Origin of the sequence: Janthinobacterium agaricidamnosum (genome assembly GCF_003667705.1) — a bacterium.
In the GTDB taxonomy this organism is placed as follows: Bacteria; Pseudomonadota; Gammaproteobacteria; order Burkholderiales; family Burkholderiaceae_D; genus Janthinobacterium.
In genome coordinates, this window is sequence record NZ_CP033019.1 from 3,955,080 (window position 1) to 4,012,114 (window position 57,035).

Annotated in this window: 49 protein-coding genes and 1 riboswitch (2 of these 50 cut by a window edge); of the genes, 16 read left to right on the plus strand and 33 right to left on the minus strand. The window is 64.1% G+C overall.

The annotated features are described in order from the left end of the window. A protein-coding gene (gene ompR, locus D9M09_RS17860; protein WP_223278807.1) for an osmolarity response regulator transcription factor OmpR crosses the window boundary here: on the plus strand, positions 1 to 463 show its 3' portion. 239 nt of this gene lie to the left of the window's left edge; only the last 463 of its 702 coding nucleotides appear in the window; the start codon falls outside the window, past its left edge; its stop codon occupies positions 461 to 463. Between the two features lie 13 nt (positions 464 to 476). Further along, positions 477 to 1,835 carry a sensor histidine kinase gene (locus D9M09_RS17865; protein ID WP_070224014.1) on the plus strand — a complete coding sequence of 453 codons (1,359 nt, stop codon included), beginning with the start codon at positions 477 to 479 and terminating at the stop codon, positions 1,833 to 1,835. A 150-nt stretch (positions 1,836 to 1,985) separates the two neighbouring features. Here D9M09_RS17865 and D9M09_RS17870 read toward each other — a convergent pair whose 3' ends face one another. After that, a complete protein-coding gene (locus D9M09_RS17870) occupies positions 1,986 to 2,465 on the minus strand; it encodes an Imm26 family immunity protein (RefSeq protein ID WP_121670039.1) in 480 nt (159 codons plus the stop codon). 93 nt (positions 2,466 to 2,558) lie between these two features. Further along, entirely contained in the window at positions 2,559 to 2,864 is a 306-nt protein-coding gene (locus D9M09_RS17875; protein WP_070224179.1) for a hypothetical protein, read from the minus strand. A 142-nt stretch (positions 2,865 to 3,006) separates the two neighbouring features. Here D9M09_RS17875 and D9M09_RS17880 point away from each other — a divergent pair, with 142 nt between their 5' ends. Together D9M09_RS17880 and D9M09_RS17885 are read left to right on the plus strand one after the other, a co-directional pair. Next, positions 3,007 to 4,164 carry an iron-containing alcohol dehydrogenase gene (locus tag D9M09_RS17880; RefSeq protein ID WP_070288711.1) on the plus strand — a complete coding sequence of 386 codons (1,158 nt, stop codon included), beginning with the start codon at positions 3,007 to 3,009 and terminating at the stop codon, positions 4,162 to 4,164. Between the two features lie 67 nt (positions 4,165 to 4,231). After that, a riboswitch (TPP riboswitch) is annotated at positions 4,232 to 4,329 on the plus strand. Between the two features lie 85 nt (positions 4,330 to 4,414). Next, a complete protein-coding gene (locus D9M09_RS17885) occupies positions 4,415 to 6,562 on the plus strand; it encodes a TonB-dependent siderophore receptor (protein WP_121670040.1) in 2,148 nt (715 codons plus the stop codon). Here the strand turns inward: D9M09_RS17885 and D9M09_RS17890 are convergent. From D9M09_RS17890 to D9M09_RS17900, 3 genes are all read right to left on the minus strand, one after another. Then, positions 6,559 to 7,107, minus strand: coding sequence for an AAA family ATPase (locus tag D9M09_RS17890; RefSeq protein ID WP_121670041.1), 549 nt, complete (start codon positions 7,105 to 7,107; stop codon positions 6,559 to 6,561). The genes D9M09_RS17885 and D9M09_RS17890 overlap by 4 nt on opposite strands. Further along, the gene (gene pnuC / locus D9M09_RS17895) at positions 7,107 to 7,718 is read right to left on the minus strand and encodes a nicotinamide riboside transporter PnuC (protein ID WP_070224181.1); all 612 of its coding nucleotides are present in this window, start codon (positions 7,716 to 7,718) and stop codon (positions 7,107 to 7,109) included. The genes D9M09_RS17890 and pnuC overlap by 1 nt, the downstream gene beginning before the upstream one ends. 85 nt (positions 7,719 to 7,803) lie before the next feature. Then, positions 7,804 to 8,322, minus strand: a complete 519-nt coding sequence (locus D9M09_RS17900) for a DUF2867 domain-containing protein (protein WP_121670042.1) — start codon at positions 8,320 to 8,322, stop codon at positions 7,804 to 7,806. 67 nt (positions 8,323 to 8,389) lie between these two features. Here D9M09_RS17900 and D9M09_RS17905 point away from each other — a divergent pair, with 67 nt between their 5' ends. Both D9M09_RS17905 and D9M09_RS17910 read left to right on the plus strand, forming a co-directional pair. Next, positions 8,390 to 9,040 carry a TetR/AcrR family transcriptional regulator gene (locus D9M09_RS17905; protein ID WP_121670043.1) on the plus strand — a complete coding sequence of 217 codons (651 nt, stop codon included), beginning with the start codon at positions 8,390 to 8,392 and terminating at the stop codon, positions 9,038 to 9,040. 71 nt (positions 9,041 to 9,111) lie between these two features. Next, complete coding sequence (locus tag D9M09_RS17910) at positions 9,112 to 9,513, plus strand: hypothetical protein (protein ID WP_121670044.1); 402 nt, start codon at positions 9,112 to 9,114, stop codon at positions 9,511 to 9,513. 3 nt (positions 9,514 to 9,516) lie between these two features. On the opposite strand, the gene D9M09_RS17915 is transcribed toward D9M09_RS17910, so the two are convergent. From D9M09_RS17915 to D9M09_RS18010, 20 genes are all read right to left on the minus strand, one after another. Further along, positions 9,517 to 10,050, minus strand: a complete 534-nt coding sequence (locus D9M09_RS17915; protein WP_070224029.1) for a hypothetical protein — start codon at positions 10,048 to 10,050, stop codon at positions 9,517 to 9,519. A 128-nt stretch (positions 10,051 to 10,178) separates the two neighbouring features. Continuing rightward, positions 10,179 to 10,667 carry a DUF6396 domain-containing protein gene (locus tag D9M09_RS29140; RefSeq protein WP_139143554.1) on the minus strand — a complete coding sequence of 163 codons (489 nt, stop codon included), beginning with the start codon at positions 10,665 to 10,667 and terminating at the stop codon, positions 10,179 to 10,181. 115 nt (positions 10,668 to 10,782) lie between these two features. After that, positions 10,783 to 11,277 (minus strand): tetratricopeptide repeat protein, encoded by a 495-nt coding sequence (locus D9M09_RS17925; protein WP_139143553.1) that lies wholly within the window; start codon positions 11,275 to 11,277, stop codon positions 10,783 to 10,785. Positions 11,278 to 11,281: 4 nt separating this feature from the next. Then, positions 11,282 to 12,874 carry an SEL1-like repeat protein gene (locus D9M09_RS29145; RefSeq protein WP_070308400.1) on the minus strand — a complete coding sequence of 531 codons (1,593 nt, stop codon included), beginning with the start codon at positions 12,872 to 12,874 and terminating at the stop codon, positions 11,282 to 11,284. A gap of 2 nt (positions 12,875 to 12,876) precedes the next feature. After that, entirely contained in the window at positions 12,877 to 14,934 is a 2,058-nt protein-coding gene (locus D9M09_RS17940) for a phospholipase D-like domain-containing protein (protein WP_121670046.1), read from the minus strand. A gap of 25 nt (positions 14,935 to 14,959) precedes the next feature. Next, the gene (locus D9M09_RS17945; protein WP_121670047.1) at positions 14,960 to 17,734 is read right to left on the minus strand and encodes a type VI secretion system Vgr family protein; all 2,775 of its coding nucleotides are present in this window, start codon (positions 17,732 to 17,734) and stop codon (positions 14,960 to 14,962) included. Between the two features lie 148 nt (positions 17,735 to 17,882). Next, a complete protein-coding gene (locus D9M09_RS17950) occupies positions 17,883 to 20,036 on the minus strand; it encodes a S46 family peptidase (protein WP_070224043.1) in 2,154 nt (717 codons plus the stop codon). An 87-nt stretch (positions 20,037 to 20,123) separates the two neighbouring features. Next, the gene (locus tag D9M09_RS17955) at positions 20,124 to 22,247 is read right to left on the minus strand and encodes a PAS domain-containing sensor histidine kinase (protein WP_240453412.1); all 2,124 of its coding nucleotides are present in this window, start codon (positions 22,245 to 22,247) and stop codon (positions 20,124 to 20,126) included. Beyond that, complete coding sequence (locus D9M09_RS29745; RefSeq protein ID WP_240453413.1) at positions 22,244 to 23,299, minus strand: PAS domain-containing protein; 1,056 nt, start codon at positions 23,297 to 23,299, stop codon at positions 22,244 to 22,246. Before D9M09_RS29745 ends, D9M09_RS17955 begins: the two co-directional genes overlap by 4 nt. After that, positions 23,296 to 24,837 carry a chemotaxis protein CheB gene (locus D9M09_RS29750; RefSeq protein WP_240453414.1) on the minus strand — a complete coding sequence of 514 codons (1,542 nt, stop codon included), beginning with the start codon at positions 24,835 to 24,837 and terminating at the stop codon, positions 23,296 to 23,298. The genes D9M09_RS29745 and D9M09_RS29750 overlap by 4 nt, the downstream gene beginning before the upstream one ends. Positions 24,838 to 24,965: 128 nt before the next feature. After that, the gene (locus D9M09_RS17965; protein WP_162995746.1) at positions 24,966 to 26,387 is read right to left on the minus strand and encodes an efflux transporter outer membrane subunit; all 1,422 of its coding nucleotides are present in this window, start codon (positions 26,385 to 26,387) and stop codon (positions 24,966 to 24,968) included. Then, the gene (locus D9M09_RS17970) at positions 26,384 to 29,638 is read right to left on the minus strand and encodes an efflux RND transporter permease subunit (protein ID WP_121670048.1); all 3,255 of its coding nucleotides are present in this window, start codon (positions 29,636 to 29,638) and stop codon (positions 26,384 to 26,386) included. Before D9M09_RS17970 ends, D9M09_RS17965 begins: the two co-directional genes overlap by 4 nt. Next, complete coding sequence (locus D9M09_RS17975) at positions 29,635 to 32,751, minus strand: efflux RND transporter permease subunit (protein WP_121670049.1); 3,117 nt, start codon at positions 32,749 to 32,751, stop codon at positions 29,635 to 29,637. Before D9M09_RS17975 ends, D9M09_RS17970 begins: the two co-directional genes overlap by 4 nt. Further along, positions 32,748 to 34,109, minus strand: coding sequence for an efflux RND transporter periplasmic adaptor subunit (locus D9M09_RS17980; RefSeq protein ID WP_121670050.1), 1,362 nt, complete (start codon positions 34,107 to 34,109; stop codon positions 32,748 to 32,750). Before D9M09_RS17980 ends, D9M09_RS17975 begins: the two co-directional genes overlap by 4 nt. A 436-nt stretch (positions 34,110 to 34,545) precedes the next feature. Beyond that, complete coding sequence (locus D9M09_RS17985; RefSeq protein WP_070288726.1) at positions 34,546 to 35,079, minus strand: GNAT family N-acetyltransferase; 534 nt, start codon at positions 35,077 to 35,079, stop codon at positions 34,546 to 34,548. A gap of 89 nt (positions 35,080 to 35,168) precedes the next feature. Further along, entirely contained in the window at positions 35,169 to 37,043 is a 1,875-nt protein-coding gene (gene sppA, locus D9M09_RS17990; RefSeq protein WP_121670051.1) for a signal peptide peptidase SppA, read from the minus strand. Between the two features lie 75 nt (positions 37,044 to 37,118). Next, entirely contained in the window at positions 37,119 to 38,597 is a 1,479-nt protein-coding gene (locus tag D9M09_RS17995) for a sodium:solute symporter (protein WP_121670052.1), read from the minus strand. A 100-nt stretch (positions 38,598 to 38,697) separates the two neighbouring features. Next, complete coding sequence (locus tag D9M09_RS18000) at positions 38,698 to 39,336, minus strand: SMI1/KNR4 family protein (RefSeq protein ID WP_070288728.1); 639 nt, start codon at positions 39,334 to 39,336, stop codon at positions 38,698 to 38,700. A gap of 47 nt (positions 39,337 to 39,383) precedes the next feature. Beyond that, positions 39,384 to 40,601: a YeeE/YedE family protein gene (locus tag D9M09_RS18005; RefSeq protein ID WP_121671144.1), complete on the minus strand. Its 1,218-nt coding sequence runs from the start codon at positions 40,599 to 40,601 to the stop codon at positions 39,384 to 39,386. Between the two features lie 85 nt (positions 40,602 to 40,686). Beyond that, the gene (locus tag D9M09_RS18010) at positions 40,687 to 41,898 is read right to left on the minus strand and encodes an MFS transporter (protein ID WP_070311386.1); all 1,212 of its coding nucleotides are present in this window, start codon (positions 41,896 to 41,898) and stop codon (positions 40,687 to 40,689) included. 144 nt (positions 41,899 to 42,042) lie between these two features. Here D9M09_RS18010 and D9M09_RS18015 point away from each other — a divergent pair, with 144 nt between their 5' ends. Further along, positions 42,043 to 42,279: a DUF3820 family protein gene (locus tag D9M09_RS18015; protein WP_034749909.1), complete on the plus strand. Its 237-nt coding sequence runs from the start codon at positions 42,043 to 42,045 to the stop codon at positions 42,277 to 42,279. Between the two features lie 8 nt (positions 42,280 to 42,287). Here D9M09_RS18015 and D9M09_RS18020 read toward each other — a convergent pair whose 3' ends face one another. Next, positions 42,288 to 42,671, minus strand: a complete 384-nt coding sequence (locus D9M09_RS18020) for a glutaredoxin (protein ID WP_070224062.1) — start codon at positions 42,669 to 42,671, stop codon at positions 42,288 to 42,290. Positions 42,672 to 42,793: 122 nt separating this feature from the next. Between D9M09_RS18020 and D9M09_RS18025 the strand changes: the two genes are divergently transcribed. After that, a complete protein-coding gene (locus D9M09_RS18025; protein ID WP_121670053.1) occupies positions 42,794 to 43,321 on the plus strand; it encodes a hypothetical protein in 528 nt (175 codons plus the stop codon). Positions 43,322 to 43,334: 13 nt separating this feature from the next. Here the strand turns inward: D9M09_RS18025 and D9M09_RS18030 are convergent, their stop codons facing one another. Together D9M09_RS18030 and D9M09_RS18035 are read right to left on the minus strand one after the other, a co-directional pair. After that, a complete protein-coding gene (locus tag D9M09_RS18030; RefSeq protein WP_121670054.1) occupies positions 43,335 to 44,156 on the minus strand; it encodes an APH(3') family aminoglycoside O-phosphotransferase in 822 nt (273 codons plus the stop codon). A 10-nt stretch (positions 44,157 to 44,166) separates the two neighbouring features. Further along, entirely contained in the window at positions 44,167 to 44,655 is a 489-nt protein-coding gene (locus D9M09_RS18035) for an Lrp/AsnC family transcriptional regulator (RefSeq protein ID WP_121671145.1), read from the minus strand. Between the two features lie 77 nt (positions 44,656 to 44,732). On the opposite strand from D9M09_RS18035, the gene D9M09_RS18040 reads away from it, so the two are divergent. After that, positions 44,733 to 45,629 (plus strand): EamA family transporter, encoded by an 897-nt coding sequence (locus D9M09_RS18040; protein WP_070288733.1) that lies wholly within the window; start codon positions 44,733 to 44,735, stop codon positions 45,627 to 45,629. On the opposite strand, the gene D9M09_RS18045 is transcribed toward D9M09_RS18040, so the two are convergent. Together D9M09_RS18045 and D9M09_RS18050 are read right to left on the minus strand one after the other, a co-directional pair. Next, the gene (locus tag D9M09_RS18045; protein WP_121670055.1) at positions 45,607 to 46,908 is read right to left on the minus strand and encodes an ATP-binding protein; all 1,302 of its coding nucleotides are present in this window, start codon (positions 46,906 to 46,908) and stop codon (positions 45,607 to 45,609) included. The genes D9M09_RS18040 and D9M09_RS18045 overlap by 23 nt on opposite strands. Continuing rightward, positions 46,905 to 47,582, minus strand: coding sequence for a response regulator transcription factor (locus D9M09_RS18050; protein ID WP_121670056.1), 678 nt, complete (start codon positions 47,580 to 47,582; stop codon positions 46,905 to 46,907). Before D9M09_RS18050 ends, D9M09_RS18045 begins: the two co-directional genes overlap by 4 nt. Positions 47,583 to 47,785: 203 nt before the next feature. Here D9M09_RS18050 and D9M09_RS18055 point away from each other — a divergent pair, with 203 nt between their 5' ends. From D9M09_RS18055 to D9M09_RS18065, 3 genes are read left to right on the plus strand one after another with little or no spacing between them, the layout of a single operon-like run. Beyond that, on the plus strand, positions 47,786 to 48,364 hold the full coding sequence (locus tag D9M09_RS18055; protein ID WP_121670057.1) for a porin family protein: 579 nt from the start codon (positions 47,786 to 47,788) through the stop codon (positions 48,362 to 48,364). Positions 48,365 to 48,372: 8 nt separating this feature from the next. Next, a complete protein-coding gene (locus D9M09_RS18060) occupies positions 48,373 to 49,164 on the plus strand; it encodes a MipA/OmpV family protein (RefSeq protein ID WP_240453415.1) in 792 nt (263 codons plus the stop codon). Between the two features lie 5 nt (positions 49,165 to 49,169). Next, positions 49,170 to 49,850: a hypothetical protein gene (locus D9M09_RS18065; RefSeq protein WP_121670058.1), complete on the plus strand. Its 681-nt coding sequence runs from the start codon at positions 49,170 to 49,172 to the stop codon at positions 49,848 to 49,850. Between the two features lie 12 nt (positions 49,851 to 49,862). Here the strand turns inward: D9M09_RS18065 and D9M09_RS18070 are convergent, their stop codons facing one another. After that, positions 49,863 to 51,086, minus strand: coding sequence for an MFS transporter (locus D9M09_RS18070; protein ID WP_205602265.1), 1,224 nt, complete (start codon positions 51,084 to 51,086; stop codon positions 49,863 to 49,865). 86 nt (positions 51,087 to 51,172) lie between these two features. Here D9M09_RS18070 and D9M09_RS18075 point away from each other — a divergent pair, with 86 nt between their 5' ends. Both D9M09_RS18075 and D9M09_RS18080 read left to right on the plus strand, forming a co-directional pair. Further along, positions 51,173 to 52,093 (plus strand): LysR family transcriptional regulator, encoded by a 921-nt coding sequence (locus D9M09_RS18075; RefSeq protein WP_240453416.1) that lies wholly within the window; start codon positions 51,173 to 51,175, stop codon positions 52,091 to 52,093. A gap of 64 nt (positions 52,094 to 52,157) precedes the next feature. Then, positions 52,158 to 52,691: a DUF4256 domain-containing protein gene (locus tag D9M09_RS18080; protein WP_121670060.1), complete on the plus strand. Its 534-nt coding sequence runs from the start codon at positions 52,158 to 52,160 to the stop codon at positions 52,689 to 52,691. An 11-nt stretch (positions 52,692 to 52,702) separates the two neighbouring features. Here the strand turns inward: D9M09_RS18080 and D9M09_RS18085 are convergent, their stop codons facing one another. Together D9M09_RS18085 and D9M09_RS18090 are read right to left on the minus strand one after the other, a co-directional pair. Then, positions 52,703 to 54,859: a putative bifunctional diguanylate cyclase/phosphodiesterase gene (locus D9M09_RS18085; protein ID WP_070288739.1), complete on the minus strand. Its 2,157-nt coding sequence runs from the start codon at positions 54,857 to 54,859 to the stop codon at positions 52,703 to 52,705. 154 nt (positions 54,860 to 55,013) lie between these two features. Continuing rightward, the gene (locus D9M09_RS18090; protein ID WP_070224088.1) at positions 55,014 to 55,940 is read right to left on the minus strand and encodes a LysR family transcriptional regulator; all 927 of its coding nucleotides are present in this window, start codon (positions 55,938 to 55,940) and stop codon (positions 55,014 to 55,016) included. 166 nt (positions 55,941 to 56,106) lie between these two features. Here D9M09_RS18090 and D9M09_RS18095 point away from each other — a divergent pair, with 166 nt between their 5' ends. Together D9M09_RS18095 and D9M09_RS18100 are read left to right on the plus strand one after the other, a co-directional pair. Then, positions 56,107 to 56,808 (plus strand): pirin family protein, encoded by a 702-nt coding sequence (locus D9M09_RS18095; protein WP_070311375.1) that lies wholly within the window; start codon positions 56,107 to 56,109, stop codon positions 56,806 to 56,808. A 27-nt stretch (positions 56,809 to 56,835) separates the two neighbouring features. Continuing rightward, positions 56,836 to 57,035: the 5' portion of a DoxX family protein gene (locus D9M09_RS18100; RefSeq protein WP_070311373.1), read on the plus strand. It continues 187 nt past the right edge of the window; the window shows 200 of its 387 coding nt (coding positions 1-200); the start codon lies at positions 56,836 to 56,838; its stop codon lies beyond the right edge, outside the window.

The window sequence follows — 57,035 nt, forward strand, 5'->3', positions numbered from 1 at the left end:
GGACGTGGACCGCATCGTGGGCCTGGAAATGGGCGCCGACGACTACCTGCCGAAACCATTCAACCCGCGCGAACTGGTGGCCCGCATCGGCGCCGTGCTGCGCCGCAAGGGTCCCGATGAAATCCCGGGCGCGCCGTCGGAAACGCCGCAAACCTTCGAGTTCGGCGACTTCGTGCTGGACCTGGGCACGCGCACCTTGAAAAAGAACGGCGAAACGGTGCCGCTGACCACGGGCGAATTTTCCGTATTGAAAGTGTTTGCCCGCCATGCGCGCCAGCCGCTGTCGCGCGAAAAACTGATGGAACTGGCGCGCGGACGCGAATACGAAGTGTTCGACCGCAGCCTGGACGTGCAGATTTCTCGCCTGCGTAAACTGATCGAACCCGATCCGTCGAGCCCGCTCTTCATCCAGACCGTGTGGGGCCTCGGCTACGTCTTCATCCCGGACGGACAGCCGCGCTGATCGCTGGCGAGGCATGATGAAGCTTGTTCCCGATATCAGCCTGGCGCGGCTGAAAAGCGGCCTGTTCTGGCGCACCTTTTTGCTGCTCGGCACCTTGACCACGGTCAGCATGATCACCTGGATCGGCATGATTTCCGTCATCCAGCGCGAGCCGCAGGCGCAGCAGATTTCCGCCCAGATCATTTCCGTCGTCACCATCACGCATGCGGCACTGACGCACTCGGCGCCCGAGCTGCGCCGCGAGCTGCTGTTCGACCTCGTCAGCAACGAAGGCATCCGCATTTTCTCGCTGGAAGAGGACGACCGCATCGAGCCGCCGCCCGACAATTACCTGATGCCCGAGATCGAGGCGCTGGTGAAGGCCAAACTGGGCAAGGACACGCGCTTTTCCGCGCGCGTCAACGGCGTGGCCGGCTTCTGGGTCAGCTTCAAGATCGACGACGACGAATACTGGCTGATGCTGGACCGCGAGCGCCTGCGCGGCCTCACGGGCTTCCAGTGGCTGGGCTGGGCCAGCCTGGTATCGCTGCTGTCGCTGCTGGGCGCGGCCATCATTTCCAGCCTGATCAATCTGCCGCTGTCGCGTCTGACGGCGGCCGCGCGCGACATCGCCAAGGGCAAGCAGCCGGCGCCGCTGCCGGAAAAAGGGCCGATCGAAATCATCGAGGCGAACCGCAGCTTCAACCAGATGGTCGATGATCTGAAACAAGTGGAATCGGACCGCGCCGTGATTTTGGCCGGCATTTCGCACGACTTGCGCACGCCGCTGGCGCGCATGCAGCTGGAAGTGGAAATGGCCAATCTGTCGGACGAGGCGCGCGAAGGCATCCAGTCCGATATCGGGCAGATGGACGCCATCATCGGCCAGTTCCTCGACTACGCCAAGCCGACGGAAGCGTCGAGCTTTACCGATGTCGACCTGAGCGGTTTGCTCCACGACATGACGCGCGAAGCGATGCGTCTGCCGGACGTGAAGCTCAACGCCACCATCGCCGATGGCGCGCATGCGATGGGCAACCCCACCGACTTGCGCCGCGTGCTGAACAACCTGATCGAGAATGCGCGCCGCTATGGCAAGACGCCGGGCAGCGACGTGACGGAAATCGACATCGCCTGCCAGGTGCGCACCAGCCACGGCGCGAAAAAGGTGATCATCGAGGTACAGGACCACGGCACGGGCGTGCCGGCGGAAAAGATCGAGCAGCTGATGAAACCGTTCACCCGCCTCGACACGGCGCGCGGACAAGCCAACGGCGCTGGCCTGGGCCTGGCCATCGTCGACCGCGTGCTGCTGCGCCACGGCGCCGAATTACAGGTGCGCAACCGCGAAGGCGGCGGCCTGGCGTTTCAGATCAGCTTGCCGGCGGCATAAGCGGCGTAGGTCGGATTAGCGAGGCCTTGCCTCGCGTAATCCGACAACATTGTTGACCTGGGCCGCTGGTGGTGTCGGCTTACGCGCTTTGCGCTAAGCCGACCTACGCGGTCCGATGCAGGTTCCAGCACCAACGCCGCCCGGCAGCCATCAAGCCGACGCCTGCTCCTGCGCCAGCAATTTACTCATCAGCAATTCCGTCGCCCCGTAGCCGTACAGGGAATCGCTTTCCATGCCCGGCGTGTCGAAGGGGATAGATTCCTCTCGGTTCAGCTTGGCAGGATCGGCGTCCGCATAGCTGGCGCGCCAGGCGCGCTGCAGGGATTCATTCCGGCGGATAAAGGCCGGCATGGGCCAGGCATCGCGCTCCCAGTGAGGACTGTCGCCCAGCAAGGGCCAGCGCTCGTTGAGCAGGGCCATGTCGCCCGTGCGCAGGCGGCGCACGGCCTGTTCCGGCCGCAAGCCTTCCAGCTCTTCCAGTGTGGGCAAGCTGTCGCGCTTCGGCCCGAACATATACGCCAGCATGATGCGCCCGGCAGGCGCCCTGCGCGCCACCACGCCGACGGCATAACCGCCGCCCGGCAGGGGCACGGCAAACCAGCTGCCTTCTCGGTATGGTAATGATTTCATTTCTGCAGACTCCCCCAAAATCGTGTTCGGGGCACAGTCTACGCGAAGCAAAGGTTAAATGGCGCATGGTACGCCACAACAACAAACCAATAGTTACAATATTTTCTCGTCATAGTGATACTGAGCAACAATTGGCCCCGCCTTGAACAGCGCTTCTTTCATGGCCGCATCAAGGCGCGCGTCGCGGCGGCGCATCCATTCGAGCAGCATGGCCGCTTCCTTGCGACTCGTGTCGCCCGCATGCGCGAGCACGCGGCGCAGCTCGGGGTCCGTGCACGCCTCGAAACGCTGGCTGTTCAAGTCCAGCGCCTGCAGCGCGGCGATGGTGGCGCCGATGGCGCGGTGCATGTCGAGCGCGGTGGCCGGCAAGCCGGATTCTTCCAGTGGGACGGTGGTCATGCGCATTCCTTTTCGCGTGGTGGTGACATCGGCTGCATTCTCCACCGCGCGGACGAAAAGCTCAAGCGTCCACGACACGATTTCACCCGTTCGGCCATAATCATGCCTCAGCAACAGCCTACACCTCGGCAGCGGGAGCCCCATGTTCAATTTCGATTTTTACAATCCGACGCAAATCCTCTTCGGCCAGGGCCAGATCGCCGCCATCGCCGGCCTGATCCCGCCCCAGGCCCGAGTGCTCATGACGTATGGCGGCGGCAGCATCAAGCAGAACGGCGTCTACGATGAAGTCAGGGCGGCGCTGGCCGGCCACACGGTGCTGGAATTTGCCGGCATCGAACCCAATCCCAGCTATGAAACCCTGATGCAGGCCGTGGCCATGGTGAAAAGCGAGCGCATCGATTTCCTGCTGGCCGTCGGCGGCGGCTCCGTGGTCGATGGCACCAAGTTCATCGCCGCCGCCGCCCTGCACGAGGGCGTAGCGTGGGACATCCTGGCGAAAGGCGGCAAGATCGTCGAAGCCGCCCTGCCCTTCGGCACGGTGCTCACCTTGCCGGCCACGGGTTCCGAAATGAATGGCTCGGCCGTGATCACGCGCAAGGCCACGCAGGAAAAGCGCTCGTTCATGAGCCGCAAGGTGTATCCGAAATTCTCCGTGCTGGACCCGTCGAAAACGTTCACCTTGCCGCTGCGCCAGGTGGGCAACGGCGTCGTCGATGCGTTTGCGCATGTGATGGAACAGTATTTGACCTACCCCGTGAACGCGTCCGTGCAGGACCGCTTCGCGGAAGGGATTTTATTAACCCTGATCGAGGAAGGCCCGAAAGCCCTGTCGCACCCGGACGACTATGACGTGCGCGCCAACGTGATGTGGAGCGCCACCCTGGCCTTGAACGGCCTGATCGGCGTGGGCGTGCCGCAGGACTGGTCCACGCACGCCATCGGCCACGAATTGACGGCCCTGTACGAGCTCGACCATGCGCAGACGCTGGCCATCATCCTGCCCAGCATGCTGCGCGTGCGCAAGCAGGCCAAGCGCGCCAAGCTGCTGCAATACGCGGCCCGCGTGTGGGGCCTCGATGGCGGCGACGAGGACGGCCGCATCGAGGCGGCCATCGCGCGCACGGAATTCTTCTTCCGCCACATGGGCGTCAAGACGCGCCTGGCCGACTATGGCCTGAACCACGCGAGCGTGGACGCCGTCGTGTCCGCCCTGGAAGCGCACGGCATGACGGCGCTGGGCGAACAGCGCGAAGTGACGCCCGCCGTCAGCCGCAAGGTGCTCGAACTGAGTCTGTAGATTTCGTCGACACTGTTGTAAAACGGTCAGCCGGGTGGGACAGCTGGCCGTGCTTCATGCTAAGCTGTCATTTCGCTAGGGGTCCTGGAGCAGTCATCCGGGTGAGAGATACCCTTCGTACCTGATCTGGATAATGCCAGCGAAGGAAAGCGCAAAGTACCTCCCTCCTTTGATAGCTCCTGCGTTGGCGCCAGCCGAACAAGCAGCCTGCCGTGCTCTTTCCCGAGACGGCTTGAACCACGAGCAATCTATGTCCACACCGAATTTATCTGTTTCCGTCCTGACACTGGCCATCCTGCACGCGTTTGCCGCGCCTGCCTTCGCCGCGAATGACACCACCGAAGCGGCCGACCCGCAGGCGCAAAGCATGGCCGAAGTCGTCGTCACGGCCAGCAAGGCGCCGGCCGCCAAGCGCGCCTCCGTGGGCGGTTTCAGCGATGCGCCGCTGCTGCAGACGCCCGCGTCCGTCACCGTCATTTCGCAGAAAGACATGCAGGACTTGCAAATCCGCAATCTCAGCGATGCCGTCAAGCTCGACGCCAGCATCAACGATGCCTACAACGCCGTCGGCTATGCGGAACAGTTCACGATCCGCGGCTTCAAGCTCGACAACAATTCCAGCTACCGCAAGGATGGCGTGGCCATTCCTGGCGACACGCAAATTCCGCTGGAAAACAAGGAACGCATCGAAGTGCTGAAAGGCCTGGCCGGCTTGCAGGCAGGCGTGGCCGCGCCGGGCGGCGTGATCGACTTCATCGTCAAGCGCCCCACCGCCGCGCCGCTGCGCACGGTCACCGTGGAAACGCGCGAGCGGGGCACCCTGTACGGCGCCGTCGACCTGGGCGGCCGCCTGGAAGACACGCGATTCGGCTACCGGGTCAACGTGGCAGCCGAGCGCCTGCGCTCCTACATCAAGGGCGCGGACGGCAACCGCAAGTTCATTTCCGGTGCCTTCGACTGGCAAATCTCGCCGCAAGCGCTGCTGCAACTGGACGCCGACTACCAGGACAAGGCGCAGGCGACGGCGCCCGGCTTCCAGCTGCTGAACAATAAGACCTTGCCGACCGGCATCAGCGCCGACGCCATGCTCAACCTGCAGCCGTGGACGCGCCCCGTGGAAACCGTCACCAGCAATATCGGCCTGCGCTTCCAGTACGCCTTCAATGACGACTGGCACGCCACCGTGTCGGCCAACCAGCACTCGTTCAAGCGCGACGACTACACGGCCTTCCCGTATGGCTGCAGCGGACAGGACCTGTACCCCGGCTTCTGCGGCAATGGCGATTACGACGTGTATGACTACCGCAGCCTGGGCGAGACGAAAAAACCGCTGAGCGCGCAAGCCATGATCCAGGGCAAGTTCGCCACCGGCTCCCTGCGCCATGAACTCACGGCCGGCGTCTCGACCTTCCGCCGCAAGGACCGCGCCGGCCTGTACGTGTACGACTGGGTCGGCGTGAGCAACATCTACCAGCCGCAGATCGTCGGCACGTCGCCCGGCGTCACGGGCCCCGTGCGCCTGGTGCGCAAGGATACGGAAAACTCCGTCTTCGTGCAGGATATCGTCAGCCTGGCGCCGAACTGGAAACTGCATGGCGGCTTGCGCCATATCAATGTCGATGGCTACCAGTACGTGCTGAAGGCCGACACGGAAATCCGCGCCAAGCACGATTTCCTGCTGCCGAATGTATCGCTCGTCTACACCCCGCTCGACAATGTGTCCGTGTATGCGGCCTATTCGCAGGGCATGGAACATGGCGGCACGGCCGACCGCAAGGCGATGAATGCCAATGAAGAACTGTCACCGAGCCGCTCGAAGCAGATCGAACTCGGCGCCAAGATGGATGTGACGCCGGACTTCATGCTGGCGGCCAGCCTGTTCCAGATCCGCAAAGGCCTGGAATTCCAGAACACGGCCGGCTACTTCGTGCGCGAAGGCCAGGCCCAGCACCGCGGCCTGGAATTGTCGGCCCAGGGCAAGGCAAGCGCCAACCTGAGCCTGGGCGCTTCCGTGACGGCCCTGAACAGCCAGCAGTCGGGCACGGGCAATGCGGACCTCGACGGCAAGCGCGTACCCAACGTGCCCGCCTTCAAGGCGGCCGTGCATGCGGACTACGCCGTACAACAGGTGGCGGGCCTGAGCGTGAATGGCAGCTGGGAATATGCGGGCAAGAAAGCGTTTGAGTACAACAACACGACCTTCGTGCCGTCGTACCACGTGTTCAACCTGGGCGCCGCTTACGCCACGCGCATCGCCGGCACGCGCGCCGTGCTGCGCGCCGCCGTCAACAACGTGGCCGACAAGTTCTACTGGCGCGACGTGACGCCGGAATCGGACGGCTATCTGTATCCGGGCGCCAGCCGCACGTTCAAGGTGTCGGCGCAGTTCGATTTTTAATTGAGGGAAATGGCAGGCGCTGCAGCAAGCGCCTGTTGCAGCAAGGGCGCCGCCTGTTCCAGGCGCGCGTCCAGGCTGTCGTGCAGCACGTGATAGGCGATGCCGCGCGCGTCGAGCTCGTCGAGCAGGTAGCGGTAGATCAGCTGGCGCACGGCTTCGGACTCGCGCTGCAAGCCGTCCGCCACCCACGGGCTGTCGGGCGCCGTCACCAGGGTCAGGTCGTACCGCGTGGCATCGGCCAGCGCCGCCAGTTGCGCATCGGCGCCATTGAAATAATGGCGGCTGTAGACCGCCGTCATCAAGGGCGTCGTGTCGCAGAACAGGAAGTTGCGCGCCTGTGCGGCCGCGGCCGCTTCGCGTTCAACTTGCGTACGCGCAATCCCATATTGGTCTTCCGCCACAGGCACCCTGCCCTGCGTGGCGACGAATTCACGTAAATACTCAGGCACCCAGACGGTGCCGTAGCGCTCGGCCAGGGCGGCCGCCAGGGTCGACTTGCCCGACGATTCCGCGCCCAGGATGGCCACGCGCACGCAGCGGCCCATCACTTGAGGACCATTGCATCGGGCGCGGCCGGCGCCGCTTTTTTCCACGCCAGCAAGCCGATCGTGGCCATGACGACAAACACGGCATACAGGATGGCCGTCAGGGTCAGGTCCTTGTGCAGGTACAGCCACACGTACAGCACGTCGACGACGATCCAGACGATCCAGTTTTCCAGCTTCTTGCGCGACAGCAGGAATTGCCCCACCAGGCTGCCTGCCGTGAGGAAACCATCCGCGTGAGGCACGTCCGTGTCGGTCGAGGTCAGCAGCCAGGCCAGCAGCACAAAGCCCGCCAGCCACGCCAGGGCGCTGCCCAGCCAGCCGCGCATGCCCAGCCGCGTGACGGGCAAGGTCTTGCCGCCGCTGGCCGGATGCAGCCACTGGTACCAGCCCCAGAACGAGACGCTGATGAACAGCAGTTGCAAGGCCATGTCGCCATACAGGCGCGATTCGAAAAACACGAAACCGTAGGCGGCCGAGGAAATGATGGCGAACAGCCACGCCCAATGATTCTGGCGGATGTTCAGCGCAACGGTTGTCAGTGCCAGGACAAAGGAAATCAGTTCAAGCGGCGTGGTGGCAAAACCCAGCAGGAGAAGCGTATCGTTCATGGGAATCGTGATGAGGCTGGTGGTGCAGTATGCAATACCGGCCATGAATAAGCAAGATTGCCCTTGCCGTCCGCCCCTCCCCGCCTCAGGCGAAGCCTGCCCTGGCGGCGCGCGCCAGCGAATGCCGCACGATCAGCTTGTGAAACGGCCGGATCAGCAGGATATAGGCACGCCCCACCCGGTTATGGCAATGCACGACGCTGGAGACGGTCACGCTGCCATGGCGGCCCGCGTCGCGGTTGCGCAGCACCGACAGGCGGAAATCGAGGTGGCTGTCATCCTCGCCCAGGATGATCTCGTCGTCGCTGACGGCATAGATGCGGAAGATGCCGATGCGCTTGCCGGGCCGCGCTTCCATCTGTTTTGCCGTCCGGATGCCGAAACGCGCCACGATGGCGTCGCGCAGCACCATCAGCTTGCGCGCCCAGCCCGGCTGCTTGCCCAGCAGCTGGCGCGCCAGGCTCTGCATGTCCATCTGGCGCGCCTGCGCGGTGGGCAAATCGACGGCGTAGGCGTCGGCCAGGTTGCTGCCGGGATACAGCGGAGCGATGCTGGCGCTTGGCGGCAAGTCCACGGTGCGGACGGCAATGTTCATCTCATGCATGTGCTCTCCATGTTTTCAGTGATAACATGCCCATCATACACGACAATGTGAACAGCGATAACATCGAATGACAACAACGAGCACCTACCATCACGGCAACTTGCGCGACACCCTGGTCGCCACCGTCATCGCGCAACTGGCGCAGCAGCATGACGCCGCCCTCTCGCTGCGCGAACTGGCGCGCACGGTGGGCGTCTCGGTCGCCGCCGTGTACCGCCACTTTCCCAGCAAGGAAGCCTTGCTGGCCGAAGTGGCGGCGGCCGGCTTCGCCAGCCTGATACAGAAATGGGAAACGCAGCTGCCGCCGCCGGGCAGCCTGCCGGCCGAACAGCGTTTTCAATTGCTGGGCCAGCAATACATCGAATTCGCCCTGGCCGCGCCCGCACACTACCGGCTGATGTTCGAGCACCAGGACGTGCGCCAGTTCCCCGCCCTGCAGGAAGCGGCGCAGGCGTGCTTCCAGTACGTGCTGCAGACGGCAGGCGCCGCCGTGCGCGAAGCGGGCCTCGACCCGCGCTGGGACAAGGCCGCCGCCAGCGCCGGCTGGTCCTTGGGCCACGGCTACGTGATGCTGCTGCTCAGCGGCCGCCTGGCGATGGCGGACGGCGGCGACGCGCTGTCGCCGGCCATGGTGCCGCGCTTTTTTCAATTGCCGGTGGAGGCGCTGCGGCAGGCGCCGCCGTCAGGAGCTTTTGACTCATGCACAACATCTCGATAGACACGCTCTCCGTAATCGCCAGGCAATGCCTTGCCGTCACGTGCCTGCAACGCTTTTGCCGGCGCTTTGATGTGGATCATCCTGCCCTGTCCGCGTTCGCCGCTCACGTGTGGAAAGTGGCGCAGCTCGCGCCAGAGGATTTTGCCGCCTGGGAACGGGGCTTCGCTTCCCTGGCTGTGACGGGCATGGGCGATCCCTGGCCGGAAGACGTGCGTGCGCCACTGCCCGGGCACCTGCTGGGCACGCTGGAAGCACTGGCGCAGCATGTGCTGGAAACGAGCGCCTGTACCTGGCATGGCGATGACCTTGCGGCCAGCAGGCGCCAGCTGGAAGCCGTCTTTGATATCTGTGCCAGGCATGACGTCGCCGTGCCGCAGCTTGGGCACTATGCGCAGCACGATGCGGCGCTGCGCGGCGGCTGGGGGCCGGCGCTCACGGACGAAGAAGTCAGGGCGTGGCAAGCCCTGATATAGCGCTCACGCCAGAAAGTCTTGGCGCACCTGTTCGAGCAGACGCTCCTCTTCATCCGTATCGGCATCGATTTGCGTGACCACGGTCCAGAACGGCGCACACGTCTTGATCTGCTCGAAAGCACGGCTCGTTTCCAGCCGCACCATGGTTTTCCTGAGGCTGTGCAGATAGCCTTCCTCGATGGCGCAGAGCAGCTCGTCATCGGCAGCGTCGATCAGCTCGCTTAAAGCATCTTCGATCCTTGCGTAGCCCTCCTCCCACAATTGCCCGATTTCCGGCACGTCGGCTTCCATGCACTCGTTCGACCAGTCCGGAGGATAGTAATCGCGCGCCCTGTTACCGGGATCGGTGTCAAAGCTCAGCGAAATGGACGGGAACGATACGGCATTGAAGGCAAAGGCTGAAAATGCCTGATCCTTGAAAGCGGACGCGCCCAGCAGCGCCAGCGAGGCATTGGCCAGCCTGAACCAGGTTGCTTCAACGTCATAGGCTGTTTCAAACGCGTGCCAATCCGGCGGTAAATCGGGAGTCTGGGGCATGGGAACCTGTCGAAAAAGAATAGCGGTGGATAGTGCGCGGAATTATACGTGGGGCAGCCCATGCGGCAGGTCGTGGCGCGTGCACAGTGCGGGCGATGCCGGGGAGGCAAACCGGCGGGACGCTGCGCCTAGCCGGCGGCCAGGAAGTACGGTTTTTGTAACTGCGAGGCGTCGCTTGGCTGCGGGGTAGCTGGTGGTGGGCTGATGCCCTTGGCGGCATGCAGCAAGGTATCCCTGTCGCCATTCCAGGGCGGCAGATCGGCGGGCGGGAGCGGCAAGACCTTGTCCAGATTAGGAAAGCGCGCATTGGGATTGAATCCAAGTTCACGGCTAAGTACGCCGTAACGTTCCGCTCGCGCTTTATCAATGTACGGAACCAGCATATTTGCAAGATCAAACGGATCGCCGAATTCAATCGTGAGTTTGTTTGCGCATTTCTCGCAGCCCAGCCTTACTCCGGTATGTAATACTTGCAAGGCACGCTCTTTGGTTTCAGTTGTTCTTTCCCCATCAGACGTGCCGTCAGGCGTTCTTAATACAACATATAAATAAGATAAATCATATGCGGATGGGCCATATCCCTGCCCCAGTGCACACTCCATCATCTTGATTGCCACAGGAATATTCCCCCCACATTTCAGCACCCGGATAATCCTTCCCCGCAGTGAGTTTTTCTCCTAAAAAACCCAGCGCTTGGGGGTTACCCATCTGCGCCGCCTTTTGCCAAAAGGCTTAGGCACGCGTGATGTCGCCGTTAACGCCCGTGCCATTCGCGTAATACGTCCCCATCCGGTCATAGGCGGCAGGTATGCCCAGGCGCATCGCCTTTTCCACCAGTTGCACCGCTTCTTCCTCACCATATACAGGATCACGCCCTTCCACATACAGGCTGGCCAGATTGAGCATCGCCTTCCAGTGCAATCGCTCTGCCGCCTGACGCGTCAAATCGACGATTTTTTTGTAATCGCGGTCTTCCACAAAAATTTCAGGATCTTCCATGGCGCGCGCTTCGAGAAACCAGTCCTCGGCTTGCACATCGATGGGCGGCACCTTGCTTGCCTCGATTTCACAGATGAAGTCCGCGACATGCGGATTGAAGAGCGGCAGGCTCTGGTTACGTGGCAAGACTTTGTCGTTAGGCATTTTGCAGGCAAGCAGGCAGCACAAGACAATAAGCGACGCAAGGCGTCCTCTCGCGGCAGCCATGCTGGATTGATTGCTATCCATTGCCTTATCCAAGATCAGGAAGGGACGCATCCATCAAATGCCACGTCACGTCGTCGTCAGGCAAATCGAGCAGCCAGTCGCGGCGTGGTCGCGGGAACGGCGCGCCCTGGTTCAGCCACGCCTGGCGCCAGTACTGGTTGACGATGGCCCGCAGCGGATGGTCGGCCGCCAACCACGGTTGCCAGACGCCGCTGACCGGACAGACCTGGTCGCAAACGCAGCTCAACAAAGGCTCGGGCCGCGCCACCTCGCGCAGCAAACCCTGCACCGTGCGCGGTTCCACGGCGCCATGGTTGTGCCGTATCGTCAGGCACTGCTCCCACGTCACGGGGCCATAACGGCTGTTTCCGTCAGCATCGAGCACGCTGAAATGGCGGAACGCTTCGCCTTCACTGAACAGCCGGGCCGGTTCCGTCAAATCCTGCCCAGCGGCCGGTTGCCAGTATGCGGAAAACGGCGCAGTCGGTGCGTCGCTGTGCAAGCCGGTGGGACGCAGCGCATAGTCGGCGGCCAGGAAATATGGTTTTTGCAACAAAGAGGAGGCGCTTGGCTGCGGCATGGCGGGCGGCGGGCGGACACCCTTGGCGGCATGCAGCAAGGTATCCCTGTCGCCATTCCAGGACGGCAGATCGGCGGGCGGGAGCGGCAAGACCTTGTCCAGATTAGGAAAACGCGCATTGGGATTGAATCCAAGTTCACGGCTAAGTACGCCGTAACGTTCCGCTCGCGCTTTATCAATGTACGGAACCAGCATATTTGCAAGATCAAACGGATCGCCAAATTCAATCGTGAGTTTGTTTGCGCATTTCTCGCAGCCCAGCCTTACTCCGGTATGTAATACTTGCAAGGCACGCTCTTTGGTTTCAGTTGTTCTTTCCCCATCAGACGTGCCGTCAGGCGTTCTTAATACAACATATAAATAAGATAAATCATATGCGGATGGGCCATATCCCTGCCCCAGTGCACACTCCATCATCTTGATTGCCACAGGAATATTCCCCCACATTTCAGCACCCGGATAATCCTTCCCCGCAGTGAGTTTTTCTCCTAAAAAACCCAGCGCTTGGGGGTTACCCATCTGCGCCGCCTTTTGCCAAAAGGCATAGGCACGCGTGATGTCGCCGTTAACGCCCGTGCCATTCGCGTAATACGTCCCCATCCGGTCATAGGCGGCAGGTATGCCCAGGCGCATCGCCTTTTCCACCAGTTGCACCGCTTCTTCCTCACCATATACAGGATCACGCCCTTCCACATACAGGCTGGCCAGATTGAGCATCGCCTTCCAGTGCAATCGCTCTGCCGCCTGACGCGTCAAATCGACGATTTTTTTGTAATCGCGGTCTTCCACGAAAATTTCAGGATCTTCCAAGGCGCGTGCTGCGAGAAACCAATCCTCGGCTTGCGCATCGATGGGCGGCACCTTATTCGCCTCGGTTTCACAGATAAAATCCGCTACATGGGGATTAAAAAGCGGCAAACTTTGGTTCCGTGGCAGGACTTTGTCGTTAGGCATTTTGCAGGCAATCAAAGGAGCAAAGAGAAGAACTGCCAACGCAACAAATGGCAGGCGAAAGAAGACAGTATTTTTTTTACTCATGATCAGCCCAGGCGTATGGTGGAGCTGCGTTTGTCTTCCAATGGCAGCAGGAAACCGGTCATTTTCTTTAAAAGTGCATTTTCAGATTTATCCCATTTTTTCTTGCGATTTGCGCCCATCAGCTCCACCCACTTCCGATAAGCATCCACAATCTCCGCCTTCGTCCCCTCCCCGCCATCAACCAATCCCCCGCTATGCATGCGCCACACCCGCTTGCGCAAATCGCGGGCCACGCGGTGGTCGACGGTGGCGATATTGATTTCGCTATCGACGGCCATGCTGCGCTGGTTCAGGTTGGCGCTGCCCAGCGTCATGAACACGTCGTCGACCAGCATCAATTTGGAATGGATGTAGATTTCACGGTAGCGCCAGCGGTCCTTGTCAAACGCACTGACATTGAGCATGGCCACCGATACCTTCAGCCCGAATTCGCTTTCGAGTGTCATCACGCCGGGTTTGTTGATGCCGTTGGCATGCTGCACCACGTCGGGCAACTTGACTTCCACCTCGTTGGTGATGCCGAATCCGCCTCTGACATGCCGGGTTTTCGGCTGCTTGTTGTAGTCATCGATCATGGTGTTTTGACCCGTCATGCCAGCGTGCTGCCCCAGCGCCGCCAGCGTATCGTGGGTGCGCGGCACCATCTGCGCGCGCTCCGGCACGGGGATGACGATGAATACATGCATGACCGGCATATCACGCATGGTCTTGCCAGCTTTCAGGCTTCCGGCCTTCCAGGCGGCGACCACCTTCTTGCGCTCGGCCAGCAAGTGCCGGGCCCATTCTTCATACTGGAAATACTGGTTTTCCACGTACAGGTAGCCGGCCGCCAGGCTGGCCTGGGTCACGGCGCGAAAATAGGTTTCCTTGATCGTCTTGTCCTGCTCCTCGGGCTGCGTCAGGACGATCTGCACGGTGGAGTCATCCGGCCCGGCCTTGCGCAACAGCTGGGCCGGCGGGTTTTTACATGACGAATACCAACTCACGCATTCCCCGGCGGCCTGATGCGTGCGGTCGTCGATCGCGCGGTCCCATGCCTTCACGAAATTGTTGTACAGCTCGATCAATGCCTTGCCGCCGTCGATGCGGCAGGCATAATCCTGGTACGGTTTCAGCGTGGAGAACCCGCCGTCCGCGGCCATTCCCTGCAAACACTCGCGCCGCTCGTTGACACCGCCCTGTTCGCGGCGCGTGTCGTCGAGCAGATGGGCCGTCGTGTCCCAATAATCGGTCACCGAGTTCAGGCCCATCACGTAACCGACGGCCTTGGCTCCCTCTTCGTGGGCGAAATCGATCAGGATCGTCTTCTGGTGATGCGTGCCCAAGTAGCTCATGCCAGGTTTTTCAATTTCCCCCATCGTCAGGCCGTGCGGCTGGCTTGTTTCGGTCGCGATACTCTTGCCTATCGCATGGCTGTTGCCGTGTCGCAGGTGAATCGTCAGGCGCCCCAACAAGCCATGGAACGCGGCCGCATACCAGCTGTAGCAGTATTCTTCACGCGCCAGCATCGGGATATCCTCGGGCCGTACCCTATCGCCCCTGTAACCGCCGCTGAACATCTCTTTCTTGGCGACCGCGTCCTGCAACATCGCCAGGCTGCCTTTTGCGCTGATGTTCTCAAAGCGCTGTCCACCGGTTTTCCATGGCGAGGTGCCATGCGAATGGCCCGGCATATTGTGCACCATTGGTGAACCGATCCGGTCATGCCAGATCAGCAAGCGCACCCTGAGGTGACGCCGCGTGGTGGCGTCGATCAGCAAATCGCCAAACGTTTCGCCACGCGGCCAGGTGGCGCTGTTGCCGCGCACCAGTTCCATGCCCGGGTCGAAACCCCAGCAGCACAGGTCGATGGACTTTTTAGCCTTGGCGATCTGGCCGGCAATGTCGGCGAACCCTTCCTGTCCGCAAATGAACAGTGTTAGCTTGTTGTTGTGCGTAATCGGATGAGTGGCCTTGCCCTTCAGGTTGCGGTTTTCCAGCAGCCACTGGAGCGAACTGGTCGCAGTCCGTCCGACTTCGTCGATATGGGTGGTTTCGATGCGGCCGCTCGATTCCGGCATGGCGCTCTCCAGTCAGTGTCGTGCATCATTGAACCCAGCGGCTGTCGCTGGTGTCGTCGAACGCGCGCAAGCCGCGGTTCGACAGCGTGTGTTCGCCGCCCGGCGCCGCGTCCGGGTCGAAGCGTGTGCTCGCCTGCAATGAAAACTCTTCGCCATTGCCAAGGACGACACGGTAGCGGGGCGTACCGTCCTGATGCGCGATCAGGATGCGGCCGAATTCGTCGGTCAAGCCGCGTTCGACTTCGGCTTCCCCGTTGTACAGCGTGTACGGCACATTGGCGTACTGGCCGCCATCCGCATGGGCCTGTATCGTATGCTGCAATTGCCCCGCTACCGGCGCGACGGGCGGTTCCAGCTCCGGCTGCGGCCGGTTCTTTGGCGCCAAGGTTTCCAGGTTTCCATGGAACAGCGTCGGCGACGCAGTAAAAAACTGTACCTTGTCGCTAATTTCAAGCATGCAATTGGCGCCATGCAGACGCACGCCTTTGCGGCCGCGAATATGCACCCAGTCGGTCTGACTGATCAATTCCAGCACCTTGTGAGCAACGATATCGACCGCATCGGTTTGCGCCGCGATCTGCACCGGGCCGGCTGCGGCGATCAGTTTCATGCCCGCCTTGTGGACGAACAGGCGGAACGCCGCGCCGATGCTGGCGAACAGGCCGCCGCCGGCCGCCAGCGACAGGTCGCGCCCGGTCGTCAGCGCCGTGTGCTCGGCGCTGACGATATGCGTCGATTGCGCGCTCGTCGTTTCGATACCGGCCGGACTGGCCAGCACCAGATGCGGCTTGGATAGTTCGGGAAATGCGCTATCGCCACTGCCGGCACCGCCCTTGATCCCGGCATGCTGGTCGTTGAGCACATCGGCGGCGGCGCCCTGCTGGGCGGCGCTTTCTTGCGCGCCGTAATGCTGCGCCAGGGCGGCAAGCGCCTTGTGCCGTTCAGCAGCCTCGGCCAGCCGGCGCAAGGTTTCATCCATGCTCTTGATATGCGAGGCGGAGCCAGGGCGCGCTTCGGTGGTCAGCAACATGCCGCGGCCGGCCCGCGCCACGCCCCAGGCGTCTGACGCCAGTTCCCAGCCCTCGCCACGCGCATCCTTGCGCCCGCTGGCGTCTTCGATGCGGCTGATGCAGCCGAGCGACAATTGGCTGTGCTGATGATCGCTTTTCAGTTGCGCCTGGATGCGCTGGTGCGTGTCGTCGAGCACCAACTGATTACCGCGCACGCCGCAGCCGCCGCCAGGCATCAGCTCGGCGCTGCGCCAGCCGCCCAGCATGCCTTGCCCCGGCAAATTCCACGGCGGCGCATGGTTGCCGTTGTACACTGCGCCGACGATGACGGGACGATCGATATTGCCGTCGAGAAATTGGATCAGCACTTCCTGGCCGATGCGCGGCAGCGCGATCTGGCCGAACGCCTGGCCCGCCCATGGCGTCATGACCCGGATCCATGGCGAACTGCCCGCGTCGAACTTGCTCAGCCGGTCCCAGTGGAATTGCACCTTCACCCGGCCCAGCCCGTCGGTATGGATGGTTTCGCCTGCCGGCCCGGTGACGATCGCCGTCTGCACCCCGGGCAACGCGCAAGGCGTGCTGTTGAAGTGCCGCCCCGGATACCAGCGGATGCTCTTGCGGATGCAGTTAAACCGGTTTTCATAATGCGACTTCGCGCCCGTGCCTGCCTGGTAATTGTTGCTGGCGATATGATCGACCGACAGGATCAGGTATTCGCGCGCGCCGATGTCCGGGCGCGCCGCCTCACCTCTGGCCGGCATGGCTTGCTGGGCGCTGAAGTGTCCGCCCAGCGTGAAACTGCGCCCGGCCTGGGCGCAGCGGTGATTGCCGCCAGCTTCGAAGTATTGCGCCTGGCAGTTCTGTTCCTCCAGGCGGCGTTGCGCCAGCGCTTCGCCGTCGCCCATGCCGGCATAGCCATAGCCGGTGTTTTGATACAGTTCATGGGCAAACACGTCGCCCTGCTGGTGCAGCGCATAGCCGCTGGCGCGGCTGGCATACGGATGCTTGTAGTTGAAGCTGGCCAGCGTGAGCGAGCCTGAAGCGATCTTGCGTATTGCCTGCCAATCGCGTATGCCGTCGCGCTCCAGCGAGCCCGCGCCGCTGCGATACACCATCTCGTCGGCTTCGCTGGCATGGCCGTCGCCAGGATCGATGCTGTCGCTCAGCCAGGTATTGTCGCCCAGACACAGCGTATGACCGTCGGCGCGATGTTCATACCAGTAATGGATACCCTGGTCTTCCCAGCGCCGGTGCAGATGGTTGTAATCGGTTTCATTATGCTGGTTGGCGCAGCTTAAAATTGCTTTTTCCTCATGCAGCCGGTTTTGCCAGTCGCGCTGCACATAATGATCGAAGGTCGTTTCGCTGATGTCGATGACCGTGCGTTCGTGGAACGAGACGTTGTCCATGCGCAGCCTGGACAACGCCAGCCAGGGTTGCAGCACCATCTGGTAGAACGCGAAACCGCCATCGCTGCGCAACAGGCGAAATTCGCCGACATAACCATTAAAATAGCGCAAGCTGCCATCATCGCGCACCAGCGAAATCGTGACCATGCGTCCCATCATCGCCGTCAGGGGGACGTGGAGATTATCGGACAGCAGTTCGACGTCGAAGCGGAAGTCGCGCGACATTTCCTCGTGTGCCCGCAAGCTGTTGACCAGCAGCGCGGTATCGGGCGGACCGTCCTCGCGCGGAAAATCCATGCGCAGCAAGCGGCTGTCCTGGACTCGCCTGTCCGCCCCGAAAAGCCGCGCCAGATCGGCTGCCAGCTCGCCATCATCCATGTTGCCTCCATCCCATAGTTTCCCTGGTCCATGCTAACCATGGTGGACGCTGGCATATTGATGGAACTCAAACCAGTTGCCCATACGCAAAAAAGCCGCATCGGCCCTGGGGCGGATGCGGCTTTGTTCCAGCGCTTGCTAAAACTGATTACTTCGCGGCTTTGGCAGCTTTCGGATACTTGATGGTCATTTCCTGCAGCAAGTTATCCGCGTGGTCCACTTCCTTCATCACCCACAGCATGTAGCGTATGTCGAGGTGGATGGCGCGCGTGATGGCCGTGTCGAAGTACCAGTCCTTGGTGATCGATTCATACGTCGAATCGAAGTTCAGGCCGATCAGTTCGCCGCGCTTGTTCATCACGGCCGAGCCGGAATTGCCGCCCGTGGTGTCCGCGCTGGTGAGGAAGTTGACCGGCACGGTACCCAGCACCGGGTCGCGGAACTGGCCGTAGCGTTTTTGCTTGACGGCGTCGATCAAGCCTTGCGGCGCTTCGAACGGGGCCTTGCCCGTGACTTTCTCGACGATGCCTTCCACGGTCGTGAACGGCCCCTTGGTGATGCCGTCGCGCGGCGAGTACGGCGAGACCGTGCCGTAGGTCACGCGCAGGGTCGAGTTGGCGTCAGGATAGACCGGCTTGCCTTGCGATTTCTTCCACGCAATCACGGCTTGCATGTATTGCGGAATCACGCGTTCCAGGTTGCCGTCGATTTCCTTGCGGCGCTCTTCCAGCGCCAGTTCCACCGGATACAGCTTGACGGCCAGCTGCATGAAAGCGTCGTCGGACTGGGCAACGGCAGCCTGGTCCTTGTCCAGCCAGGCCAGGCGCTTGGCCGTGTCAGCCAGTTGCGTCTGCTGGTACAGGGCCGCCACGGCCGCTGGGGCCGGCAGCAGCGCGTCCAGGCCTTGCGGATGGCTCTTCGCCGCCAGCTGGGCGTAACGTTTCAGGCCCGCTTCAAAGCGCGCCTGGTCGACCTTGTTGACGTACGACTGTTCCAAACGGGCCAGACGGGCCTTGATGAAGGCCAGGTCGCGCTGCTGGAAGCCCGATTCGCGCTCGGCGTCCGGCTTCTGGCGCTCTTGCGACAGACGGTAGACGGTGCGCGCGCTTTTCAGCAGGTCGCTGTTGGTGGCCACCGTCCAGGCGAACTCCTCTTCGCTCAGGGCCATGTCGCTGGCGATCGCCGCGTCCAGTTCGGCCAGCAGGGTGGCCGACACGTTCGGCTGTTTCGCGTACCAGGCGCGGAACTCGGCATCCTGCCCATCCTTGATGGCGGCGATGTCCTTGCGGGCGAAACCGTCGAGCAAGCCCTGGGTTTTCTTCAGCACGTTGTTGATGCTTTTCACCACGCTCGCGTAGCGCACGGCGGCGGCCGCATCGCCCTGCGTGGCGGCGGCCATCACGGCCAGGTCGGCTTGCAGTTCGGATACTTTCAGGGGGAAGGCCGTATCGCGCGCGAAGCGGATTTCCGCCGGCAGCTTGTAGCGGCTGGTGCGGCCAGGGTAGCCCGCCAGCAAGATGCCGTCGCCGGCCTTCAAGCCTTCGGCCGAGACCACCAGGAAGTCCTTCGACTTGTAGGGAACGTTGTCGGGCGACGGGTCGGCCGGACGGCCATCCTTGCCCACGTAGGCACGCAGGAACGAGTAGTCGCCCGTGTGGCGCGGCCATTCGTAGTTGTCGGTGTCGCCGCCGAAGTTGCCGATCTTGTCCGATGGCGCATACACGAGGCGCACGTCGCGTATCATCATCTGGCGGATGCGGTAGTACTCGAGGCCGCGGTGGAAGGCGGGCACGGAGCAGCGGTACATCTTGTCCGTCTCGCATTCGGCGATCAGGTCCTTGATGCGCTTTTCCACGGCTTCGTGGCGCGCGCGGCCGCTCATGTTGGCCGTCAAGCCTTTCAGCACGCGCTCGCTGACGTTTTCCACCTTGTCCGTCACATACACGAGGCTGTTCGGACCGCCCGGCAGCTCGCTAGCGCGCGTCTTGGCCAGAAAGCCGTCGGTGATGTAATTGTGTTCCGGCGTGGAATTGCGCTGCACGGCGCCGTAGGCGCAATGGTGGTTCGTCACCACCAGGCCCGCGTCGGAGACGAAAGCGGCCGAGCAGCCGCCCAGCGACACGATGGCGCTCATCGGATGCTTGCTCAGGTCGGCGAGTTTTTCTGCAGGAATGTCGATGCCGACCCGTTTGAGCTCGGCTTTCAGCTGTGGCAGCTGGTGTGGTTGCCACTGCCCTTCGTCGGCGTGTGCGCCGGCGAACGCGCCCAACAAGGCGACTGGTAAAACGATTGTTTTGAACAAGATATGCCCCTCCGTAAATAGCAGGCGAAAGTATAGCCTGTCCAAGGGACCTGAGTCGGCAAAAATTAACCCATTGCAATTTCTGTATCAGGCGGCTGGCTGCCTCACTCCCTGCAGGGGAATCTGCAGGGCCAGGCGGCAGCCGGCGCCCGACGCCGGCAAGCCCACCTCGAAGTGCCCGCCCAGCGCCGTCACCCGCTCGGCAATGCCGATCAGGCCAAAACACTGTTTCTTGCGCTGCTGCTGCGGCGTGATGCCGATGCCGTTGTCGCTGATGGTCACGTACACGGCGCAGGCATCCGAACTGAGCTCGATCTCGACCTGGCTGGCCTGGGCATGGCGCATGACATTGCTGAGCGCTTCCTGCACGATGCGGAACAGCACGATCTCGGCCTGGCTGCCGATGGCGGCAAACAGGGCCTCGTCGCGTATCAGCAGGCGGCAGGCGACGCCGCTGCGCTTGCGGAAGTCGCCCACCTGCCATTCGATAGCGGCCTGCAAGCCCAGGTCCAGCGCCATCGGGCGCAGTTCGTTGATGATGCCGCGCACGCTCTTGATGGTCGTGTCGACATTGCTGAGCACGGCGCCGACGCGGCCGTGCAAGCGCGGATGGGAACCCTCGGTGCGGGCGCTGAGCATGGAGATATCGATGCGCAGCGCCAGCAGGTTTTGCCCCAGTTCATCGTGAATATCGCGCGAAATGCGCTTGCGCTCGTCTTCCTTGGCCGTTTCCAGGTGCAGGGCAAGCTGGCGCAGCTGCGCGTGCGACTGGCGCAAGGCGCCATCCATCAGCTTGCGTTCCGTAATGTCCGTGTGCGCCACCACCACACGCAACGGCCCTTCGCCGAGGAAACGGCTGATCCTGGCCTGCGACCAGCGGGGCCCCGAGCGCGTGGCAAACTCGTATTCGAGCGCAAACGTGTCGGCAGTGCCGGCAATGACGGAGCGGATGCCGGCGGCCAGCTCGCGTCCGGCGCTGCGCTGCCAGCGCGGGTCGGTCTCGCAAAATTCCAGGTACTGCAGCGGCGGCTGCTTTTGCCCGACGAACGCCAGGCAAGCCTGGTTCGCATGCACGACGCTGCCCGCCTGGTCCAGCACCAGCACGCGGTCCGTCAGCGAATCGATGGTGGCGTGAAAGAAGCGCTCGGCATCGCGCAAGGCTTCCTGCGCCCGCTCGCGCTGGTGCACTTCCAGCTGCAGGTGCTGGTTGGCCCGCAGCAGTTCGGCCGTGCGGTCGATGACCCGCTGGTCCAGCTCGCGGTGCAGTTCGCGCAAGTCCGCCTCGGCCAGCTTGCGTTCGGTGATATCGGAAAACACGCCGACAAAATGGCTGATGGCGCCATCGGCCGTGCGCATGGGCGTGATCGACAGCGATTCGACGAAGCGCTCGCCATTCTTGCGCCGGTTCACCAGTTCGCCATACCAGCTGCCTTCCTCGTGCAGGCTGCGCCACATGGTTTCATAGAAATGCGGCAAATGCGTGCCGCCGCCGAGGAAGGACGGATCGCGTCCGATGGCTTCCTCGGCCTGGTAGCCGGTGATGGTGGTGAAGGCGGGGTTGACGGAAATGATGCGGTTGGCGCTGTCCGTCACCAGCACGCCTTCGCGGATACTGTCGAGGATGACGAAGGCGCGCCGCAAGGCCGATTCGCGCGCATGCTCATCGCCCAGGTCCGTCACCAGCATGCGCGCCGTGGCGCTGTCCGCGTCGAAATTGGCTTCGATGCGCACCATGCCGCCCATGCCGCCCGCCTCGCCTTCGAACAGTTGCGCCTCGAGCACCTGGCGCGCGCCGCAGGTAAAGACGGTGTCGAGGAAGCGGCGGAAGCCGCCCTGCGCCTGGGGCGCGACGAATTGCTCGAAGCGCCGCCCCAGCAGCTGGTTCTTGTCGCGCTGCAGCAAGCCGCAGGCGGCCACGTTGACACGCGTGATCACGCCCTCGCGCGCCAGCGAGAAGTAGCTGACGGGCGCCTGTTCATACAGCTGCGCATAACGGTCGCGGCTGCTTTCATATTCATTCTTCAGCTGCTCGAGCTCGGCCAGGGCCGCGTTCTGCATTTCCAGCTCGATCTGGCTGACCTGCAACTCATGCAGCTGGCGTATCACCTCTTCATTCGACTGCGGCACGGGCTGACGCTGCTGCGCCGCCAGTTGTTCGGCCTGCTCCCGCAATCGGGCCGGCACGCTCTCCTCGTCGAATGGTTCGCTCATGAGGCGCTCTCCCCTGCTTTCCCGTCTGCCGCGACGCCGGACTGGATCTGGCGCAGCTGGGCTTCCAGCAGCTTCGATTCCGTGATGTTGATGAAGGTCACGACCACGCCATCGATCACGTTTTCGATCGTGCGGTACGGCATGATGCGCACGTTGTACCAGCGCCCGTTCTTGGTCGGTACTTGCCGTTCGCAAAACACCAGGCTGCGGATCACTTCGAGCGCATCGTCTTCCAGGCCCGGATAATCGAGGTCGTTGACGATGTCGCTGAGCGGGCGGCGCAAGTCCGTCTGGATCAATTTGTAGATTTGCGTGGCCGGCGCCGTGAAGCGGCGGATGCGCAAATCGCTGTCGAGGAAGATGGTGGCGATATCGGTGCTGTTGAGCAAGTTTTTCATGTCGCTATTGACGAGCGACAAATCATCGACCTTCGATTGCAGCTCGGCATTGACCGTGTACAACTCCTCGTTGAGCGACTGCATCTCTTCCTTCGAGGTGGTCAATTCCTCGTTCGTCGACTGCAGCTCTTCATTGGTCGACTGCAATTCTTCGTTGGCCGATTTCAATTCCTCGCGCGAGGTCTGCATTTCATCGCGCACGGCCTGGATTTCATTGCGCGCCTGCGCCAGCTGCTGTTCCAGCTCCAGCACCTTGGGGTTAGGCGAACGGCCGCGCCGCGCCTCGGCCACCAGAGGCGCACTGGAAAACGTGACAAACACCATGCCGCGCAGGGATTCGGGCTGGCTCAGGGCTTCGGCGCTCAGATCCACGCCCAGCGATTGCCCCAGGTGGTCCTTGACGACCAGGCCCTTCAGGCGTACCACGCTTTCGCTTTGCAGCGCCTGCTTGATCAGGCTGGCCAGCTCGTAACGCAAGCCTTCGCGCGCCATGGCATGGATATTCCAGTTGGCCTTGCCGGCCGCCGGTTCGAGAAAGGCGCCCGTGCGGCCGTTGATGTACAGGATGTCGCCATCCTGGTTCAGCAGCGCGGCGGCCGGCGAATATTTCTGGAGCAATAATTGCTCGACATGGGATTGAATCTTTCCAGTCATGCTGACTTCTCTCGTGTCGCTAGGTGTAGGGGGGATGCCAACGAAACCTTGGTGGGAAAATACGTGGGCAGGCGCTGGCGCGCCAGGTTGTCGAGGCGGCGGTACAGCCGGGTCGACGTGGTCAGCGGCGAAAACAGGTCGGAGAAATGACCGGGCGTATCGGCGCTGCCCAGCAGCAAAATCCCATCGCGGTTCAAGGCGTAATGGAACAGGGGAATCAAACGCTGCTGCAGCTTGGCATTCAGATAAATCAACAGGTTGCGGCAGCACAGGATATCGAGCTTGGTAAACGGCGGGTCCGAAATGATGTTTTGCTGGGCAAAGATGATCGTGTTGCGGATCTCTTTCTTCACGTGATAGCCGCTCTTGTCATTGATAAAGAAGCGCTCCAGCCGTTCGGCCGATACGTCGCTGATGATGCTGTGCGGAAAGCGCCCCTGGCGCGCGCGGTCGATGGCGTCGGCCGACAGGTCGGTGGCGAAGATCTGCAGGCTGTACTTCGACGGCGGGTTGATGCTGGCCACCACTTCATGGAACACCATGGCCAGCGAATACGCTTCCTCGCCCGTGGAACAGGCGGGCACCCAGGCCTTGAAGGCGCGTCCGTCCGGGTGGGCGGCCAGCATTTGCGGCACGACCACCATCTTCAGGTATTCCCACACTTTCGGGTCGCGGAAAAAGCTCGTCACGCCGATCAGCAATTCCTTGAACAGCAAGTCGATTTCGGCGGGATTGGCGCGCAAATACGGCACGTATTCTTCCATCGACGTCATCTGGTACAAACTCATGCGCCGTTCGATGCGCCGCAGCACCGTATTGATCTTGTAATCGGTAAAGCTGTTGCCCGTATGCTCGGACAGCAAGGCGACGATTTCCTGCAGGGAATTGCGCCCGTTCGGCTCATGCCCCGGCAAGCTGAGGAAACTGCTGCGGAACAGGTAGGTGATGATCTTGTCCGGCATCTTGTCGGGAAAGTCGACGAGGTCCACCACTTCGGCGGCAATCGCGCTTTGCGGCATCATGTCGAACTTGGCCGTGTCGGGATGCTGGGCCAGGGTCAGGCCACCCGCCTGCTTGATGGCCTGCAAGCCGCGCGTGCCGTCGCTGCCCATGCCGGAAAAGATCACGCCGACGGCCAGTTCGCCCAGCTCGCTGGCCAGGCTCTCGAAAAAGGTATTGATGGGCAGGCGGTGGCCGCGCAGCTGCACCGGCTCGCTGAGCACGAAACGGCCCTTGGACAGGCCCAGGTCGGCATTCGACGGGATCACATAGATATGGTTCGGGCGCAACTCCGCCTGATGCGTGATTTCCGCGACGGGAATGCTGGTGGCGCGCTGCAGCAATTCCGGCAGCATGGCCTTTTGCGTGGGATCAAGGTGCTGGATCACCACATAGGCAATCCCGCTTTCCTGCGGCACGTTCGCCAGAAAAGCGACGATGGGATCGAGCCCGCCGGCGGAAGCGCCGATGGCCACCACGGGGAAAACGATGGTGGCCACTTCGGGGACGGAAGCATTGCTGTGTTTACTGCGTGTCATCGTCTGCAAGATAGCAGCCACGGCCAAACCGTCAGGCTGGGAATTGATAATCTTGCATTCTAGCACTCAAGATGGGCAGGAAAACGCGAATTTAGCGCAGGGATTTTCGCCTGCGCCAGCCTGTCCCCTTACTGCGCCTGCGGCACGTGCCAGCCGCCGCCCAGCGACTGGATCAGGGCCACGGCCGTCGTCTGGCGATCCGCCTGGGCCTGCACCAGCGAACGGCGCGCCGACAGGGCCGTCACTTGCGCCGTCACCACGTCCGTGTAGCCGACCTGGCCCGCGTTGTAGCGGTTCAGCATCTGCTGTTCGACCTGGTCGGCGGCCGACGACGCCTGCTGGCGCAAGGCCAGCTGCTCGGCCAGCGCGCGCGTGGCCGACAACTGGTCTTCCACGGCGCCGAAAGCACTGAGCACCGTCTGGCGGTAGCGCGCCACGGCCGCCTCATGGCCCGCCTTGGCCGCGTCCACGCTGGCCGTGGTGGCGCCCGCGTTGAACAGCGTTTGCGCGGCCGACACGCCCAACGACCACAAGCTGCTTGAAGCGTTGAACAGGTCGCCCACCTTGCTGGCGCCGGAACCGTAGGAACCCGTCAGGTTCAGGCTCGGATAGTAGGCCGAGCGGGCGATGCCGATCTGCTCGTTGGCCACGGCCACCCTGCGCTCGGCGGCGGCGATGTCGGGACGGCGCTGCAGCAGGGTCGATGGCACGCCCAGCGGCACCTCGGGCACGGTCAGGGTCCACGGCGCCGCGGCCAGACTGAAGTCGGACGGTGCGCGGCCCAGCAGGATGGCGATCGCGTGTTCGAGCTGGGCGCGGGCGCGCGTCTGACTCGACAGGTCGATCTGCGCATTGGCCAGCTGCGTCTGCGCCTGCAGCAGGTCGGACTTGGCGGCGATGCCCGAGTTAAAACGGTTGCCGGTGATCTCGAGCACGCGCTTGTAGCCATCGATGGTGGCGTTCAGCAGCGCGATCTGCGCATCGCTCTGGCGCAGCGAAAAGTAATTGGTGGCCAGCTCGCCCTGCGCCGACAGACGCGCGGCGGCCAGGTCGGCCGCACTGGCGGCCGCGCTGGCATCGGCGCCCGTCACGCCGGCGCGCAGCTTGCCCCACACGTCCGGCTCCCACGAGGCGCCGATGGCGGCCTTGAAGTTGTTGTTCGTCTGCTGCTCGCCGCCGCCACCCGAACGGGCGCCGCTGCCCGTCAGGTTCACGGTGGGGAACAGCGAGGCGCGCTGTTCGCGCACCAGCGCGCGCGCCTGCTCGTACGAAGCGATGGCGGCCGCCACGTTCTGGTTCGAGATGTCGATGCCTTCGGCCAGCTGGTTCAATTGCGCGTCGCCGAACAGGGTCCACCAGGGACCGCGCTCCAGGGTGTCGGCCGGCGCGGCCGGTTGCCAGCCGGCCGCCTCCTTGAACGTTTGCGGCGCGGCGGCCGTCGGCGTTTCATACGCGGGGCTGACGGCACAGCCGGCAAGGAGAACTGCCGCGGCCAAAGCCAGCAGGCGGCGTGCGGGAACGGCGGAGGAAATAGGTTTTACTTGCTTCATGATTGTGTGCTCGGGTTATCTGGCCCAGGAATGCGGCTCAATTGCTGCTCGTCGGCGCTGCGCGTGCGCAGCTTGTCGAGCAGGATGTAGACCACCGGGGTGGTCAGCAATGTGAGTAACTGGCTGGCAATCAGGCCGCCGATGATGGCGACCCCCAAGGGCTGGCGTAGCTCCGACCCCTCGCCGAAACCGATCGCCAGCGGCAAGGCGCCAAGCGCCGCCGCCAGGGTGGTCATCAGAATGGGGCGGAAACGCAGCAAACATGCCTCGCGCACCGCCTCCACGGCTGTCAAGCCGCGCGAACGCTCGGCCTCCAGCGCGAAGTCGATGATCAATATAGCATTTTTCTTGACGATACCGATCAACAGGAACACGCCGATCAGGGCGATGATGGAAAACTCCATGCGGAACAGCAGCAAGGCCAGCACGGCGCCCACCCCCGCCGACGGCAAGGTCGACAGCACGGTGACGGGGTGGATCAGGCTTTCGTACAGGATGCCCAGCACGATGTAGATGACCACGATGGCCGCCAGGATCAAGAGCGGCTGCTCCTTGTTGCTGTCCTGCGCGCTCTTGGCCGAGCCCTGGAAACTGCCGCGCACGTTGACGGGCATGCCGATTTCCGACTCCGCCTGGGCCACGGCCGCCTGCCCGTCGCTGAGCGGATAGCCGTCGGCCAGGTTGAACGACACGGTGGTGGCCAGCTCGCCGCCCTGGTGGTTGATCGAGGTCGCGGTCGAGCTTTCCGCAAAGCTGCTGAACGAGGACAGCGGCACCATCTTCGCCAGGGTGGTGCTCAGGGCCGAGCCGCTGGACGGGTCGCGCGCCGCCGTCGTATTCGACGTCGTCGCGGCCACGCTGGTGCTGGACGCGGCGGCGCTGGCGGCCGTCGTGCCGGTGGCCGCGACGGCCGCCGCATTCGACGCCGGCACATACACGGAGCGCAGCGCTTCCGGGCTTTGCGCATAACGGGGCGCCACTTCCATGATCACGTGGTACTGGTTCAGCTCATCGTAGATGGTCGCCACCTGGCGCTGGCCGAAGCTGTTGTACAGCGCATTGTCGATATCCTTCACTTGCACGCCCAGCTGCGTGGCGCGGTCCTTGTCGATGGAAACAAAGGTTTCCACGCCGTTTTCCGCCTGGTCCGTGTCCACGTCGATCAGGGCCGGCTGCAGCTTCATCTGGTCGGCCAGCTTCGCCGCCCACTTCTTCAGGTCCGCCTGGTTGTCGCTGATCAGGGTGTACTGGTACGTGGAATTGCTCGAGCGCCCGCCCATGCGCAAATCCTGCACGGGGTTGAGGAACAGCGAAATGCCCGTCACCTTGGCCAGTTGCGGACGCAGGCGCGCGATCACGGCTTGCCCCTTGTCCGTGCGCTGCGAGGCCGGCTTCAAGTCGATGAACATGAAGCCGCCCCCTGCCCGTCCGCCGCCCGTAAACCCCACGACGGTGGCGACGGCCGGGTCGTCCTTGATGATGTTGACCAGCTGGCGCAACTTGCTCTGCATGGCCTGGAACGAGATGCTCTGGTCGGCGCGCATGCCGCCATTGATCTGGCCCGTATCCTGCTGCGGGAAAAAGCCCTTGGGCGCGGCCGCGAACAGGTACACATTCAGGCCGACGACGAAGACGAGGATGGTCATCACCAGCGCGGCGCTCGACAGCGCCCAGTCCAGGCAATGCTCGTAGACTTTCAGCATGCGCTCGAAGCCGCGCTCGAACCAGCGCGCGACCCGGCCCGGCGGCTGGTGCTGCTGGCCGCTTTTCAGCAGCCAGGCGCACATCATCGGCGTGGTCGTGAGCGAGATCACCAGCGAAATCATCACGGCGGCCGACAGGGTGACGGCGAATTCGCGGAACAGCCGTCCCACCTGCCCGCCCATGAACAGCAGCGGGATGAAGACGGCCACCAGCGACAGGCTGATCGACAGTACCGTAAAGCCAACTTCGCGCGCGCCCAGCAAGGCCGCCTTGAAGCGGTCCATGCCCGCCTCGATGTGGCGCTGCGTGTTTTCCAGCACCACGATGGCGTCGTCGACGACGAAGCCCGTGGCCACCGTCAGCGCCATCAGCGACAGGTTGTTGAGCGAAAATCCCAGCATGTACATCACGCCGAAGGTGCCCAGCAGGGAGACGATGGTGGCCACGGCCGGGATGATGGTGGCGCGCACGCTGCGCAGGAAAGCGCTGACCACCAGCACGACGAGCACGATAGACAGGATCAGGGTGAATTCGATTTCGTGCAGCGACGAGCGGATGGAATTGGTGCTGTCGGACGCCACCTGCAGCTTGATGTCGCCCGGCAGCTGCGCCTGCAGTTGCGGCAGCAGCGCGCGCACGCCGTCCACCGTGGCGATGACATTGGCGCCGGGCTGGCGCGTGATCAGCACGATGACGGCCGGGTCGCCATTGAACAGGCCCAGGGTATTGTTGTTCTCCACGCCGTCGACCACGTCGGCCACGTCGTCGAGGCGGATGGCGGCGCCGTCGCGCCAGGCCACGACCAGGCTGCGGTAGTCGTTTGCTGAGCGCCCGCCCGAAGCCGTCGCCGCGCCCGAATAGATCTGCAGGCTGCGCTCGTCGCCGGAAATGGCTCCCTTGGGGCGGTTGGCGTTGCTGGCCTGGATGGCCGCCCGCACGTCCTCCATCGACAAGCTGTAGTGATTGAGCTGGTACGGCAGCAATTCCACGCGCACGGCCGGCAGCGAACCGCCGCCCAGTTCCACGTCGCCCACGCCTTTGACTTGCGCCACCTTTTGCTGCACCAGGTTCGACACGGCATCGTAGATCTGGCCCGGCGTGCGCGTTTTCGACGTCAGCGCCAGGATGATCACGGGCGCGTCGGACGGATTGGCCTTGCGGTAGGTGGGATTGCTGCGCAAGGTGGCCGGCAAGTCCACGCGCGCGGCGGCAATGGCGGCCTGCACTTCGCGCGCGGCCGAATCGATCTTGCGGTTCAGGTCGAACTGCAAATTGATGCGCGCCGAGCCCGTGCCCGACGACGACGTCATTTCGTTTACGCCCGAGATCACGCCCAGGCGCCGTTCCAGCGGCGTGGCCACCGACGTGGCCATGGTCGCGGGGCTGGCGCCGGGCAGGCTGGCGCTGACGGAAATGGTCGGATAATCGACCTGCGGCAGCGGCGAGACGGGCAGCACGAAGAACGCGCCGATGCCCGCCAGCGCGATGCCGATGGTCAGCAGCACGGTGGCGATGGGACGCTTGACGAACGGTTCGGACAGGTTCACGCGGCGCTCCCCGCACCCGGCTTATCGAGACTGACAGCGTTCTTCCCTTTGCCCGCGAAGCGCTGGCCCAGGCGGTCGAAGCCCAGGTAGATGACGGGCGTGGTGAACAAGGTCAGCACCTGGCTGACGATCAGGCCGCCGAAGATGGCCAGGCCCAGCGGACGGCGCAACTCGGCGCCCTCGCCCCAGCCCAGCATCAGCGGCACGGCCGCGAACAGGGCCGCCAGGGTCGTCATCAGGATGGGACGGAAACGCAGCAGCGCCGCCTGGTGAATGGCGTCCTGCGGGCTTTTTCCCTCGTCGCGCTCGGCCTCGATGGCGAAGTCGATCATCATGATGGCGTTCTTTTTCACAATGCCGATCAACAGGATGATGCCGATGATGCCGATCACGCCCAGGTCCTGGCCCGAGATCATCAGGGCCAGCAAGGCGCCCACGCCGGCCGACGGCAGGGTCGACAGGATCGTCAGCGGATGGATGTAGCTTTCGTACAGCACCCCGAGCACGATGTAGACGCAGACGACGGCGGCCAAAATGAGCCACAGCTGGTTCGACAGCGAGTTTTCATACGCGCCGGCCGCGCCGAGGAAGGTCAGTGTCACCGACGGCGGCAAGGCGATGTCTTTCGCCGCCTGGCGGATGGCGTCGACGGCGCTGCCCAGCGCCACGCCCTGCGTCGTATCGAAGCCCAGGGTCGTGGCCGGATACTGCGCCACATGCGTGATCTGCAGCGGCGCCTGTTTTTCGCTGACGCTGGCAAACGCGGACAGCGGCGTCGACTTGCCGGAACCCGTGCGCACCTGCAGGTCCGACAGGTCGGCCGGCGTGGTGACGATGCCCGGCTGCGCTTCGAGAATCACGCGGTACTGGTTGGTTTCCGTGAAAATCGTCGAAATGATGCGCTGGCCGAAGGCGTTATACAAGGCGTCGTCGACGGTGGCCGTGGTCACCGACATGCGCGCGGCGCTGTCGCGGTCGATGGCGACCGTCACGGCGGCGCCCGTGGCGCCCGCATCCGTGACGACGTTGCGCAGCTGCGATTGCTCGCGCATGCGGGCGGCCAGCTTGCCGGCCCATTCGGTGACGGTGGCCGTATCGGCCCCTTCGAGCGAGACGCGGTACTGCGTCGGCCCCGATTCCGCATCGATGGTCAGATCCTGCGTCGGCTGCAGATACAGGGTCACGCCGGCCACCTTGGCGACGCGGTTGCGCAGGCGTTCCATGATCTCGTCCTGGCTGCCGCTGCGCGGACGCTTCAGGTTGATCAGCATGCTGCCCGTGTGCAGCATGGTGTTGTTGGCCGCATCGACGCCGACGAGGGAACTCAAGGTATCGACAGCGGGGTCTTCCAGCAGCGCGCTGGCGGCCGCCTGCTGCAAGGCGGCCATGCGCGCGTACGAGACGGCTTGCGAGGTTTCGATGCGCGCCTGCAGCTGGCCCGTGTCCTGCGTGGGGAACAGGCCTTTCGGGATGGTGATATACAGGACGACGGTCAGCAGCAAGGTGGCCAGGGCCACGAGCAGGGTCAGTCCCTGGCGCTTCAGTACCCACACGAGCGCAAGGTCGTACTGATGGATGACCTTGTCGAGGAAAGCCTGGATGCGCTGGCCCGTGGCGCTGATTTTTTCATCGGCGTGGCTTTTCAGCCAGCGCGCCGACATCATCGGCACCAGGGTCAGCGAGACCACGGCGGAAATCAAGATCGTGATGGCCAGGGTCATGGCAAATTCGCGGAACAGCCGGCCCACCACGTCGCCCATGAACAGCAGGGGAATCAGCACGGCGATCAGGGACACCGTCAGCGAGATGATGGTAAAGCCGATCTGCGACGCGCCCTTCAATGCGGCGGCCATCGGCGTTTCGCCCTCCTCGATGTAGCGGGCGATGTTTTCGATCATGACGATGGCGTCATCGACGACAAAACCCGTGGCGATGGTCAAGGCCATCAGCGACAGGTTGTTCAGGCTGTAGCCGAGCAAATACATGACGCCGCAGGCGCCGATCAGCGAAATCGGCACGGACAGGCTGGCGATCACCGTGGCGCGCAGGCTGTGTAAAAAGGCGAAGATCACCAGCACCACCAGCAGCACGGACAACAGCAGTTCCATTTCCACGTGCTCGACGGAGGCGCGGATGCCCGTCGTGCGGTCGCTCAGCACGTCGAGCTTCATGGCCGCCGGCAGGCTGGCCTGCAGGTCGGGCAGCAGGGCCTTGATGGCGTCCACCGTCTTGATGACGTTGGCGCCGGGCTGGCGCTGCACGTTCAGAATGATGGCCGGCTGCCTGCCCGACCAGGCACCGAGGCGCGTGTTTTCCGCGCTGTCGACGACGTTCGCCACGTCAGCCAGGCGCACGGGTGCGCCGTTTTTATACGTGATGATCAGGCGCTTGTAGTCTTCCGCCGTCACCAGCTGGTCGTTGGCGTTGATGGTAAACGAGCGCGTGGGACCGTCGAAACTGCCCTTGGCGCTGTTGACGTTGGCCGCCGCGATGGCCGTGCGCAGGCTGTCGAGGCCCAGGCCGTACGAGGCCAGCAATTTGGTGTCGCCCTGGATGCGCACGGCGGGACGCTGGCCGCCCGACAGCGAGACGAGGCCCACGCCGTTGACCTGGCTGATCTTCAGCGCCAGACGCGTGTTGACGATGTTCTGCACCTGCGTCAGCGGCATCGTGTCCGACGTAATCGCCAGGGTCAGTACGGGCGCGTCGGCCGGGTTGATCTTCGCGTACACGGGCGGCGCCGGCAAATCGGTGGGCAGCAAGGAACCGCCCGCGTTGATGGCCGCCTGCACTTCCTGCTCGGCCACGTCCAGGGTCTGGCCCAGGGTAAATTGCAGGGTGATGAGGGAAACGCCGGCCGCGCTGGTGGAACTCATGCGCTGTAAACCCGACATCTGCCCGAACTGGCGCTCCAGCGGCGCTGTCACCGTCTGTCCCATGACTTCGGGACTCGCGCCCGGGTACAGGGTCTGCACCTGGATGGTGGGGAAGTCCACCTGCGGCAAGGCGGCCAGCGGCAGGAACTTGAAGCCGACCAGCCCCGCCAGCACGATGGCCAGCATCAGCAGCGCCGTGGCGACGGGGCGCTTGATGAACGGCGTCGATGGACTCATTGCGCTGCGCCCTTCGCCGGAGCGGTCGCCGGCGCACTGGCGGGAGCGGAGGCGGACGCCGAAGCGCTGGCCGCGCCGTCAGCATGCTGGCGGCGGTGGCGGCGTTCGCCGTTCGCGCCGGCAGCACCTGCGCCGCCCATGGCCGGCTTGTCGCCCGCCAGCATGACCTTCGCGCCTTCCTTCAGGCGGTCGGCGCCTTCCGTGATGACTTGCTCTCCCGCTTCCAGGCCGGCGCGGATTTCCACCATGTCGGTGGTGGCCTGGCCCCGCGTGACCATGCGCACGGTGACGGTCTTGTCGGCCTTGAGCACATACACGAAGTCGCCGTTGTTACTGTGACGCAGGGCCGTCACGGGTACCAGCACGGCGCCCGTGATGTTGCCCAGTTCCAGCCGCACGTTGACGAACTGGCTGGGGAACAAGGCCATCTTGTCGTTCGTGTAACGGGCCTTGGCGCGCACGGTGCCCGTCTGCACGTCGACCTGGTTGTCGAGCGCCGTCAGGCTGCCCTTGTCCAGCGTATGCGTGCGCGTGCGGTCCAGCGCCAGCGCCGCCAGGGCCGAGCCGCCATTCAGGCGCTCCTGGATGGTCTGCACCTTATCCTGCGGCACGGAAAATTCCACGTCGATGGGCGAGAGCTGCGTCACGACCACCACGCCGCCCGTGTCGCTGGTGCTCACCAGGTTGCCGATATCGACCACCTTCAGGCCCGCGCGGCCGCTGATCGGCGACACCACCTTGGTGTAGCCGAGGTTCAGCCTGGCCGTGCCTTCGGACGCGCGGTCCGTCATGACGGTGCCTTCCAGCTGTTTTACCAATGCGGCCTGCGTGTCGACGTCCTGGCGCGCGATGGAATCCTGGCCCAGCAGGGTTTGATAGCGTTTCAGGGTCAGGCGCGCGTTTTCCAGCTGCGCTTCATCGCGCTGGCGCTGGCCCGTGGCCTGCATCAGCGCCATCTCGAACTGGGCCGGATCGATCTGCGCCACCACCTGGCCCGCCTTGACCATGCCGCCTTCCTTGAATTTCAATTCCTTCAATATGCCCGACACTTGCGGGCGCACCGTCACGGTGGATGCGGCCGTCACCGTGCCCAGCGCATCGAGCACCACGGGCAGGTCGGACTTGACGGCCGTGGCCACGCCGACGGTGGTCGAGGGAGCGCCGCGGCGTCCGCCAGGCCCGCCGGGTCCGCCCGGGCCACCGGGACCGCCGGCACCGCCCTGGGCGCTGGCGCCGGAATGGGTCAGATACCAGGCACCGCCCCCCAGCGCCGCCATCACGGCCAGCGCGATGACCGTGCCGACGATTTTCGAACGGCGGCTGCGCCGCGGGGTATGGGGTGTTGTCTGCGAATCCATCGCTTATCCTTGTAGTGGCCGCTGGCACGGCGATTCTGTGGCGCCGGCCGAGGTGGAACACACTCAGGCCGGACGACCGTTTTTCGGGGTTGTTTCGGTACTCAGCCGGGGAGTCAAGAGCTGAAAATCAGCTGAAAAAACATCGCTCTCCAGCGTGAAACGACTCTAGCATAGTCATGTAACTGTTTCATTTCTACTTGAAACAATTACACACAGCCTGGCAGGCATGGGAGGACCAGGCGGGCCGGCAGGCGGGCCGACCCTGTGGGGTAACGGTGGAAAAATCAGGCTTGCGGGGCGTCATCGCCCGGCGTGCGCCAGACGCGGGCGACTCGCATGCAGATACAAACTCGCTACAAATCTCCCGCCAGCCGCCTTGACCCGGCGCCGCGCGGGGATCAAGTGGTCACAGACGGCGGCGATTCTTTACCTGAATTTACAAGGTCATGCCGAGGATGACATCCTGGTAGTCGGTGCGGCCGACGCGGAAGGTGCGCCGTCCCACCTGCGCAAAGCCGCAGCGCGCATAAAACGCCAGCGCGTCGTGGTTTTCCGCGTACACGCCCAGCAGCACGCGCCCTGCCCCGCCGGCGCGCGCTTGGCTCAGCGCCGCCTGCATCAGGCGCTGGCCCACGCGCCGGCCCTGGAAGCGGTGCAGCAGGTAGATGCGCTTGATTTCCAGGTCGTCCGGACGCGGGTCCGCCACCGGCAGGCTGGCGGGACTGAGCACCAGATAACCGACGGGTGCGCCGCCGGGCATAGCCTCGGCCAGCCACAGGCGCATGGCCGGCAGCGCCAGCCAGTCGCGGTACAGCTGCGCGTCATGCTGGCGCTGGCAATGGGCGATGACGTCGGCGCCATCGAGGATGCCGGCGAACGCTTCCAGGAAGGTGGCCTGTCCCACCAGCGCCAGCGCCTGTTCATCGCCCTTGATGCAAGGGCGGATGGTGATACCCGTGGGTCCACTCATGTCGCTTGCCATAGTCTGCTCCTCAAGGAAAACAAGCCGGGCGAAGCCGGCTTGGGGATGTCATCTATATTGCCGTGTAAGGCCTGACTTTACTTGCCGCCCAGGGGCACCTCGCACAGGCAATGCGTAAGCGCCATGAACGGTTTGCGCTCGCGCGTGATGCCCGACAGCCAGGAGAGGTCCTGCGCCATGCCCAGCGCCGCATCGGCTGGCAAGCCCGTGCCGGCCAGGCCCAGTTTCACGTGCTCGCCCAGCCCCAGCGAGGCCATGGCCTTGGAACCGAACATGCCGATCAGGCGATCGACGTTCGACGTTTCCTGTTCCAGGTAGGTCACGCGGTAGTCGGCGCCCATATTGGCCCGCTTGGCGGCCGAGGCCAGCGCATCGCCATAGCTGCCGATGCGGTCGACCAGGTTGCGCTCTTTCGCCTGCAAGCCCGTCCAGACGCGGCCCTGCGCCACTGCATCGATCTTTTCCGGCGTCGTCTTGCGCGCCTTGGCCGCCAGGTTCAGGAAGTCGCCATACACGTGGTTGATCGAACCCTGGATCACTTCGGCGAAGCGGGGATCGAGCGGGCGCAAGGGGTTGCCCGCGTCGGCCAGCCACGTGGTCGGCGAGCCGGCCGTGTGGATGCCCAGCTTTTCCACCACCTTGTCGGCCGTCGGCAGAATCGCGAACACGCCGATGGAGCCGGTGATGGTAGCCGCGTCGGCGATCACTTCATCGGACGAGGTGCTGATCCAGTAGCCGCCCGAAGCGGCCACGTTGCCCATCGAGACGACCACCGGCTTGCCGGCGGCGCGCGTCAGTTCCAGTTCGCGGCGGATCAGTTCCGAGCCGAAGGCGCTGCCGCCCGGCGAATCGACGCGCAGCACGACGGCCTTGATCGACTTGTCTTCGCGCGCCTGGCGGATCAGGCGCGAGGTGGACAGGCCGCCGATGGCGCCCGGCGGCGCGATGCCGTCGCCGATTTCACCGGAGGCGATGACCACGCCGACGGCGTCGCCGATGTGCACGGGGCGCAGACGCGCCAGGTAATCGGTGTAGTTCACCTGGCGGAAGTTCGTGCCTTCCGTGTTCTTGGCGCCGCGCGCCATCATGAACTGGCGCAGTTCATCGCGCGTTTTCAGGCCGTCGACCAGTTTTCCATTGAGCGACAGCTTGGCAATGTCGCCACCGGCAGCCGTCATCAAGGCTGGCAGGTTGTCGATCGTTTGCATGATCGCGCCGGCCGGCAGCTTGCGCGCCTTTTCCACGTCCGTCGTGTAGGTGGTCCACAGGCCGTTGTTCAGGTAGCGGTCCGCTTCAGCCGCCGCTTCGGACGGGCCGTTGGCGATGAAAGGCTCGGCCGCGCTTTTATACGTACCGACCTTCAGCAGGTTGACCGTCACGCCCACCTTGTCGAGCGCGTCGCGGTAGTAATTGCGGTAGCGGCCAAAGCCTTCCAGCATGACGCCGCCCATCGGGTGCAGGAACACCTCGTCGGCCTTGGCCGCCACCAGGTACTGGCGCTGGTTGTAGCTCGAACCCCAGGCCGTCACTTTCTTGCCCGTGGCGCGGAAACGCTCCACGCCGGCCGCCACTTCGCGCAGCGACGCCAGGCCGCCCCCCTGCAATTCGTCGAGCAGGATCACCATGGAACCGATGTTCTTGTCCTTGCCGGCCGTGTCGAGCACCGCCAGCACGTCGCGCAGCTGCACGCTTTTCTTGACTTCGCCGCTGACATTGGCCAGCACGGCCTCGCGCACGCCGCCCGGGGTTTCCTCGACCAGCGGGCCTTGCAAGTCGAGTACCAGGGTGGTCTTGTCCGCCAGGGGCTTGGCGCCGCCGCCAAAGATGGCAATCAGGATGGCGATGACGATCAGCAGGAAAATCAGGTTGATGACCGCGCGGCGGGTGGCGTCCAGCGCGCGCCAGAATGCGCCAAAGCCGCGGCGTAGCGGCGGGAAGGGGTTGAGTGACATCGATGCTCCGTGAGGTTATGTACCTAAAGGAAATCAATATAGCTGAAAATGGCCGCGATCGCCTTGGGATTCGTCTTATTTTGACAAGTATTGCGTGTCCTGGCCGCCCTGCCCCGGGGGCGTGGAAATGAGGAACAGGCCTGCGAGTACCAAGGCGCCGTTCAGGATCAGCAGTTCCAGGCCGATGCGGTAATGCTCGAACAGCCGCGCCTGCTCCCCTTCGATCAGCGCGCACAGCAGCGGCCCGGCCACGGCCACCAGCGGCACCCAGCGGTCGCGTACATCGCGCCGGCTCAGCAGGCCGAAGGCGAACAGACCCAGCAGCGGACCATAGGTATAGCTGGCCAGCTTCAGGATCACGCCTATCATGCTGGGGTCATCCAGCCATTTGAAGGCCATGATCAATATCAGGAACAGGGCGGCGAACCCCAGGTGCACACGGCGGCGCCAGCGCATCTGCGCGGCCGCGCTCAAGTCCGGCCTGCGCTGCACGCCCAAAATATCGATGCAGAAGGTGGACGTGAGCGCCGTCAATGCCCCATCCACGCTGGGAAACAGGGCGGAAATGAGCGCGATGAAAAAAATCAGCTGCACCACGGCGGGAAAGTGCCGCAGCACGACGGCGGGAAACAGTTTGTCGCCTGTCGCCGTCACGCCGGCCAGCGGCGCATACAGGTGCAGCAAGCCGCCGAGGAAGAGGAACAGCAGCAAGACGCCCGTCAGCACCACGGTCAGGCTGAGCATGTTCTTTTGCGAGTCGCGCAAGGTGCGCACGGAAATGTTCTTTTGCATCATTTCCTGGTCCATGCCCGTCATGGCAATCGTGATGAACATGCCGGCAAGAATGTGCTTCCACACATAGGCGGGGCTGTCCGGATCGACGGTGAAGATGCGCGTGAACCCTTGCGCGCGCATGCGCTCGAGGCTGTCGACGAGCGACAGGTCCATCGCGTGCAGCAAAAACACGCTGCAGATGACGAGGCCGGCCAGCATGCACGCCGTTTGCAGGGTATCGGTCCAGACGATGGTTTTCACGCCGCCCTCGTACGTGTACAGCAGGATCAGCAGCAGCACGACGCACGACGTCAGCCAGAACGGCACGCCCAGGCTGTCGAGTATGGTGGCTTGCAGGATATTGACCACCAGATACAGCCGCGCCGTGGCGCCCAGCAGCCGCGAGACGATGAAAAACGCCGCCCCGCTCTGGTAGGAGCGCCGGCCCAGGCGCAGTTCCAGGTAGCGGTAAATGGAAGTGAGCTGCAGCCGGTAATACAGCGGCAGCAAAATAAACGTGATAGCCAGGTAGCCGAGCACGTAGCCGATCATCAGCTGGATGTAGCCGAAACCGTTGCTGCCCACGGCGCCGGGCACGCTGATGAAGGTCACGCCCGTGAGCGTGGTGCCGACCATGCCGAAGGCCACCAGCATCCAGTTGCTGTCCTTGTTGCCGATGAAGAAACTCTCATTGGTGGCGTGGCGCGAGGTGCGCCATGCCACGCCCAGCAGGATCAGGAAATACGCGAGGACGACGGCAAACAGGATCGCTGGGGACATGGCAGATACGGTACTGAGCTAAGGTGGGCGGCAATATACACCGGATTGCCGCGCCCGTTGCTGGAGGCGGCTAAAAGCGCCCCCCCAGCCAGCCGCCACACTAGCCGCCCGAGGCGCGCCGCGCGGCATGCAGCGCGGCCAGCGCCGTTCTGAAGTGCACATTCGGCGTTTCCTGGCAGAAGTTGTCCGCCGCGCCGCTGCCGCCCAGCAGCGGGCTCACCAGCGGCGCATAATGCATGCCCTGGCGCAATGGGCCAAGCTGGCTTTCGACGGCCTGCAGGCGACGCGCATCGACCAGGGCAAAGCGCTCGGTCAGCACCTGTGCGAACAGTTCCTGTGCGCTATGCGCAAGCACGAACGATTCGAAGGTATCGATGGCGAACAGCAAATAGAGCACGCTGTCGCCATCGTGGCGGTAGCCGAGCTGATCGCCAAAGCAGGTTTCGGCAAAGAACACGGGACCGCCCTCTGCCGGGCACGGGAAAATCTCCGTCCAGAAATCTTGACGGTTCCACTCCTGCAGGCAATCGCGCGGCGCCGGCGTTGCGCCGTCACCAAAAAAGTACAGATCGTTGCGGCCGAAATAGCCGCCGCCCACCTGCCGCAGAAATGCCGCGAGGTCGTCGGGCAAGGCCACGCCCAGTACGTGCTCCGTAAAGGCAGCCAGCTTGCCGGCATCGGCGCTCACGCGCTGCGCCGGGGGAAACGCGTGTAAAAACGCCTGGTACTCGACATCCATGCACATTGCTCCATTAGTTTTCGGTACGGTCATTGACGGTGGATAACTCAGCAGCCGGTCGGTTTGACTTTCTCCACTTCCAGGCCGAACCACGGGCGCAAACGCGTGCCGATGACGTTGCCGAGGAAAGCGCAGACCAGCCACAGCCAGCCGTGCAGGCTGCCCGAGATGATACCGCTGAAATAGGCGCCGATGTTGCAGCCGTAGGCCAGGCGCGCGCCGTAGCCGAGCAGCAAGCCGCCGACGACGGCGGCGATGATCGAGCGGCGCGGGATGCGCCACACGGGCGCGTAGCGGCCGGCCAGGGCCGCCGCCAGCATGGCGCCCAGCACGATGCCGATGTCCATCACGGAAGTCTTGTCCTGCGTCAGCGGCGCGGCCAGCGCGGCCGCGTTCGCTTTGGTCGACCAATAGGCCCAGCTGGCCGTATCGATGCCGATCACGGATGCCGCTTTCGCGCCCCACAGGGCGAACGCGGACGTCACGCCCCATGGACGGCCCGACAGCGCCAGGGTGATGAAATTGAGTACGACGAGCGCGATGGCGCCCGCCACCAGCGGCCAGGGGCCGTGCAGCCAGGGCGACGCCTGGGACGGGCGCAGCTGCGTGGCGACGAGCTTGCCGTGGCGGCGCTTTTCAACGAAGACCGTGAGGCCGGCGATCAGCGCGAAAACGATCCAGTTCAGCGCCAGCGCAGGTACCAAGCCCAAGGTCGTGACGAGGGAAATGGGTTGAAGTTGCGGCAGCGCCGTCCAGAACGGCATGTGCGCCGTGCCGATCACGGAGCCGACGATGAAGGCGGCCAGGGTGATGAGCATGCGCGTGCTGCCCCCGCCCACCGTGTACAGGGTGCCGGAGGCGCAACCGCCGCCCAGCTGCATGCCGATGCCGAAGATGAAGGCGCCAACAATCACCGAGGTGCCGGCCGGAGACACCAGGCCCGCGACGGGCGTGCCGAACAGGGTGCCGGCCGACAGCGCGGGAAAGAACAGCGCCACGCCCACGGCCAGCATCAGCATTTGCGCGCGCAAGCCGTCGCCGCGGCCATCGGCAATGAAGACGCGCCAGGCCGATGTAAAACCGAAGGCCGCGTGATACAGGGTGATGCCGAGCAAGGCGCCCACCACGTACAGCGCGGACTGGGTGGCGCCCACCGTCAGCGCCAGGTACCAGGCGCCTAGCACGATGAGCAACAGGGCGACGCCCAGCGGTTTCGGGTTGATGGCGGCGCGCAGGCGCAGCGGTGACATTGCGGTATCGGACATGGGGAATATGGGCGAGAGAAAGGGAAACACCATTGTAAACCCTGCTCTCGCCCGTGCCAGCAACTTGCTTGCAGATCAAGCAGGCTTAATGCCCCACCGCATGCATCGATTTCTCGCCGCCGCTGCGCACGGGAATCGGGTTCAAACGGTCCATCCGGCCGCTCAGGGCCGTCAAGCCGAAGGCACCGAGCACGACCAGCGCGCCGATCCAGCCCGTGTGCACGAGACCCAGGTGTTCGACGATCAAGCCGCCGCCCCAGGCACCGCCGGCGATGCCCAGATTAAAAGCGGCGATATTCAGGCCGGAAGCGACGTCCACGGCGCGGGGCGTGAAGTGTTCCGCTTGCTGCACGACATACACTTGCAAACCGGCCACGTTACCGAAGGCCACGGCCCCCCACAGCAGCACGGTGATGACGACGAGCACGGGATGCGGCGCCGTGAAGGTCAGCAGCAGCAAGACGGCGGACAGCAGCAAGAAGATCAGTTTCAGGGCGCGCACTGGCCCCTTCTTGTCGGCCAGCTTGCCGCCCCAGATATTGCCGAACGCCACGGACACGCCATACACGAGCATCACCGCACCCACGGCGCCGGCGCTGAAACCCGACACTTGCTGCAGGATCGGCGCCAGATAGGTAAAGGCGATGAAGGAGCCGCCATAGCCGACGGCCGTCATGGCATACACCAGCAGCAGCCGGGGCTGGCCCAGCACCTGCACTTGCTGCAGCAGCGAGGCAGGCTTGCTGTGCTTGATGGTCGACGGCACGTACAGCAGGCTGCCGATGAACGCCACCAGGCCCAGGGCCGAGACGGCGAGGAAGGTTTCGCGCCAGCCGAAATGCTGGCCGATGAAGGTGCCCAGCGGCACGCCCGTCACCAGGGCCACGGTCAAGCCCGTAAACATGATGGCAATCGCGCTGGCCGCCTTGTCCTTCGGCACCAGCGAGGTGGCGATGGTCGAGCCGATGGAAAAGAACACGCCATGCGCCAGCCCCGTCAGGATGCGGGCGACGACGAGGGTTGCATAGCCCGGTGATTTCCACGCCAGCAAATTGCCCAGGGTGAACAAGACCATCAACGACAGCAACAGGGTTTTGCGCGGAATCTTGCCCGTCAGGGCAGTCAGCACGGGCGCGCCGACGGCGACGCCCAGCGCATACAGGCTGACCAGCAGGCCGGCCGACGGCAGGTTGACGCCCAGGTCCGCGGCGATGGTGGGCAACAGTCCCACGATGACAAACTCGGTGGTTCCGATGGCAAAGGCGCTGAGGGTCAGCGCGAGCAAGGCAATGGGCATGACAAACTCCGATAAATGATGTTGGCATGCAGTATCGGGGTTTTCTTTATTCCGAAAAATACCTGATCGGGCAGAAGATAATTGCGCTCAAATCAACAATGTAATGGTCTGCTACACTGGCCGCATCAACACGGGGTCACCACCATGAATTCAGAAAAACTGGCGCTGCTGGTCACGCGCGAAATGCCATACGGGAAATATCAGGGACGCTTGCTGGCCGATTTGCCGGGACACTACCTGGGCTGGTTCGCGCGCGAGGGCTTTCCCTCGGGTGAACTGGGCAGTTTAATCGCGTTGATGTACGAACTCGACCACAACGATTTACGCAGCTTGCTCGACCCCTTGCGCACGCGCAAGTCGCCGTGGCGGCCGGGCGAGTAAGGAACAGGTCAGAACTGGCGCAGCTTCTTCGCCAGCATGGCGCTGAACTCGCCATTTTCCACGAGCTTTTGCAGCTCGCTGGCGCCGCCGATGAGCACGCCATTGACGAAAATCATGGGAAACGTGGGCCAGCCCGTCCACATTTTCAAGGCATTGCGGCGGTGCCACTGGTTCAGATAGCTGCCGTATTGCAGGTACTGATAAGGCGTGCCCAGCACGTCGAGTATCTTGCGCGCCTTGCGCGGGAACGGGTTGAGCGCCATGCCGACCACCACTACCTGGTGCGCGGCGATGGCCGCCTGCACCTCGCGCACGATGTCCTGGTGCTTGCTGCCGATCAAAGGGCGGGCGGCGGGATGGATCTGGGCTTCGTCAAGGATGGCGCGGGTCATGAAAGTCCTGGGGTCAGTGGCACGTGGCGTGCGGATCACGCATTGTGCCACGCACACGGACTGGCGTGGGCTACACTGCGCTTCTTCTCCCCTACACGTCATATATGCAAGCAATCCCTCCCATGGCTGAGTGGCGCCGCACCCGCCGCCTGATCGGCTCGCTTTTTCTCGCCGCCTGCGCCTCCAGCGCCCTGGCCGCTGCCGATCCCGGGCTTGAAAGCGGTCTGATCCAGGCGCTGCACCTGAAAAAGGGCACGACGGACAGGGTGGGCACCTCCGGCAAGGCCATCGCCGCCTACATGCGCGAAGGCTACATCGGCAAGCACCCGGACCAGCGCTTCGACTACACCGATTATTACCTGTTGAAAAAGCCGGCCGGCTTCATGGGGCATGCACTGGTGCTGATCGAGGAAGAATACATCACGCAATACATCGGCTGCTGCGTCAGCCCCGGGGCGGGCGTGACGCTCAAGGTGCAGGGCAGCACGCAGAAGCTGCAGGCGTTCGCCATCGCCCAGCGCTGCACCTTGACCGACCCCGTCGATATCGGGCATGCACTGAGCGAGGTTGCCATCCAGGCCCGGCTGCCCCAAGGTCATTACGCGTCCTTGAGCTGCCGCGAACGCGATGCCGAGCGCGAAGAGCCTTGATGGCTGGCAGCCTTCAAAACAGCTCGTCGAGCAGCAAATGGAATGCCAGCTTGCCTTGATCGATATCAAGGAGCCCATATTGCTCAGCAAACCTTTGCTGTAGCGCGGCGTCCAACTGACCGAGAGCACGCCAGGCGATGGCCAGGTCCTGGTAGCGGTCGGCAACGCCCGCCCGTCCCACGTCGAGGCAGCCGACGACGGCGCCTTCGTGCAGGAGGATATTCTCCAGCGAAAAATCGCCATGCGTAACGACGAGGTCGGGCGCGAGCGGCTTGCAATCCTGCAGCGCCGCCCACACCTGTTCCGCCGTCCAGCCTTGACGCCCGGCATCGAAATCGTCGGCGTCGACGAAGCCCGCATCGATGCGCTGGCGCGCCTGGGCCAGCCGGACGGCAGGGCTGGCGTCGAACGGGCAGGCATCGACGGGCAGCGCATGCAGGCGGCGCAGGAAGGCCGCCAGCGCGTCGGCCACGGCGGGGCCAATCTCGGGATTGGCTTCCAGTAATTCGTGCGCCGTCTTGCCCGGCAGCGCCGCCGTCAGCAGCCATGCCTGCTGCGGGTCTGCCGCCTGGGCGAACTGGACCACGGCCGGCACGGGCAGCTGCGGCGCCAGCCAGCGCAGGCGCGCCGCTTCATCGGCGAGCTCGGCGGCGGCAACACCCTTGCCATGCTTCAAAAACAGGTCCGGCGCGCCGTCCCTGCTCTGCAGCCTATAGACGGCAGCGTCCGATTCACCGGCGCTGTCGCGCACCCATCGATAGCCGGCCACAGCGGCGCGCAGGCTGGCGGGCATGGCTGCCGTCACGGCCGCTTGCTTCTTGTTGGAGATCGTCATCCGTCCGATCCTATGCCAGCGGCACGTGCAAGCCCATCTTGAGGCAGGTCAGCGCCACCGAGGTGCGGTAGCGCCGGATATTGTCGTCGCCGCCGAACAGGCGTTCCGTCAGCGCCTCGTACTCGGCCATGCTGCTGGCGGTAATGATCAGCAGGTAATCGGCCTCGCCCGTGATGCCGTAGCACTGCTGGATGGCAGGCTCGGCCATGATGCGCGCGCGCATGCCGGCCGTGCGCTGCGGGTGCTCGTCGTGCAAATGCACTTCCACCGTCAAGATCAAGGGACGGCCCAGGCGGCTCGCGTCGAGTACGGCCACCTCGTTGCGGATCACCCCGCTTTCGCGCAGGCGGCGGATGCGCCGCTGCACGGCCGGCGCCGACAAATGCACGGCCTGGGCGATTTCACGCTGCGAAGTCGTGTTATCGCGCTGCAGGATGTCGAGTATCGCCAGGTCGAAGGCATCGAGGTCGGGCGAAGGCGTGAGCGAAAGTTGCGTCATGAAGGTCAAAATGCAGTGCAAATATCGGAGCAGACACAATAAACTTTCACCATTCCGATATCAAGCCTTTTATCACCATGCCATTACGCCGCTATTCCTCGTTCATTCCCCTGCTCGCCATCCTCGGTTCCGTCACCGCGCTGGGGCTGGGCACCTCATGGGCCAAGCACAGCCTGTTCCCGCTGGTCGGTGCGCAAGGCACGACGGCCGTGCGTGTGGGCTTTTCCGCGCTGCTGCTGTTGCTGTTCTGGCGCCCGTGGCGCTGGCAGCTGAGCCGCGCCGACCTGCGCACGGTGGCCCTGTACGGCGCGGCGCTGGGCTTGACCAACCTGTGCTTCTACATGGCCTTGCGCACGATCCCGTTCGGCATCGCCGTGGCCATCGAGTTTTCCGGCCCGCTGGCCGTGGCGCTGCTGGCCTCGCGCCGCGCGCTCGACTTCGTCTGGGTGGCGCTGGCCGTGGCGGGACTGGCGCTGCTGTTGCCGCTCGGCCACGACATCAGCAATCTCGATCCCACGGGCGTGCTGTTCGCCCTGGGCGCGGCCGTCTGCTGGGCCTCGTACATCGTCTTCGGCAAGCGCGCCAGCCATCTGCATGCGGGCCATTCCGTCTCGCTGGGCCTGGCCATGGCCGCGCTGGTGGTGGTGCCTGTGGGCGTGATGCACAGCGGCGCCGCCCTGCTCTCGCCCGCCGTGCTGGGCATCGGCCTGGGCGTGGCCCTCATTTCCAGCGCCATCCCGATTTCGCTGGAAATGGTCGCCCTGAAGCGGCTGACGCCGCAAGCGTTCGGCATCATGAGCAGCATGGAACCGGCCGTGGCCGCCATGCTGGCCTACATCCTGCTCGACGAGCGGCTCGGTGCCGGGCAGTGGCTGGCGATTGCCATGATCATGGCCGCGTCCATGGGCAGCTCGTACATGGCGCAGCGGCAGAGACGCGGCGCGGCAGCGCTCAGGCCCGAATACAAATCGTGAAGCGCGCGCCGCCCAGCGGCGAATCGTCGACGGCGATGGCGCCGCCGTGCAGCGCGACGGCCCTGGCGGCGATGGCCAGCCCCAGGCCGTGGCCTGCGGCCGCATGGTCCTGCTCGCGCTCCAGGCGGTAGAACGGGGCGAACACCCGTTCGCGCTGGTCGGCGGGAATGCCGGGACCATCGTCCTCGATAACGATGCGCAGCGCCTCGCCATCGCGCACGGCCGACAGCGCCACGCGCGCCACGGCATATTTGGCCGCATTGCCCAGCAGGTTGCCGACGGCGCGCGCCAGCAGACGGGCGTCGCCGCGCAGCTCGCCCAGGTCGGTGGCGATGCTGGCGTCCACCTGGCGCGGCAAGGCCGCCGCCAGACAGGCGTGCAGCAGGGACGCCAGCGCGAAGGACTGGCGCGGCAGCGCCTGCGCATGATCGAGCTGCATCAGGCCCAGCAGCTCATTGACGAGGTTTTTCAGTTCATCGACATCGGCGCCCATGGCGTCGACGCGCCGCTGCAGGTCGGGCTGGCCGTCCGCATGCCGCGCGGCCAGCAGTTCCAGGCCGAATTCCAGCCGCGCGATCGGCGTGCGCAGCTCGTGCGAGACCGACAGCAGCAAATGCTTGCGCGCCTCCAGCAGCGAACCGATGCGCCCGGCCATGTCGTTGATGCGGCCCGCCAGCGGCGCGATGCTCGATGCGGGGCTGACCCGCGCCCGCGCGGCCAGGTCGCCCCGTCCGAAATCGTCGGCCATGCGCGACAGCGCCGCCAGGCTGCGGCCGTGCGCGCGCGTCCACCAGCCCAGCGGCAGCAGCAGGCATAGCGCGATGACGGCGAAACGGATCGCTTCCATGCGCAGCGCCTGGCCCACGTCGATGGGCAGCTTCTGCGCGTGGAGCACGTCGTCGTCGCTGCCGGCATAGCGCGCGCCCGTGACGTCGACGCGGCGGTAAAAGCCCTTGCCGCCCACGTCCATCACGACAGCACCTTGCAACAGCGGCGCGCGCCGGACGGCCGGCAGCGCCGCCAATACCGTGGCCAGCGGCTGCAGTTCCAGCGTGACGTCCGACACTTCGCGCACCTTGTTCAGGCGCGGCAGCCATTCGTCGGCGGGTGCCTGGTCGATGTACTGCTCCAGCAGGAAGATCTGGCCGGCCGCCTGGTCGCGCGCGATATGCTCGAGCGGATCGCCGAACAGGCGGCTGAAGGTGAAGTAAATGACGCCGCTGCCCAGCGCGATGGCCAGCAGCACCAGCAGCGCGAAACGCCAGAACAGGCGGTTCATTCCCAGGCCGAGGGCGTGAGCAGGTAGCCTTCGCCCCACACCGTCTTGATGCGCTCGGCGGCGGTGTCGTCGAACTTGCGGCGCAGGCGCGAGATGCAGTTGTCGATGCTGCGGTCGAGGCCATCGAATTCGATGCCGCGCATCTTGACGAGGATGTCGTTGCGCGACATGACCTTGCCCGCGGCATCGGCCAGGATGGCGAACAGCTTGAATTCGGCGCTGTTCATGGCGATTTCCTGACCGCGCCAGTGCACGGCGCGGTTCTCGCGCGACACGCGCAGCTGGCCGATGACGATGTCGCTGCCGGCCGCCGCGCTACCGCGCCGCTGCAGCGCGCGCAAACGGGCCAGCAGCACGCGCGGCTGGATCGGCTTGTTCACGTAGTCGTCGGCGCCCTGCTCCAGGCCCGAGACTTCGTCAAAGGTGTCTTCGCGCGCCGTCAGTATCAGGATGGGCACGGCGCTGAGCTGGCGCAGCTGGCGGCACACCACCAGGCCGTCGACGCCGGGCAGGGTCAGGTCGAGTATCACCAGCTCGGGCTGGGTATCGCGAAAACGCGTCAGGGCCTGGTCGCCGCGCGTGACCACGTCGACCGCATAGTCGTATTGCTCCAGGTATTCCTTGACCAGCGCGGCCAGCCGCGCATCGTCCTCCACCAGCATGACACCTTGCATCGCTCCTCCGCGCCGCCATTTTTGTGGCGTATTGTAGTGGAGCGCGGCGCGCCTGTGGCAAATTCGACAATCCCGTACACATTGCTACACTTTCTATACAAATGCGGCCTACAAATTGAGGACAATTCGAAGACAAACACGGGCGGATTCCGGGACGCTGTTTGCCTAACATTCATGGCTCTTACCTCAACCGGAATCAGAACATGAAAAAATTTGCATGCAGCACCCTGCTCGCCGTCGCCGCCACCTCGCTCGTCCACGCCGAAGGCCTGTACGTGGGCGCCAACATCAGCCCAGCCAGCGACGGCAAGATCCAGTATGCGGCTGGCGGCGCGACAAGCCAGCGCGACGCGAGCGGCAAGGCGCTGCCTTTCGGCGTCTTCGCCGGCTATGAACTGACGCCGGCCTGGGCGCTGGAGGGCGGCTACCGCGCCAGCGGCGGCGCGACCAGCTTCGACCTCGACCCCGGCTACCGGCTCAGGGTGCGCGCCAGCGCCGCCTACCTGGCGGCGCGCGGCACCTGGCGCCTGGACGAGGACTGGTCGCTGTTCGCCAAGGCGGGCATGGCGCGCAGCCGCGTCAAATTCTCCATCGACGGCAGGAATGCGCCGCCCGGTGAATCGGCCGGCAAGACGGGCCTGTACGCGAGCGTGGGAGCGGCTTACCAGATCAACAAGGACGTGGCGCTGCAGCTCGAATGGGAGCACACCCCGACAGTCAGATACGAAGGACTCGACAGCACGATGAACCGCATCGCGCTCGGTGTCCGTTTCGGTTTTTAAAGGATGGCATGCACAAGTTCGCTCCCCGTTTTTCTCCCCGGTTTTCTCCCCGGTTTTCTCCCCGGTTATTGCTGCCGGCGCTGCTGCTGGCCGGCGGCGCCGGCGCGCAGATGATGCCCGACGGGAGCCGGGACATGTACGTGGGCGCGGCCGTCACGGGCAGCTCCGCGACGGACGATGGCGCGCCGCGCGCCGCCGTCCTGCGGCCGCTGCTGCAGGTCCAGTGGAGCAATGGCGTGTTCGTCTCGGCCAGCGGCGTGGCGGGCATGCACCTGTCGGCCACGCCGGGCATTGAATACGGCCCGCTGCTGGCCGCCAGCAATGCGCGCGATCCGGAAGATGGCTGGCGCCTGCGCGGCACGCGGCGCATCAAGGGCTCGCCCGACGTGGGCGGCTTTTATGGCTATTACCTGGGCGAGCAGATGCGCGTCACGTCGAACCTGGTGTACGACACGAGCGCGCACGGCTGGCGCGCGCAGCTCGCCGTGCAAAAGACCCTGCCCTCGCTGGCGGCCCATCATACGGTGACCCTGTCGGCCGGCGTGTCGCTGGCCAGCGGCGCCGTGATGGAGGAGCGCTACGCCGTCAGCGTCGCTGCCGGCGGCGCGCGCGACTACCGCCCGGCCGGCGGCGTCACCGCCATCGAGGCAGGCGTCAACTGGAACTGGGCGCTGAGCAGCAAGTGGCTGCTCAACAGCGCCGTCACGGGCACGCGGCTGGGCAGCGGGCCGGCCGGCAGTCCCGTCATCGAACGGCGCAACGTCATCAGCTGGTCCACCGGCCTCGGCTACCGGTTTTAAGCGCCATGCGCAAATACCTGCTTCTCGGCCTGGCATTGCTGCCCGCGTTCGCAGGCGCCCAGGAAGGCGGCGACTGGATCGCGTATCGCGACGCCTACCGCCACATGATCTGGTTCGAGAAGTACGGCAAGCCCAAGCAATTGCTGCAGCAGCATCTGCGCTTGCGTCCGCGCGACGCCGGCGTGTCCACGGATGGCTTGCGCCTGACCTTGCACGGCAAGGACGCGCAGCTGGCGCTGCCGCTCGATGCTTTGGGGCGCGCCGTTTTCCCGTTTTCCAAGGCTGCCTATGACGACAACGCGGAGCTGACCTGGAACCGCAAGCCGGGCCAGATCTCGTCAAGCGCCTGGGTCTCCATCGTCACGCGGCCCGATGGCGTGTATGCGGCGGCCGACCTGCGCGCCGCCTGCGAACAATTCCTCGCCTATACGCGCTACGCCGGCAGCGCTGGCGGCAAGCGCTGCGCCGGCGTGCAGTTTGCGTATGCGAGGACGGATGCGGCGCAAGTGCGCTATCAGGGCGGCGATGGCGCGGCGTTCCCGCTGGCGGCGCAGGACGGCCCCGCCTTTCCCGGCGACGCCGCCAGCGGCTTTCGCGTCTACGCCTTCCGTTTCCATGCGCATCCGGACGGGGGCCAGGTACTCACCGGCGGCACGCCGCTGGCGATCGCCGCCCTGCTGGAATAAGACGGACCGCGCTCAGTGCGCGGCCGCCCCCGCCACGTGGGAGGCAAGGCTCCTGCGCGCCAGCCAGGCCAGCGGCAACAGGGCCAGCAAGGCAGCCGCCACCCCGGCCCATGGCGACGACGCCATCAGCTGGCGCGAGACCATCAGCGCACCGAGCATGGAACCGAAGGAAATGCCGAGGTTGAACGCGGAAATGTTCAGGCCGGAAGCAAAATCGACGGCCTGCGGCGTGTAGCGCTCGGCCGTCGCCAGCATGCCCGCCTGCAGGGCCGGCGACAGGCCGAAGGCGAACACGCCCCAGACGAACAGCATCACCGTCATCAGCCACTGGGACGTGATGGCCAGCGCCACGCCCACTTGCGTGGCGGCCAGCAACAGCAGCATCGATCGCAGCGCTTTTTGCCAGCCCAGGTGGCTCGTCAGGTAGCCGCCCGCCAGGTTGCCGGCAAAGGTGGCGACGCCGAACACGATCAGCAGGGCGCTGGCCATGGTGGCGGAAAAACCCGTCACGTCCGTCAGGATGGGCGTAATGAACGTGAACGCGGCAAAGCTGCTGCCGAAGCCGAAGGTGGTGACCGCCATCATCGTCAGGATCGGACCGCTGCCGAGCGCCGCCAGTTGCGTCATGGCATTGCCGCCCTTACCCTGCTGCAAACCGGCCGGCAGCCAGCACGCCATGGCGGCCAAACCCAGCGCGGCCAAGACCACCACGGCAAAGAACGGCAAGCGCCAGCCCATCAGGTTGCCGAGGAAGCTGCCCAGAGGCACGCCGATCACCATGGCCAGCGTCAGTCCCGCAAACATCACGGAAATCGCCCTGCCCGCCTGCGCCTTGTTCACCAGGCTGGCGGCCACAGTGGCGCCGATGGCAAAAAAGGTGCCGTGCGCCACGGCCGTGATGACCCGTCCCGCCAGCAGCAATTCAAACGTGTGGGAAAAGGCAGCCAGCAGATTGCCGGCGAGGAACACGCTCATCAGCCCCAGCAAGGCCGCCTTGCGCGGCAGGCGCGACATCAATAACACGAGCAGCGGCGTGCCGATGGCCAGCGCCAGCGCGTACAGGCTCACCAGCGAGCCGGCCGATTCGATGGAAATGTGCAAATCCTTCGCAATGGCGGGCAGGATGCCGACGACGATGAATTCGGTCACGCCGATGGCAAAGGCGCCGACGGCCAGCGCCAGCACGCCGGGCGGCATGGTGCTGGCTGAAGGGGAAACAGGGTGTGCGGTGGTCATGATGGCTCCAACAAATAGTTCAAGCGGGCCAGTGTATCGAGATAAATACTTTTGATATAGACTCTAATAATGGAAACACCTGTGAAATGGATTCAATAATGGCCAGGCAAGACATCAACCGCGCGTTCGAGATGGCCGTGTTCGTGGCCGTGGTGGAAACGGGCGCCTTTTCCGCCGCCGCGCGCCGCCTGGCCCTGACGCCGTCGGCCGTCAGCAAGCTCGTCAATCGCCTGGAAGCGCGGCTCGGCGCACGTTTGCTCCAGCGCAGCACGCGGCAATTGCACACCACGCCCGAGGGGGACGCCTTCTTCGTGCAGTGCAAGCGCATCCTCGACGATATCGATGGCGCCGAGCGCGAAGCATCGCAGGGCGCCGCGCCGCGCGGACGCCTGCGCATCAACTGTTTCGTGCCGTTCGGCGTGCGCCACCTGCTGCCCATCCTGCCCGAGTTCGCGCAGCGCTATCCCGACATCGTGCTCGACGTCGTCGTCAGCGACGCCATCGTCGACCTGCTGGAAGACCGCACCGACATCGCCATCCGCACGGGCACGCTGAAGGCATCGAACCTGGTGGCGCGCAAACTGGGCGAAGACACGATGGTCGTCGTCGCCTCGCCAGCCTACGCGGCGCGGCACGGCCTGCCGCGCACGCCGCAGGAATTATCCGAACACAATTTATTGGCCTTCAACTTCCGCTGCCAGAACGAAACGTGGCCCTTCCTCGACGGGAGCGGCGGCACCTTGCAGGTGGCGCCGCAGGGCAATACCTGCGTCAGCGATGGCGAAAGCATGCGCCAGCTGGTGCTGGCGGGCATGGGTCTCGGGCGCTTTTCGCGCCAGCACGTGCAGCGCGACATCGAGCAAGGCCGACTCATGCCAGTGCTGCAGGACTACAATCCGGGCGACAAGGAACTCGTGCACGCCGTCTTCGTGGGACCGGGCCTGCAAGTGCCGGCCAGGGTGCGCGTGATGCTCGATTATCTGCTGGAAAAAGTGCAGCTGGGATGAGCGCCGCCCGCCGGCATCGCGTCTTATAATCGGCCATATCGTTGAAACCCCAGGGGGCCGCGCCATGCATGATGACTTGATCCGCACCTTGCAAACCCGCTTCAGCCGGCACATGCACCGCCATCCGGGATGGACCTGGGACAGCGTGCTGGCGCGCTTGAACGCCGCTCCCGCCAGCCTGGTGGCATTGCAGAAAATGGAAGACACGGGCGGCGAACCGGACGTCATCGGGCACGCCGGCGAGACGGATGCCGTCACGTTTTGCGATTGCTCAACAGAAAGCCCGATCGGCCGGCGCAGCCTGTGTTTCGACGCGGCGGCCCTGGCTGCGCGCAAGGCCAACAAGCCGGCCGGCAGCGCGCTCGCCATGGCGCAGGCGATGGGCATCGCCTTGCTGACGCAGGCGCAGTACCGGCAGCTGCAAGAGCTGGAACCGTTCGACCGCAAGACCTCGAGCTGGATCGCCACGCCGGACAGCATCCGGGCGTTGGGCGGCGCCCTGTTTGGCGACCGCCGCTATGACCAGGTCTTCGTCTATCACAACGGCGCCGAATCGTATTATGCGAGCCGGGGCTTTCGCGGACTGCTGCGCGTCTGAGCGACGCCGGTTCAGACCGCCTCTTCCAGGCGCAATTGCCGGCCTTCATCGAGCATCAGCTCGAATTCGGCCGCCGGCACGGCCGGGCTGAACAGATAGCCTTGCAGCTGGTCGCAGCCGAGTTCGCGCAGGAAGCGCATCTGCTCGGCCGTTTCCACCCCTTCGGCGACGATTTCCTGGCGCAGCTGCTGCGCCATGGTGACGATGGCGCGGGCGATGGCGCAATCGTTTTCCTCGAAGGGCAAGCCGATGACGAAGGAGCGGTCGATTTTCAATGTGCTGATGGGGAATTTCTTCAGGTAGGCGAGGCTGGAATAGCCGGTGCCGAAGTCATCGAGCGCCAGCGCCAGTCCCATGGCCACCAGCTGGTTCATGATGCCGATGACCTTGTCGGCGCCGCGCATCAGCAGGCTTTCCGTGATTTCCAGCATGATCTGGTCGGGCCGCACCTGGTAGCGCTCGAGTACGGCCGCTATGCGCGCCGGCAACTGTTCATCGAACTGGCGCGCCGACAGGTTGACGGCAATGGCCGGCATGTGCAGGCCACGGTCTTCCCAGCTGCGGATCTGGCGGCACGCCTCGTCCAGCACCCAGGTGCCCAGCTCCAGAATCAGACTGGTTTCCTCGGCGACGGGGATGAAGACGCCGGGCGAAACCATGCCGCGCATCGGATGCTTCCAGCGCAGCAAGGCTTCCGCGCCCACGATGCGTCCGCTGGCCAGGCTCACTTTCGGCTGGTAATGCAATTCCAGCTCCTTGTCGCCGAGCGCCAGCCGCATTTCGCTTTCCAGGCGCAGATGCTCCTTGGCCCTGCGGTTCATGTCTTCGCGGTAGAACAGGAAGGTCGATTCGATGGTCTGCCCCGCCTTGGCCACGGCCACATCGGCAAAGCGGAACAGGGCCGGCGCTTCCAGGCCGTCTTCCGGATACACGGTGATGCCGATGCTGGCGCCCACGTGCAGCGCGTGCGCGTCGATATTGATCGGCGCCTCGAGCAGGTTGAGCAGCTTTTGCGCCACGTTGGCCGCGTGTTCGCGCTTTTCGATGTGCAGCAGGGCCACGACGAATTTGCTGTTGTCGACCCGCGCCAGGATGTCCGCATCGCGCAGGGCGCCGCGGAACAGCTGGCCGATGGCGATCACCAGCTGGTCGCCCACTTCATGGCCCAGGGTGTCGCTGATGGAACCGATGCGGCTGATGTCGATGACCATCAGCGCGCCATGCGTGCCTTGCCGTTTCGCTTCGGCCAGACCCTGGTCGACCAGCTGGTTCAGCAGGCAGCGGTTGGGCAAGCCCGTCAGGCTGTCGTAGTTGGCCATGCGCTGCATGCGCGCCTCGGCATCCTTGTGCACCGAGATATCGGAAAACAGGGAAAATACATGGCTGATTTCGCCGAATTCGTCGCGCACGACGCTGATGGTGACGTCTTGCGGGAACAGTTCGCCATTCTTGCGCTTGCCGATGATTTCGCCGCGCCAGGAGCCGTGGCCGCGCATGGCGGCGCGCACCTTGGCGCGGAAATCCGGGTCGTGCACGCCCGAGCGCAGCAAGTCCGGCGTGCGGCCGATGGCTTCGGCCGGCGAATAGCCGGTGATGCGGGAAAACGAGCTGTTGATCGAGACGATACGCTCTTCCGCATCCGTGATCAGCACGGCTTGCTCGCTGTCTTCGATGATGCGGGCGTGCAACCGGACCTTGTCGACGTCGGACAGCGGCTCGCTCATGGCCGACAGGCGCACGGCCATGCCGCAGCCCTTGCCCGCCTGGTCGTGGATCACATGGCGGTGCATGCGCAGCCATGTCACCATGCCCGACTTCTTGCGCCGGCGCACATCGGTGGCCACGTCGCCCTGCGTGAAATGCAGTTCCAGCACGCTCGCTTCCGCGTCGTCTTCCGGATACAAAAACAGGATGTGCTGGCCCAGTGCTTCCAGTTCGGAATAGCCGAACATCTGTTCGGCACCATGGTTCCAGCCGATCAAAAAGCCGTCGGGATCGATTTCCAGCAAGGCGTCAGGGGGCGCCACGCGCACCACGGGCCGGCTGGCGCCGCGCAGCCGCTCCAGCTCTTCCTCCAGCCGCGCCAGGGTGGCGGCCTGCTGCGGCCCCGCCTGTTCACGGGCATCCTGGGCCAGGCGCAGGCACAGCGCGACCTTCGCCTCAAGCATGGCAACCCCACTCTTGGACCAGGTCAGGGGAAGGTATCAGGGGCGCTGCGGTGTGTGTAATCATCAAAATCCCACTGTGGGGCGTGGAGGTCGGGCGGGAAATACTGTGAATATGGTAACTTAAAAGTGTTGGCGTATGTCAACATTTTAAGGCCTACGCCGAATGGCCGGGCAGATGTTGCGCCAGGCGGGCAAACACATCGGGTTCGCGCATGCGCGCCATCCACCAGCGCAGCGCGGCGCCATCCTCGCCCACTCTCCAGGCCAGGTAAAACGTTTCCGACGGTTTCGGCTCTTCCACGGCCTTTTCCACCAGCAAGCCACGCGCGATGGCGGCGCGCGCACACGGCCCCGGCAGGAAGCCAAAGCCCAGCCCCAGCACCTGGTAATCGAACTTGACCTGCATGTTCGGCACGCTCAAGGCATCTTGCCCCAGCAGCAGCCCCACCGTGCGCGGCGCCATCTGGCGCGCCGAATCGGCCACCACCACGGCCCGGTGCTGCTGCAAATGGCCGCGCGACAAGGGTTCGGCCACCTGCGCCAGCGGATGCGTGGGCGCCACGGTAAAGACGAAGTCGAGCATGCCGATCGGCTGCGCGATATAGCCGCCGCCCGCCGGCCCGTCGCCTGGCGCGCCCACCAGCAAATCGGCGCGCCGGTCCAACAGCGCTTCCCAAGTGCCCGACAGGGTGTCTTGCGACAGGCGCAAGCGCGTCTGCTGCGCCACGTCGTAAAAGGCGCGCACGTCGTCGGCCAGGGCCACGGCGGAAAACATGGAATCGATGCCGATGGACAATTCCGTTTCCCAGCCGGACGCCACCCTGCGCACGCGGTGCTCGAGGTCCTGCGCCGCCTTCAGCAAATACCTGCCCTCTTTCAGCAATTCCTGGCCAGCCGCCGTCAGCATGACTTTCGGGCCATTGCGCTGGAACACCTGCACGCCCAGGTCGTCCTCGAGCTTGGCCACCGTATAGGAAATGGTGGACGGGACTTTATGCAACTCCTTGCCGGCCGACGAGAACGATCCACGGCGGTCGATGGCGTCGACGATTTGCAGCGCTTCCAGGCTCAGTCTTAACATTCGATTTTTTCGATCATAGGTCGCAAGATTTTCCGTTTTTCTTTCTCTTCTGAGGCGCCTATACTTTGTTCATCGTACAGCGAAGGGCAGAGAGAAGCCAAGGCATAGCGCCAGGCAACGGTCCTTCGAAATTATCGCACATTAACCTTTAGAAACGGAGTCCACCATGTTACAGATTCGTCATAGCGAAGAACGCGGCGCCGCCAACCACGGCTGGCTCAATTCCCACCACAGCTTTTCCTTCGGCAGCTACCACGATCCGCTGCACATGGGCTTTGGTCCCCTGCTGGTGATCAATGAAGACCGGGTCACGCCAGGCCAGGGTTTCGGCACGCACGGCCACCGCGACATGGAAATCATTTCGTATGTACTCGACGGCGCGCTCGAACACAAGGACAGCATGGGCACCGGTTCCGTGCTGCACTACGGCGATGTGCAGCGCATGAGCGCCGGCAGCGGCGTGCGCCACAGCGAGTTCAACCATTCAAACACGGATGGCTTGCACTTCCTGCAGATCTGGATCCAGCCGAACGTGACGGGCATTCCCCCCAGCTATGAAGAGAAACACTTCACGCCGGAAAGCAAACGGGGCAAGCTGCGCTTGATCGCCTCGTCCGACGGCCGCCAGGGTTCCGTGCTGATCCACCAGGATGCGGCCATCTACGCCAGCATCCTGCAGGAAGGCGAGCAGGCCGAACATGCGCTGGAAGAAGGCCGCCTCGCCTACGTGCACCTGATCCGCGGCAGCCTGGTCGTCAACGGCACGCCCTTGAAAGCGGGCGATGCGCTGAAACTGACGCAGGAAGCGGCCGTGATCCTCACGCAAGCAGAGGACGCAGAGTTTCTGGTCTTCGATTTACCGAAATAATTGATAAATACAAAGAAAGAGAAAATCATGGAAAACAGAACCAACGTATTGCTGCCCCTCGGCCGTGCCGCCCTTGGCGTGCTGTTCTTTGTCTCGGGCTTGCTGAAAATCGGCGGCTTTGCGGGGGTGGCCGGCTACATGGCCAGCCAGGGCTTGCCGATCGCCAATATCTTGCTGGTGGGCGTGATTGTGCTGGAAGTGGGCGGCGGCCTGCTGCTGATCACGGG

What these genes read in the sequence shown, in the direction of transcription:
- D9M09_RS17865 (WP_070224014.1), top strand. Translation starts at nt 477, where the DNA reads ATGATGAAGCTTGTTCCCGATATCAGCCTGGCGCGGCTGAAAAGCGGC.
- D9M09_RS17870 (WP_121670039.1), bottom strand. Translation starts at nt 2,465, where the DNA reads ATGAAATCATTACCATACCGAGAAGGCAGCTGGTTTGCCGTGCCCCTG.
- D9M09_RS17875 (WP_070224179.1), bottom strand. Translation starts at nt 2,864, where the DNA reads ATGACCACCGTCCCACTGGAAGAATCCGGCTTGCCGGCCACCGCGCTC.
- D9M09_RS17880 (WP_070288711.1), top strand. Translation starts at nt 3,007, where the DNA reads ATGTTCAATTTCGATTTTTACAATCCGACGCAAATCCTCTTCGGCCAG.
- D9M09_RS17885 (WP_121670040.1), top strand. Translation starts at nt 4,415, where the DNA reads ATGTCCACACCGAATTTATCTGTTTCCGTCCTGACACTGGCCATCCTG.
- D9M09_RS17890 (WP_121670041.1), bottom strand. Translation starts at nt 7,107, where the DNA reads ATGGGCCGCTGCGTGCGCGTGGCCATCCTGGGCGCGGAATCGTCGGGC.
- pnuC (WP_070224181.1), bottom strand. Translation starts at nt 7,718, where the DNA reads ATGAACGATACGCTTCTCCTGCTGGGTTTTGCCACCACGCCGCTTGAA.
- D9M09_RS17900 (WP_121670042.1), bottom strand. Translation starts at nt 8,322, where the DNA reads ATGCATGAGATGAACATTGCCGTCCGCACCGTGGACTTGCCGCCAAGC.
- D9M09_RS17905 (WP_121670043.1), top strand. Translation starts at nt 8,390, where the DNA reads ATGACAACAACGAGCACCTACCATCACGGCAACTTGCGCGACACCCTG.
- D9M09_RS17915 (WP_070224029.1), bottom strand. Translation starts at nt 10,050, where the DNA reads ATGCCCCAGACTCCCGATTTACCGCCGGATTGGCACGCGTTTGAAACA.
- D9M09_RS17925 (WP_139143553.1), bottom strand. Translation starts at nt 11,277, where the DNA reads ATGGATAGCAATCAATCCAGCATGGCTGCCGCGAGAGGACGCCTTGCG.
- D9M09_RS29145 (WP_070308400.1), bottom strand. Translation starts at nt 12,874, where the DNA reads ATGAGTAAAAAAAATACTGTCTTCTTTCGCCTGCCATTTGTTGCGTTG.
- D9M09_RS17940 (WP_121670046.1), bottom strand. Translation starts at nt 14,934, where the DNA reads ATGCCGGAATCGAGCGGCCGCATCGAAACCACCCATATCGACGAAGTC.
- D9M09_RS17945 (WP_121670047.1), bottom strand. Translation starts at nt 17,734, where the DNA reads ATGGATGATGGCGAGCTGGCAGCCGATCTGGCGCGGCTTTTCGGGGCG.
- D9M09_RS17955 (WP_240453412.1), bottom strand. Translation starts at nt 22,247, where the DNA reads ATGAGCGAACCATTCGACGAGGAGAGCGTGCCGGCCCGATTGCGGGAG.
- D9M09_RS29745 (WP_240453413.1), bottom strand. Translation starts at nt 23,299, where the DNA reads ATGACTGGAAAGATTCAATCCCATGTCGAGCAATTATTGCTCCAGAAA.
- D9M09_RS29750 (WP_240453414.1), bottom strand. Translation starts at nt 24,837, where the DNA reads ATGACACGCAGTAAACACAGCAATGCTTCCGTCCCCGAAGTGGCCACC.
- D9M09_RS17965 (WP_162995746.1), bottom strand. Translation starts at nt 26,387, where the DNA reads ATGAAGCAAGTAAAACCTATTTCCTCCGCCGTTCCCGCACGCCGCCTG.
- D9M09_RS17975 (WP_121670049.1), bottom strand. Translation starts at nt 32,751, where the DNA reads ATGAGTCCATCGACGCCGTTCATCAAGCGCCCCGTCGCCACGGCGCTG.
- D9M09_RS17980 (WP_121670050.1), bottom strand. Translation starts at nt 34,109, where the DNA reads ATGGATTCGCAGACAACACCCCATACCCCGCGGCGCAGCCGCCGTTCG.
- D9M09_RS17985 (WP_070288726.1), bottom strand. Translation starts at nt 35,079, where the DNA reads ATGAGTGGACCCACGGGTATCACCATCCGCCCTTGCATCAAGGGCGAT.
- sppA (WP_121670051.1), bottom strand. Translation starts at nt 37,043, where the DNA reads ATGTCACTCAACCCCTTCCCGCCGCTACGCCGCGGCTTTGGCGCATTC.
- D9M09_RS17995 (WP_121670052.1), bottom strand. Translation starts at nt 38,597, where the DNA reads ATGTCCCCAGCGATCCTGTTTGCCGTCGTCCTCGCGTATTTCCTGATC.
- D9M09_RS18000 (WP_070288728.1), bottom strand. Translation starts at nt 39,336, where the DNA reads ATGGATGTCGAGTACCAGGCGTTTTTACACGCGTTTCCCCCGGCGCAG.
- D9M09_RS18005 (WP_121671144.1), bottom strand. Translation starts at nt 40,601, where the DNA reads ATGTCCGATACCGCAATGTCACCGCTGCGCCTGCGCGCCGCCATCAAC.
- D9M09_RS18010 (WP_070311386.1), bottom strand. Translation starts at nt 41,898, where the DNA reads ATGCCCATTGCCTTGCTCGCGCTGACCCTCAGCGCCTTTGCCATCGGA.
- D9M09_RS18015 (WP_034749909.1), top strand. Translation starts at nt 42,043, where the DNA reads ATGAATTCAGAAAAACTGGCGCTGCTGGTCACGCGCGAAATGCCATAC.
- D9M09_RS18020 (WP_070224062.1), bottom strand. Translation starts at nt 42,671, where the DNA reads ATGACCCGCGCCATCCTTGACGAAGCCCAGATCCATCCCGCCGCCCGC.
- D9M09_RS18025 (WP_121670053.1), top strand. Translation starts at nt 42,794, where the DNA reads ATGGCTGAGTGGCGCCGCACCCGCCGCCTGATCGGCTCGCTTTTTCTC.
- D9M09_RS18030 (WP_121670054.1), bottom strand. Translation starts at nt 44,156, where the DNA reads ATGACGATCTCCAACAAGAAGCAAGCGGCCGTGACGGCAGCCATGCCC.
- D9M09_RS18035 (WP_121671145.1), bottom strand. Translation starts at nt 44,655, where the DNA reads ATGACGCAACTTTCGCTCACGCCTTCGCCCGACCTCGATGCCTTCGAC.
- D9M09_RS18040 (WP_070288733.1), top strand. Translation starts at nt 44,733, where the DNA reads ATGCCATTACGCCGCTATTCCTCGTTCATTCCCCTGCTCGCCATCCTC.
- D9M09_RS18045 (WP_121670055.1), bottom strand. Translation starts at nt 46,908, where the DNA reads ATGAACCGCCTGTTCTGGCGTTTCGCGCTGCTGGTGCTGCTGGCCATC.
- D9M09_RS18050 (WP_121670056.1), bottom strand. Translation starts at nt 47,582, where the DNA reads ATGCAAGGTGTCATGCTGGTGGAGGACGATGCGCGGCTGGCCGCGCTG.
- D9M09_RS18055 (WP_121670057.1), top strand. Translation starts at nt 47,786, where the DNA reads ATGAAAAAATTTGCATGCAGCACCCTGCTCGCCGTCGCCGCCACCTCG.
- D9M09_RS18060 (WP_240453415.1), top strand. Translation starts at nt 48,373, where the DNA reads ATGCACAAGTTCGCTCCCCGTTTTTCTCCCCGGTTTTCTCCCCGGTTT.
- D9M09_RS18065 (WP_121670058.1), top strand. Translation starts at nt 49,170, where the DNA reads ATGCGCAAATACCTGCTTCTCGGCCTGGCATTGCTGCCCGCGTTCGCA.
- D9M09_RS18070 (WP_205602265.1), bottom strand. Translation starts at nt 51,086, where the DNA reads ATGACCACCGCACACCCTGTTTCCCCTTCAGCCAGCACCATGCCGCCC.
- D9M09_RS18075 (WP_240453416.1), top strand. Translation starts at nt 51,173, where the DNA reads ATGGATTCAATAATGGCCAGGCAAGACATCAACCGCGCGTTCGAGATG.
- D9M09_RS18080 (WP_121670060.1), top strand. Translation starts at nt 52,158, where the DNA reads ATGCATGATGACTTGATCCGCACCTTGCAAACCCGCTTCAGCCGGCAC.
- D9M09_RS18085 (WP_070288739.1), bottom strand. Translation starts at nt 54,859, where the DNA reads ATGCTTGAGGCGAAGGTCGCGCTGTGCCTGCGCCTGGCCCAGGATGCC.
- D9M09_RS18090 (WP_070224088.1), bottom strand. Translation starts at nt 55,940, where the DNA reads ATGTTAAGACTGAGCCTGGAAGCGCTGCAAATCGTCGACGCCATCGAC.
- D9M09_RS18095 (WP_070311375.1), top strand. Translation starts at nt 56,107, where the DNA reads ATGTTACAGATTCGTCATAGCGAAGAACGCGGCGCCGCCAACCACGGC.